The following is a 43,413-nucleotide window of genomic DNA, read 5'->3' on the forward strand; positions in this document are numbered from 1 at the left end:
CGGTGGATCGGCTTACCCTCATACCCATGACCAGCGACGACACCGTACGGCCCGCGCCCGGCTCCCGTTCCATCGAGACCTACTCCGCGCTCTCCCCGGACCAGGGCGAGGCCGTCCTCGCGCTGATCGCCGAGGCCGCCAGGACCGACGGCCAGCAGGCGGTGTCCGAGCAGGGGCGGTTGCGGATCCGCGGGGGTGAGCGGGCCGGGGTCTCGCATCTGCTGCTGACCCTGGGCGACGAACTCGTGGGCTACGCACAGTTGGAGGACACGGATCCGGTGGAGGCGCCGGCCGCGGAACTCGTCGTCCATCCCTCGCACCGGGGGCACGGGCACGGGCGGGCGCTGGGCGCCGCGCTGCTGGCCGCGTCGGGGAAGCGGCTGCGGGTGTGGGCGCACGGCGGGCACTCGGCCGCGCGCCATCTCGCGCAGGTCCTCGGGCTCACGATGTTCCGTGAACTCCGGCAGCTGCGGCGGGCGTTGACCGATCTGGAGCTGCCGGAGCCGGTGCTCGCGGAGGGCGTGACCGTACGGACCTTCGTGCCCGGCGTCGACGACGCGGCGTGGCTTGCCGTCAACGCCACGGCCTTCGCCCACCACCCCGAGCAGGGGTCCCTCACCCAGCGGGACCTCGACGACCGCAAGTCCGAGGCGTGGTTCGACCCCGCGGGGTTCTTCCTGGCGGAACGGGGTGGCGAGCTGGTGGGCTTCCACTGGACCAAGGTCCACGCGGAGGAGCAGTTGGGCGAGGTGTATGTGGTGGGGGTGCTGCCCGGGGTTCAGGGCGGTGGGCTGGGCAAGGCGCTGACAACGATCGGGCTGCGGCACCTTGCCGCGCAGGGGTTGCCCACGGCGATGTTGTACGTCGACGCGGACAACAAGGCGGCGGTGTCCGTGTACGAGCGGCTGGGGTTCACGACGTACGAGACGGACCTGATGTACCGGTCGGAGTCGTAGAGCTCGCTGTGTCCGGGTGACCGGCCCTGGTCAAGAAGTGACCGTCGCCCTCCGCCCGAACAACCTCCTCCTCACCGGCTCCGGTCCGCACGCCGCCCACACCAGTACCGCCCCCACCAACACCATCGCCCAGTGCTCGTGCCCCACCCCCCACTGCTTCTCCGCCGGGGTGACGTACATCCCCCAGCTGTCCGGCAGCGCGAGGGGGGACACCAGGGCGGTGACCAGGAAACCGGCGGCGACGCGTTGGCCCGGTTCTGGTTCGGCTGTGAAGCGGAGGGCCGTTGCCGCTGCCGCCAGGGAGAGGACCGCGGCCGCTGCCGCCTCCAGGGTCATGTCCCCCACCGGCGGGCGGATCTTCGACGGGATCAGCAGGACCGCCGCCGTCCACCAGGCCGCCGCGAACGGGGCCACCAGTGCCACCCGCAGGGTCGTGCGGAGGATGCGGCGGGTCGGTACCGAGGACGTCAGGTCGCGGGTGGGGTCGTCGAGGACGAAGGCCAGGCCCAGGGCGAAGGTGAGGGAGGCGGCGCGCAGGGCGACGAGCGCGGACCACGGGTCCGGTTCGTCCGAGAGGAGCCGGGGCAGGGCCGCGATCAGCAGGGCCACCGCGGCGGTCGCGGCCAGCGCCCGTACCGGCAGGGCGCGGAGGACCGGGCGGATCAGCTGCACCAACACCCTTGCTGTAGAGGGGAGTTGGACGACACCTGTCTGCTCGGTCACCCCGCTCCCCCTCGTCATCACTCGCACTTGTCGGCCCCACCGGGAGCCTTGACGCCCAGCAGCTGAGCGACCTTTGCCGTCGTCACCTTCGGAGAAGTCAGTTCCGCCCAGTGCGCCTTGACCTTCGGGGTGACCTTGGACGGGCCCGCGGCGAGCAACTCCCTTACGACACTGGTCTGTCCGGCCGTCATGGACATTCCGTTGGTCGGCGACAGGACGTACGAGGAGCCGGTCACGGTATCGTCCAGGCGGACCGCGCGGAGTTCGGTGACCGGGTCGGACGTCCAGCCCAGGGCCAGCCACATGATGGTGACCATGCGGCCGTCGCACACGTCACCGCCGGCCTTCTCGTTCCCGAGGACCAGTACGGAGGCGACCGCGGCGGAGAACTCCGGTGTCCGGGGTCCGCCCCACATCGTGCGGACGGTGACCTGGTCCGGTGTCGTGGACGGGTCGATCGCGCCGTCGGCCTCCATGCCGTAGCGGGCCTCGACGCGTTGCCGTACGAGCAGCTTCCGGGTCTGTGCGGTGCCGCCCGCGAGGGACTGGACGTGGTCCGTGACGTCGGCCCAGGTCGCCGTGCGGGGCATCCACTCGGGGAACGCGCAGTACGTGGAGCGGCCGTGCCGGACGCAGGACTCGACCTTCTGCGGGTTGAGCGTGGCCACTGTGCGGGCCGCGACCGTCTCCGACGAGACGCCGGCCGCTTGGCCGACTCCGCCGACCACGCCGAGGGCGATCGCTCCGGCCAGTGAGCCCGCCAGGACCGTCGTCGCCGTCTTCGTACGGCCCTTGCTGATCAGTACCGCGAGCAGGGCGAGAGCCAGGGCCAGGCCCGTCAGGTACAGGGCGTGCGAGGCGGCCGGGCGGCCGATCAGGTCGGAGGGGATCGTCTTGGTGCTCCCCTCGCCGACGACCGGGGTCAGCCAGGCCGTGGCGCCGCCGCCGCCGAACGAGACCGGCGCGAGGACGGAGAACACGAGGAGCAGCACCGCGGCCACCGGGATCGCGAACGGCTTCGGCACCAGCCTGGCCATCAGCAGGCCGACCGCCCCGCAGAGCAGCACGCACAGGGGACCTACGAGCAGCTCGCCCACCGAACCGTGGCCCACCGCCGTCGACTTGACCGCCTGCCAGCCGAACTGGGCCGCCACGCCCAGCACGACAAGTCCGGTCACCGGCAGGATCGACAGCGCGTGGGCTGCCGTACGGCGCCACGGTTCGAGGACCAGGACCCCGAACAGCCGCTCGGTGTCGTGCCGTTGGGAGCGCAGTACGGCCTGGTTGACGCAGAGCAGGACCGCGAAGCCGACCAGCAGCGGGCCCGTCTGGGTGGCGCGGTCGACGTCCTGGAGGGCCGGATAGCCGTTCCAGTCACCCTTGGTGCGCCACACGATCCAGGCGACGTAGGCCGCCAGCATGAACAGCACCGGGATACGGAGGAGGAGTTTGCGCGACTCGAAGCGGGCCAGGGCGAAGATCGCCTGCCAGGACGGGCGGGCGGGTGCCGTACTCGTCTCGGCCGGGGTCGGGGTCAGTACGGTGCTCATGCCGTCGCCTCCGCGTGCATGCCGTCGAGGGTGAGCAAGTAGCCGTCCTCCAGGGTGGGTTCGACGAGTTCGGCGCCGGGCGGCGGGTCGCCCACGTTGCGGAAGACACCGAGGCCGGTGCGCCAGCCCGCCTTCGCGTCGGGGTCGCGTTCCGAGCTGCTCCACACGCGGCCCGCGGCCCGTGCGGTGAGTTCGGCCGGGGTGCCGTCGAAGCGGACGCGGCCGCCGGCCATGACGACGACGCGGTGGCAGAGCATCGCCACGTCCTCGGTCTGGTGGGTGGACAGGAGAACCGTTCGCCCCTCCCCCGCGCGGGCGATCAACTCCCTGAAGCGCATGCGCTGTTCGGGGTCCAGGCCGACCGTCGGCTCGTCCAGGACCAGGAAGCCCGGGTCGCCCACCAGCGCCGCAGCGAGCGCGACCCGCTGGCGCATACCGCCGGACAGCTTCTTGATGCGCTTGCCGCGTACGTCCGACAGGTCGACCTCGGCGAGCACGCGCCGTACCTCGTTGTGGCGGGCGGTGCGGTCGGTCAGCTCCTTGAGGATCGCCACGTAGTCGACGAAGTCGAAGGCCGTGAAGTCGGGGTGGAAGCCCGGTGTCTGCGGGAGGTAGCCGAGCACGCGCCGGGTCTCCTGGCGGCCTGCGGGCGTGCGGGGGTCGTGGCCCAGGACGGTGAAGCTGCCCTCGTCGGCGGGGGTCGCGGTGGCCAGCACCCTCAACAGGGTTGTCTTTCCCGCCCCGTTGGGGCCGAGCAGGCCGGTGACGCCTTCGGTGAGCCGCAGCGACACGTCGTCGAGGGCGGTCGTCAGGCCGTAGCGCAGGCTGAGCCCGGCCGCGGAGACGGTGGTGGTCATGACGTACTCCAGTCGTGAAGTCGCTTGAAATGGCTGAAGTGGCTGAGTGGCTGAAGTGGCTGAAGTGGCTTGGGAGATCAGGCCGTTGGGCGGAAGCCCGGGGTCTTCGTGTCGAAGCGGTCGCGGGCCAGGTAGAGGAGGCCCGCGGCGAGGACCGCCACCGCCGCGGCCACCGTCTGGCCGGTCGCGGTGAACGGGGCGAGCGTGCCGCCGTGCGTCGCCCGCTCGTGGGCCGTCACCAGCAGGGCGGTCCAGGCCCCGCCGACCAAACCCGGCGCGAGGACCGGGCCCAGACGCGGGGTCAGCGCGAGGCTCGTCGAGGTGAGGGCGAGCGCGGGCAGCAGCCACGCCAGGGCGGCGAGGCCGTATCCGGGCAGGGCCAGGGTCGCGAGGCCGTTGAGGCCAAGTCCCGCCACCAGTACGGCGGTTGTGCGGATCATCAGGAGTTTGAAGCCGTGCATCGGTGCCACGACGGTCATCTCGTAGGTCGGGTCGAGCACCGGGCCGTACGCCATCGCCACGCCCGCGAGCGGCAGCAGCGGGGCGAGGGCGAGGAAGACGTTGGGCGCCGCGACGTTCGACACGTCGGTCATCAGGACCGTCATCAGGAGCAGCAGGGCCACCGCGCCCAGCCACGAGCGGCGCAGTACCGGTGTCGCCGCGAGCAGCCGTGCCGTGTGGTCGGCCACGCCGATCCGCACGAGCAGGGTTTCCATCAACCCCCTTCTGGGGGCGTCGAGTTCGGCGTCGAGGCGTTCCCAGCCCGCGTCGAGGGCCACCGGGTCGGTGACCGACGCAAGCAGGGCCCGGCACTCGGCGCACCGGGCGAGGTGGGTGTCGGCGGACCAGAGCATGGGCGGTGCCAACTCGCCCCGCGCATAGGCGCGTACGTCGTCTTCGGCCACATGCCAGGTCATGCCAGCTCCTCCCGCAGTTGCTTACGGGCCCGCATGGCCCGTGTCTTGACCGTCCCGGCCGGGATGCCCAGCAGCACGGCGGCCTCCCGGGTGGTCAGCCCGTCGATCACGGTGGCCTGGAGGACCGCCCGCAACTCCGGCGAGAGCCGGACCAGGGCACCGGCGAGGTCCCCGTGCTCGACTCCCGCGAGCACGCGTTCCTCCGCCGACGCCTCGTCCCGGTGCCGCAGCCGCCCCAGCGCCTGCCGCAGCCGGCCGCGCGCCCCGTCGCCGCGCAGCACGTCGATCAGCCGCCGCGACCCGATCCGCCACAGCCATCCGGCCACGTCCCCGTCCTCGCGGTAGCGGGCGCTGCCCCGCCACACCGCGAGAAACGTCTCCTGTACGACGTCGTCGACCATCCCGGCGTCGGCGCACCGGCCGCGCAGCCGCGCGGTCAGCCAGGGCGCGTACCGCCGGTACAGCTCCTCGAACGCGCGGCGGTCGCCGTCCGCCGCGATGGCCCGCAGCAGCTCCCCGTCGCTTCCCGTATCGCTCACGTCTCCTCATCGCACGAGCCCCGCCGATCGGTTCACGGATCAGCATGCGGATCGGTCTTGACTTTCTGAACCACCTTCCACCACCCTTTCACTACTCAATTAGTGAAAGGGTGGTGGAACCGAGTGGTCGAGTACCGGATCGACCGGCACAGCGGCGTGGCCACCTATGTCCAGATCGTCCAGCAGACCAAGCAGGCCCTGCACCTGGGGATGCTGGAGCCCGGCGACAAGCTGCCGACGGCCCGCGAGGTCGTCGAGGCCACCGCCATCAACCCGAACACCGTCCTGAAGGCCTACCGCGAGCTGGAGCGCGAGGGACTGGTCGAGGCCCGCCGCGGCCTCGGCACGTTCATCCGCAAGGGGCTGAGCACCACGCCCGCCGACTCGCCGCTGCGGTTGGAACTCGACGACTGGGCCGCGCGGGCCCAGGGGGCCGGACTCGGCCGGGACGACGTCGCCGCGCTCTTCACCGCCGTACTCGAAAAGCACTTCCAAGGAGAAGACTCATGACAGGCACCGCCGCGATAGAGGCCGCCGCTCTCGGCAAGCGGTTCGGCCGGCGGGGAGGGTGGGCCCTGCGGGACTGCGCCTTCCGGCTGCCCGCGGGACGCGTCTGCGCGGTCGTGGGACCGAACGGCGCGGGCAAGTCCACGCTCCTCGCCCTGACCGCCGGACTGCTCGCCCCCACCGAGGGCACGCTGTCCGTCCTGGGCACGGCGGCGGGCGCGGCCCGCGAGCGGGTGGCCTACGTCGCGCAGGACAAGCCGCTCTACCCGCAGCTCACCGTCGCCGAGACGCTGCGCATGGGCGCCGACCTGAACACCGACCGCTGGGACGCCTCCGTCGCCCAACGCATCGTGGCCGACGGGGACTTGAACCCGAAGTCCCGCATCCGCACCCTCTCCGGCGGCCAGTGCACCCGGGTCGCGCTCGCCCTCGCGCTGGCCAAGCGGCCCGAACTGCTGCTCCTGGACGAGCCGATGGCCGACCTGGACCCGCTGGCCCGGCACGAGATGATGGGCATCCTCATGGCGCAGGCCGCCGAGTTCGGCACCACGATCGTGATGTCCTCGCACGTCGTGGCCGAACTGGAGGACTCCTGCGACCACTTGCTGCTGATCGGCGGCGGCCGGGTCCGTCTCGCCGGTGAGATCGACGAGCTGCTCGCCGCGCACGTCCATGTGTCCGCGCCCGCGCACGCCGTCCTCACCCCGCACACGGTCGTCGAGTCCCGCACCACCGGCCGCCAACTCAGCGCCCTGGTCCGCCCCTTGAGCCCGCTCGACACCGACTGGCGCACCAGCACGCCCTCGTTGGAGGAGCTGGTCCTCTCCTATCTGCGCAACCCCGAGGCCGGCACCGCCCCCGCCGCCAGGACCGAGGAGACCGTCGGATGACCGCCCTCGCGACGCCCCCGGCGACCCTGCGCCCTCGGGAAGCCGGGGTCCTTTCTAACCATTCAGGCGCCAGCACAGTGGTTAGTTCCACCCCCAGCCTCCAGCACCCACCCACCACCGACACCCCGGAGACCGTCGCATGACCGCCCTCGCCACCCCGCCGGTCGCCGTGCGCCGGAACGGGTCACCGCCGCATCTGCTCCGCTGGCTGCTGCGGCTGCACCGGACCGCCCTGCTGGTCTGGGTCGTGTTCGTGCTCGTCCTCGCCGGTCTGCTGCTGTGGGTGGGCGGGCCGCTCACCAACGCCGCGGCCGACGGCTGGAAGCAGTACCACGCCTGCGCGGCAAGCGGCTGCGTGTACGACCCGAGCGCGGTCGGCCGCTACAAGGACTGGTACGCCTACACGACCATCGCCGTCATCGCCGCCCCGTTCCTGGTCGCCGCCTGGGCGGGCGCCACGCTGACCAGCCGCGAACTGGAGCACGGCACCGCGCAGTTGGTCTGGACCCAGTCGGTCTCCCCGGCCCGCTGGCTCGCCGCCAAGCTCGCCGTCCCGGCCGTCCTGGTCACCGTCGGCACCGGACTGCTGGTGGGGCTGCACCACTGGGCCTGGTCGACGAGCCAGGGCCGCCGTCTCGACTCGGCCAAGGACTGGCACGACATAGGGACCTACGCCGCAGGCGGCACGGCCACCGCCGCCATGGCCCTGGCCGCCCTGGTGATCGGCGCCCTGTTCGGCCTGCTCACGCGCAACTCCCTTGCCTCGCTGATCGGTTCACTGTGCGGCACGGCGTTCCTGTGGAGCGTCATGGCCATCGCGACGCCGCACCTCTGGCCCACCGTCACCAAGCTCAGCAGCCTCCAGCACAACGTCCCGCAGGGCTCCGGCATCATCGTCGACCAGGGCCTGGTCACCTCCACCGGCGCCCACATCGCCGACCCGCACTGCGGTGCCATCACCAACGGCGGCTGCCAGGCCCTCTACGCCAAGCTCGACGCCGTCGGCTACTACAACGACTACCACCCCCAATCCCACTACTGGCCGCTCCAGTCGACGACCACCGCGATCATCCTCGCCGTCACCGCCGCCCTCACCGTGGCCGCGTTCCGCCTCCTCCAGCGCCGGACCGGTCCGTCGGCGCCCGCACGCAAGGGAGCCACCGTATGACCGCCCAGGCCCTGACCCGGACGGCCCCGCCGAGACCGGCCCGCCCGCGCCGCGCGCTGCTGCGGCTGCACCGTCCCGCGCTGATCGTCTGGGGCGTCTTCGTCGCCGTGATCTCGGCGGTGCTGCTGTGGGCGTACGGCCCACTGGGGAACGCGGCCCGTACCGCGTGGCAGCAGCAGTGCACCAAGAACCTCTGCGACTGGAACGACTCGATCGAGGGCTACCACCTCGCCTACACGCTCGCCGAAGTCGCGCTCCACTTCGTCCCGGTCGTCGTCGCCGTCTGGGCGGGCGGCATGCTGATCGGCCGCGAACTGGAGCACGGCACCGCGCAGTTGGCCTGGACCCAGTCGGTCTCCCCGGCCCGCTGGCTCGCCGCCAAGCTCGCCCTCCCGGCCGTCCTGCTCACCGCGGGCACCACCGTGCTCGTCCTGCTGCACCGCCTGCTGTTCGACGCGCACAAGATCCCCGACGGCTGGAGCTGGAACGACGACAACGCCTTCTACGCCAACGGCACGATCGCGATCGCGTACCCCCTGCTGGGCCTCGCCCTCGGCGCCCTCGCGGGCCTGGTCGCACGCCGAGCCCTGGCCGGCATCGGCGTCGCCGTCCTGGTCACGGCGACCACGACGAGCCTCACCACCATGGCGGCCCCGCATCTCGTGCCGTGGAAGACCAGCGTCGGCGACCTGAAGGAGGGCTACGCGGCACCCAAGAACGTCATCTACGGCGGCGAAGGCGCCGTCACCTCCACCGGCGCCCACATCCCCGACCCCTGCGTCGGCGGCGGAAAGGCCTGCCCGGCCGCCCATGACATCGTCGGCTACTACAGCGAGTACCACCCCTCCTCCCAGTTCTGGCCCCTCCAGCTCACCGAAACCGCGCTCGTCCTGGCCGTCGCCGCCCTGGCGACCGCCGCCGCCTTCACCCTCCTCCGCCGCCGCACCGCCTGACCGGATCCCCCCTCCCCGCGGCTCCCGCCCATCCGTTACGTTCGTTTCCGTGCCGTAGACGTCCGGGAGCCGCCCCCCGATATCCCGCACGCCATGTCGCCGTAACCAACGGTTCAGACGGGCTTGCGAGGCTCGGCGAATGAAGCCCGTCGTGCCAGAGCCTTCGCCGCCTCCCGAGGTGAACGGGAGCAACGGGGCCGTCCTCCCGCTCCTTCCGGCGCTGTCCGACGCGCCCGTATCGCCGGTGGCGCGGAACAATGGGCACATGAGCAGCCAGCCCAACGCCCAGGCACAGGTCCAGCACGCGCAGCCCTCCGTGGGCTCCATAGCCGCGCACCGCCCGCACACTGTGTCGGCGGCGGTCTCCGATCTGGAACCCGACATCGACGCCGACCTCGACGAGTACGAGGAGTCGCCGTACGACGGGCCCCAGCTGCCGCAGGGCCGCTTCCTGGACCGGGAGCGCAGCTGGCTCGCGTTCAACGAGCGGGTCCTGGAACTCGCCGAGGACCCGAACACACCCCTCCTGGAGCGGGCGAACTTCCTCGCGATCTTCGCCAGCAACCTGGACGAGTTCTTCATGGTCCGGGTGGCAGGACTGAAGCGCCGTATCGCCACCGGTGTCGCCACCCGCTCCGCGTCCGGCCTGCAGCCGCGCGAGGTACTGGAGATGATCTGGGCCCGCTCGCGCGAGCTCATGGCCCGGCACGCCGCCTGCTATCACGAGGACATCGCCCCGGCGCTCGCGGAGGAGGGCATCCACCTGGTCCGCTGGAACGAGCTGACGGAGAAGGAGCAGGCCCGCCTCTTCACCCTGTTCCGGCACCAGATCTTCCCGGTGCTGACCCCGCTGGCCGTCGACCCCGCGCACCCGTTCCCGTACATCTCGGGCCTCTCGCTGAACCTCGCGGTCGTCGTACGGAACCCGGTCACCGGACACCGCCACTTCGCGCGCGTGAAGGTGCCGCCGCTGCTCTCCCGCTTCCTGGAGTCCTCGCCGGGCCGGTACGTCCCCCTGGAGGACGTCATCGCCGCCCATCTGGAGGAACTCTTCCCGGGCATGGAGATCCTGGAGCACCACGCGTTCCGGCTGACCCGCAACGAGGACCTCGAAGTCGAGGAGGACGACGCCGAGAACCTGCTCCAGGCCCTGGAGAAGGAGCTCATGCGGCGCCGCTTCGGCCCGCCGGTGCGCCTGGAGGTCGAGGAGTCCATCGACCGCGAGGTGCTCGACCTGCTGGTGCGCGAGCTGAAGATCAGCGAGGCCGAGGTGTACCCGCTGCCGGGTCCGCTCGACCTGACCGGCCTGTTCCGGATCGGCGGCCTGGACCGGCCCGAGCTGAAGTACCCGAAGTTCATCGCGGGCACCCACCGCGACCTCGCCGAGGTCGAATCCGCGTCCGCGCCCGACATCTTCGCCGCCCTGCGCAGCCGGGACGTGCTGCTGCACCACCCGTACGACTCGTTCTCCACGTCCGTCCAGCGGTTCCTGGAGCAGGCGGCGAACGACGACGACGTCCTCGCGATCAAGCAGACCCTGTACCGCACCTCGGGCGACTCCCCGATCGTCGACGCGCTGATAGAGGCGGCCGAGGCCGGCAAACAGGTCCTCGTCCTGGTCGAGATCAAGGCCCGCTTCGACGAGCACGCCAACATCAAGTGGGCGCGCAAGCTGGAGGAGGCGGGCTGCCATGTCGTCTACGGCCTGGTCGGACTCAAGACCCACTGCAAGCTGTCGCTCGTGGTCCGCCAGGAGGGCGACCTGCTGCGCCGCTACAGCCACGTCGGCACCGGCAACTACCACCCGAAGACGGCCCGCCTGTACGAGGACCTCGGGCTGCTGACGGCGGACCCGCAGGTCGGCGCCGACCTCTCGGACCTCTTCAACCGGCTGTCCGGCTACTCGCGCCGCGAGACCTACCGCCGGCTGCTGGTCGCCCCCAAGTCCCTGCGCGACGGCCTGATCGCCCGGATCAACAAGGAGGTCCAGCACCACCGTGCCGGGCGTCCCGCGTTCATCCGCATCAAGGTCAACTCGATGGTGGACGAGGCCATCATCGACTCGCTCTACCGCGCGTCCCAGGCGGGCGTCCCGGTCGACGTGTGGGTCCGCGGCATCTGCGCGGTGCGGCCCGGCGTCCCCGGCCTGTCCGAGAACATCCGCGTACGGTCCATCCTCGGCCGCTTCCTCGAACACTCCCGCGTCTTCGGCTTCGGCAACGGAGGCGAGCCCGAGGTGTGGATCGGCAGCGCCGACATGATGCACCGCAACCTCGACCGTCGGATCGAGGCCCTCGTGAGGGTCACCGACCCGGCCCACCGCGCCGCGCTCAACCGGATGCTGGAAACCGGTATGTCGGACACCACCTCCTCCTGGCACCTGGGCCCGGACGGCGAGTGGACCCGGCACGCGACCGACGCGGAGGGCCAACCACTGCGCAACGTCCAGGAGATGCTCATAGACGCCCGGAGGCGCCGGCGTGGCACAGCAACACCTTGACCCGACGGATCCCAAGGCCCGGGCCGTGACAGGTGACGCCCTCGCGGGCTACCTGCGCGGCCAGGCCACCGAGTTCCTCCGCGCCCTGCGGCTGCACCGGGAGACCGGCAACGGGCAGAACGGCACGGAGGAATCCGTCGACGCGGCGCGCGCCCTGCGCCACTCGGCCCGCCGGATCAGCGGCAGCCTGCACACCTTCCGTCCGCTGCTGGACGCCGACTGGTCCGAGGAGATGCGCCCCGAACTGGCATGGCTGTCGGGCACGTTGGCGCTGGAGCACGCGTGCGCGGCCCGCCTTGAGCGGCTGCTGCTGGCCCTGCACCGGCTGTCGGGCTCGGCGGCGTTCCCCGCCCAGTCGGCGGCCTCGGCGGTGGGCGGCCGGGTCACCGGCGCGGGCCGCGGCGTCCCGGCACCCGCCACAGCGGCCGGCCGCGGACCCGCCACGCCCCCGACCGCCACCGCCGACCGCGGCAACCTCACCGTGGGCGCGGCCAAGGCCGGCGCCCTCCTGGAGCGCCAGCTCACCCTGGCCCGGACCCGGGCCCACTCCACCGCGCTGCAGGCCCTCGGCTCCTCCCGCTTCCACGCGGTCGCCGACAAGGTCGCCGTGCTGGCCAGCGAGGTCCCGCTGACCCAGGGCGCGTCCGGCGCCGACCTGCGCCCGCTGGCCGCCGCCGCCGGGGAGCGCCTCACCGACGCGGTCACCGCGCTGCCCCTCGTCACCGCCGGGCACCCGTACAACGCGGAGGCCCTCATCCACGGCCTCTCCCCCGACCCCGCCCCGCACCCCCAGGACGGCCCCTGGCACCAGGTACGCCTGCTGCTGCGCCTGCACCGCTACGCCGGTGAGGTCCTGCACGGAGACGGCGCACCACTGGACGTACGCCTGCTGACGGCAGGCCAGGCCCTCAATCTGCACCGGGACGCCTCGGAGGCAGCGGCGGCGGCCGCGTCGGCGGCCCGCACCCCGCGCATCGCCCCGGCGACCGCGTACGCGCTCGGCGTGCTCCACGCCGACCAGCGCCACGAGGTGGAGGCGGCCCGCTTCGCCTTCCAGCAGTCGTGGCAGAAGCAGGCGGTGGGCACCCCCTGACGCCCTGAACGAACCCGCACGGAGGAGACGGTGAACGACCAGTGACTTCCACGCACGACACCACCGTCCAGGCGGCCGGCTGCGTCCTGTGGCGCCGCCCGTCCGCCGGAGCCCTCGAACTGGCGCTGGTCCACCGGCCCAAATGGGACGACTGGTCGTGGCCCAAGGGCAAGCTCAAGCGGGGCGAGACGTTCGAGGAGGCGGCCCGCCGCGAGGTGCTGGAGGAGACCGGCTGCACGTGCCGCCTGGGGACACGGCTCCCGTCGGCCCAGTACCTCGACCATCATGGGCGGCCCAAGGAGGTCCGCTACTGGGCGGCGGAGGCGACCGGCGGAGCCTTCCAGCCCAACGACGAGATCGATGTACTGCTCTGGCTGAGGCCGGACGAGGCCCACGAGCGGCTCAGCTACGAGCGGGACCGGGACCTGATCTCTCTCGCGCTGATGGCCATCGGCACCGACGAGGACGGGCGGGAGCCGTGATGGAACCTCCACCGCCAGTGCCGTCCGGACCACCGTGCGTTACGTTGCGAACGGGTGGCCCGGGCCGCCCCGCCTGCCCGAAACCGTCTCACCCAGCCGAGGGACCGCACCCTCGTGGGCGCGCTGCCGACCGGTCCAGGCCTGGCATAGTCCGGAATCAGCTCGTGTCCTCGACGTGAGCGTTCCGTGACCTAACCGCACCGCCCACAGGGGTTCACCCTCCGTTCACTTATGCCCATAGGCGCCTTCACCTGTTCTGCCTAATTTCGGCCTTACGCGATGCGAGCCGCGACCTGGGGGTCGCCACCCGCGTCACCCCGTCTTCGCACGCCGCCGTAATTCAGGACGGCGGCTCTCGGAAGGAACTCTTTCAAGTGAAGCTTCAGCGCATGAACCGGCGGGCCCTCACCCTCGGTGCTCTCGCCGTCTCCGGCGCCCTGGCCCTCACGGCGTGCGGCTCGGACGACAACGGCGGCTCGTCGAACAGCAGCAGCTCGTCGACGGCCAACGCCAGCTCGATCGACTGCGGCGACGCCAAGAAGGGCGAGCAGCTGCTGTCCGACGGCTCGTCCGCGCAGAAGAACGCGATCGCCGCCTGGGTGAAGAACTTCACGCAGGCCTGTGGCGTCCAGATCAACTACAAGGCCGGCGGCTCCGGCGCCGGTGTCACCGCGTTCACGCAGGGCCAGATCCCGTGGGCCGGTTCCGACTCCGCGCTGAAGCCCGAAGAGGTCACCGCCTCCAAGTCGGTCTGCTCCGGCGGCCAGGGCATCGACCTCCCGATGGTCGGCGGCCCGATCGCGCTCGGCTACAACGTCCCGGGTGTCGACAACCTGGTCCTGGACGCCCCGACGCTCGCCAAGATCTTCGACAGCAAGATCACCAACTGGAACGACGCGGCGATCAAGAAGCTGAACCCGTCCGCGACGCTGCCGAACCTCAAGATCCAGGCGTTCCACCGCTCGGACGAGTCCGGCACCACGGACAACTTCACCAAGTACCTGATCGCCACCAGCCCTGACAACTGGAAGTACTCCGGCGGCAAGGCCTGGCAGGCCAAGGGCGGCCAGTCCGCTCCGCAGTCCTCGGGTGTCGCCCAGCAGGTCAAGGCGACCTCCGGCGCCATCGGCTACTTCGAGCTGTCGTACGTCACCGACGGCATGAAGGCGGTCAGCATCAACACCGGCGCCGCCGCCGCGGTCGCGCCCAGCACCGACAGCGCCACCAAGGACATCGCCGCCGCCCAGGTCGTCGGCACCGGCTCGGACCTGACGCTGAAGCTGGACTACAACACCAAGGCCGAGGGCGCGTACCCGATCACCCTGGTGACGTACGAGATCGTCTGCGACAAGGGCAACAAGGCCGCCACGCTGCCCGCCACCAAGGCGTTCCTCACCTACATCGCCAGCGAGGAAGGCCAGAAGATCCTCAGCACGATCGACTACGCGCCGATCCCCGACACGATCATCACCAAGGTTCGCAGCACCATCGCGAGCATCAGCTAGTCCGAGTGTGCGGCCGGGCCCCGCTCCAGGGGCCCGGCCGCACCGTCCGGTGCACCGCCGCCACGGACCGCACACAGCACGTGTGGACCCGCAGACCGGAGAATTTCAATGGATATATCGACAAAGAACCCTGAAGAAGCACCGCCCCCCACCCCCGAGCCCTCCGCGGGCGAGCAGAAGCGCATAGCCCGCGGCGCCACCCGACCCGGTGACCGGATCTTCCTCGGTCTCTCCCGCGGGTCGGGCATCTTCCTGTTGGTGATCATGGCCGCGATCGCGGTCTTCCTCACCTATCGCGCCTCGCTCGCGATCAGCAAGGACCACGCGAACTTCCTCACCACGTTCGAGTGGAACACCAACCTGCTCCCGCCGAAGTTCGGCATCGCCGTCCTGGCGTTCGGCACGGTGGTGTCCTCGATCATCGCCATGGTCATCGCGGTCCCGGTCGCGGTCGCCATCGCCCTCTTCACCACGCACTACGCCCCGCGCAAGCTCCGCGGCCCGGTCTCGTACGTCATCGACCTGCTGGCCGCCGTACCGTCCATCGTGTACGGCCTGTGGGGCGCCCTGATCCTCGTACCGCACATGGTCGGGCTCTTCGGGTGGCTCAACGACTACTTCGGCTGGACCGGGATCTTCTCCTGGGACCAGGGCGCCCCCCGCTCGATGCTCACCGTCGGCATCCTGCTCGCGATCATGATCCTGCCGATCATCACCAACGTGAGCCGCGAGGTCTTCCGCCAGGCCCCGCAGATGATCGAAGAGGCCGCCCTCGCCCTCGGCGCCACCCGCTGGGAGGTCATCCGCATGGCGGTGATCCCCTTCGGCCGCTCTGGTGTGATCTCCGCCTCGATGCTCGGCCTCGGCCGCGCGCTCGGCGAGACGATGGCCGTCGCCACTGTGCTCTCCCCGGACTTCATCATCCACGCCAGCCTGCTCAACCCGGGCGGCGGCACCTTCGCACAGAACATCGCCAGCAAGTTCAGCGAGGCCACGCCGGACGGCCGTGACGCGCTCATCGCCTCCGGTCTGGTCCTGTTCGTCATCACCTTGCTGGTCAACGGCGCGGCCCGACTCATCATCGCCCGCCGTGCGGAGTACTCGGGGGCCAACGCATGAGCAACGCAGCCGTAGCCGACAAGCCCGCGAGCACCCTCCAGGGCGCCACGCTCCCCAACTGGTCGCCATACGCGATCGCAGGCGGCTCCATCGTCCTGGCCGTCCTCATCGGCCTGGTCGGCAGCCTCGACAGCAAGATCCAGTGGGGCCTGATCGCGGCGATCCTCTTCATCGTCGGCACGTACGTCATCGCCGCACGCGTCGAGGGGTCCCGCCAGGCCAAGGACAGGGTCGCGACCAGCCTCGTCTGGGTCGCCTTCCTCCTGGCCGTCGTCCCGCTCGTCTCGCTCCTCTGGACGACGATCAAGCGCGGCGTGAAGGTCCTCGACCCCTACTTCCTGACCCACTCCATGGGTGTCGTCACCGACACCGAGGCCGGTGGCGGTATCTACCACGCCATCATCGGCAGCCTGGAACAGGTCGGCCTCGCCACCCTCATCGGCGCGCCGGTCGGTGTGCTCACCGCGATCTACCTGGTCGAGTACGGGCAGGGCGCCCTCTCCAAGGCGGTCACCTTCTTCGTCGACGTCATGACGGGCATTCCGTCGATCGTCGCGGGTCTGTTCATCCTCAGCATCATGCTGATGTGGGACATGGAGCCCTTCGGGTTCGCCGGCTCCTGCGCCCTGGCCATCCTGATGATGCCGGTCGTGGTCCGCTCCACCGAGGAGATGCTGAAGCTCGTACCGAACGAGCTGCGCGAGGCCTCCCTCGCCCTCGGCATCCCGAAGTGGCGCACGATCCTCAAGGTCGTCCTCCCCACCGCGATCGGCGGCATCACCACCGGCATCATGCTGTCGGTGGCCCGTATCGCCGGTGAGACCGCGCCCGTCCTGCTGCTGGTGTTCGGCAACCCGTTCATCAACAACGACCCGTTCCACGGGGCACAGGCGTCGCTGCCGCTGTACATCTACCAGCAGTTCGCGAACAGTTCGGGCTCAGGCGCGGCCTACGACCGCGCCTGGGCGGCCTCGCTCACCCTGATCGCCTTCGTGATGATCCTCAACCTGGTGGCTCGCGGCATCGCCCGCTGGAAGGCCCCCAAGACCGGTCGCTGACCGCGACCCCCTCAGCGACCGTTCTGAAGTCTGGAAGTGAAGCAGTCATGTCCAAGCGAATCGACGTCAGTGGGCTCACCGCCTACTACGGCTCCCACAAGGCAATCGAAGACATCTCGATGACGGTCGAGCCCCGCTCGGTGACGGCCTTCATCGGCCCCTCCGGCTGCGGCAAGTCGACGTTCCTGCGCACGCTCAACCGCATGCACGAGGTCACGTCCGGCGGCCGTGTCGAGGGCAAGGTCCTCCTGGACGACGAGGACCTCTACGGCCACGGCATCGACCCGGTGTCCGTCCGCCGCGAGATCGGCATGGTCTTCCAGCGCCCGAACCCGTTCCCCACGATGTCGATCTTCGACAACGTGGCGGCGGGCCTGCGTCTGAACGGCAGCTACAAGAAGAGCGAGCTGTCGGACGTGGTGGAGAAGTCCCTCAAGGGCGCGAACCTCTGGAACGAGGTCAAGGACCGCCTGAACAAGCCGGGTTCGGGCCTGTCGGGCGGCCAGCAGCAGCGCCTGTGCATCGCGCGGGCGATCGCGGTGGAGCCGAAGGTCCTGCTGATGGACGAGCCCTGCTCAGCGCTCGACCCCATCTCCACCCTCGCGATCGAGGACCTGATCGGCGAGCTGAAGGAACGCTTCACGATCGTCATCGTGACGCACAACATGCAGCAGGCGGCGCGCGTCTCGGACCGTACGGCCTTCTTCAACCTCGCGGCGGTCGGCCAGCCCGGCCGCCTGATCGAGATCGACGACACGGAGCGCATCTTCTCCAACCCGTCGGTCCAGGCCACCGAGGACTACATCTCGGGCCGCTTCGGCTAAACGCCGGCCTCAAGAACCCCTCGCGGTGCTGCATGGCGGTGCCACCGCGAGGCCGAAAAGGGCCCGCCCCTGGCTCCCGGGGGCGGGCCCGTTCGGTTTCCCACCCCACCCACCCGACTCGGCGGGCCGGGAGGTGCCTCCCCCGGGGGGCCGTTCGTTTGCGCGAGCGAGTGGGGGTGCGCGTTCCCGCTCTCCCACCCACCCACCCGTTTAGGTGGGTCGAGAAGTGCCCGCCGGGCGGGAGGCCGTTCATTCGCGCGGGCGAGTGGGGGTACGCGTTCCCCCTTTCCCACCCACCCACCCGTTTACGGTCGGCCGAGAAGTGCCCGCCGGGCGGGAGGCCGTTCATTCGCGCGGGCCAGTGAGGGTACGCGTTCCCGCTCTCCCACCCACCCACCCGTTTACGGTCGGCCGAGAAGCGGAGCGCTCACGACACCCGGGCCCGTTCGTTCTGCTTCTACGGCGCCCTCTCAGCCGACCGCAAACGGGTGGGTGGGTGGGAAACAGGGGGGCCAGGGGGCGAAGCCCCCGGCATACAGCGGCGCCTACAGGATCGCCAGATCCACAACCCAGAACGCCAGCGCCGCGACGATCGCAGCCGCCGGCATCGTGATGAACCACCCCATCACGATGTTCTTGGCAACACCCCACCGAACCGCGTTGACCCGCTTCGTCGCCCCGACGCCCATGATCGCCGAGGTGATGACATGCGTCGTGGACACCGGCGCCTTGAAGAGATACGCGGTGGTGAACATGATCGCCGCACCCGTGGTCTCCGCCGCGAACCCCTGCGGCGGATCCAGCTCGATGATCTTCCGCCCCAGCGTCCGCATGATCCGCCACCCGCCCGCGTACGTCCCCAGCGACAGCATCAACGCGCAGACGATCTTCACCCAGACCGGAATCGGATCGCCGTACGTCGAGTGGCCGGAAATCACCAGGGCCATCACCACGACACCCATGGTCTTCTGCGCGTCCTGGAGACCGTGCCCGAGGGCCATCCCGGCCGCGGACACGGTCTGCGCGATACGGAAGCCCCGCTTCGCCTTGTGCGGGTTCGACTTCCGGAAGATCCACATGATCGCCGTCATCACCAGGTAACCGCCGACCAGACCGACGACCGGCGACACGAACATCGGCACGATGATCTTGTCGACGACCCCGTGCCAGATGACATCCGTACCGCCCGCGAGCGCGGCCCCCACCATCCCGCCGAACAACGCGTGCGAGGACGACGACGGCAGCCCGAAGTACCAGGTGACCAGGTTCCAGGTGATCGCACCGATCAGTGCCGCGAAGAGGATCCCCATCCCCTTCGACCCTTGGGGCGTCTCGATCAGCCCCTCACTCACGGTCTTGGCGACCCCGGAACCGAGAAACGCACCGGCGAGATTCATCACGGCGGCCATCGCGAGCGCCGCGCGCGGAGTCAGCGCCCGGGTCGAGACCGACGTGGCGATGGCGTTCGCGGAGTCGTGGAAACCGTTCGTGTACGTGAAAAAGAGCGCGACCAGAATGGTCACGACCAGAGCGAAGGTGTCCATGGAGAGGTCAGGACTCCTTGACGGCGATGGTCTCCACCGTGTTCGCCACGTGCTCGAACGCGTCCGCCGCTTCCTCCAGCACATCCACGATCTGCTTGAGCTTCAGCACCTCGATGGCGTCGTACTTGCCGTTGAAGAGCTGGGCCAGCAGCTTGCGGTGGATCTGGTCGGCCTGGTTCTCCAGGCGGTTGACCTCGATCCAGTACTCCGTGAGGTTGTCCATCGTGCGCAGGTTCGGCATGGCCTCAGCGGTGAGCTCCGCCGCCCGCGCCAGCACCTCGATCTGCTGCTCGACGCCCTTGGGCAGTTCCTCCACGTTGTAGAGGACGACCAGGTCGACGGCCTCCTCCATGAAGTCCATGATGTCGTCGAGGCAGGAAGCGAGGTTGTAGATGTCCTCGCGGTCGAAGGGCGTGATGAAGGAGGAGTTCAGCTGATGGAAGATCGCGTGCGTGGCATCGTCACCGGCGTGTTCCGCGGCCCGCATACGCTCTGCGATCTCGGCCCGGCCGGCGGTGTCCGCCCCGAGCAGTTCCATGAGGAGTTTCGAGCCCGTGACGATGTTGTCCGCGGACGCGGCGAACATGTCGTAGAAGCTCGTCTCCCTGGGGGTCAGACGAAAGCGCACAAGGGGTCCTCGGGATGCATGGGTTTCGGTCAGGCTGATGCTAAGTGCATCATCCGGCCACGGCTAATGGGCCGTCCCCCAGTGTCGCCCATCAGGCACAGTGATCCGCACGGGGGCGTACCAAGGGCCCTATACCCAGCAAAGTTCGTTACGATATACCCACTAGGGGTATATGTCTGGAGGACGCGATGGACGCGATGACGACCACCGAGGCCGGCGCGGCGGCAGCGCCCTCCGAACCGACGCGAGAACCGACGCGCGAGCCGGTCGAAGACCTGGCCCAGGAACCGGTCACTCACGGTTACCACCACCAGAAGGACGAGCACGTCAAACGCCTGCGCCGGATCGAGGGCCAGATCCGCGGTCTGCAGCGCATGGTCGACGAGGACGTCTACTGCATCGACATACTCACCCAGGTGTCCGCCTCCACGAAGGCCCTGCAGTCGTTCGCGCTGCAGCTCCTGGAGGAACACCTGCGGCACTGCGTCGCCGACGCGGCGGTCAAGGGCGGCGAGGAGATCGACGCGAAGGTCGACGAGGCCACGAAGGCGATCGCCCGGCTCCTCCGCACCTAGGGCCTCTCGGGGATGTCCCGTTCCTCGGCGACCTTCAGCACCTCGTCGATGCTCTCCAGGCTGAGCCGGTCCTCGGCGGCCGAGGCCGCGATGATCAGGTCTCCGCACAGCTCGATCTCGGCGAGGGCCACGTGGTCCTGAACTGCCGTACCGCCGACCGGAGCCACGTGCATCACCTCTTCTCTGCCGTCACCGACTTCCTAGAGTAGGGAGCGGTCTACACAACGCGCATGGCACGGACGGGCTAGTCCTCACCCCGCCCCACACCGATCGATTCAGGTCACTTCTCGGCGATCTGCCCGGCGTAGATGTCCTTCGACGCCGGAAGTCGTACGTCCACGGGGGCCCCGAAGTCGTACAGCAACGTCGTCGAGGCGACCGCCACGGCGCTGCGGCGCTGCCCGTTGACGAAGCTGAACCGCTGGCGGACCTTGCGGACGCGCCCCTGGTCGTCGAGGTAGACGTCGAAGGGCACCCGGGCGGTGGCGAACCCTTTCGCCGCCGACCTCAGAGCCGCCTCGTTCCCCGCCGACGCGCTCCGTGCGGCGACGGCGAGATCGGTGACCCCCCGATAGTGACGCACGGAGGCCCCGGCCACCTCCGTCTTCCCCAGATACGTCGCCGTAGTCGTCCCGCGCAGCAACTCGGCGGCGGCGTACGGGTCGGTGGCGCCGCCGGTCACGAGGTTGCCGTCGGTCAGCGTCCCGGTGTCGACCCGTACCCATTTGTCTGCGGGCACCCCGGCGCCCCGGTTCTTCATGAACAGGGCGCCCGGCGCGAGGAGTTCGGTGATCGGCCGGTGCTCGCTGGCGCCGGCCGGGTCCTGCGGCAACTGCACCCTCAGCCGGCCGAGCTGCCGGCGGAAGTCGTAGACGCCCTCGCCGCGGATGGTCACGCGGGTGCCGCCGGTGGCCATCTCCATGGACGTACGGGCCTGTGAACTCCCCGCCGCCACAAGGGAGTCGGCCGCGCGCCGCACCACCGCGACCGCGTCCCCACCGCCGCGCGCGTCCGCGGTCGCCGCCCCGTCACCGACACCGCACCCACCGGTGCCGACACAGACCCCGACCACGAGTCCCGCCGCGACGACCGCCCCGCCGGCCGTCCACCGGTCCCGGCTCCGCCCGACCGGGAGGATCCCCGTCCGCTGCCGCTCCATAGCCTGCCGTACCCCCGTACGTCGTCACGGGCCCTGTCGTTCCGCTTAACGACGGGTAGATGGGCCCGTCACGCGTCGTCGCGGCCGTACAACCGCCCTATGACCGTCGCGCGACCGCCATACGAGCGCTTTACCCGGGCTCGGTACCTTGGTCGATGTGGCGCAGCAGGACGAAGGACAGGCTCCCCCCGCACATCCCGAACACCGCACGACGACGGTCGAACAGGGCCCCTTCTGCTTCGCCCGCTGCCTCTGCGGCTGGCGGGGTCCGGCGAGACGGGCGAGAAGCCAGGCCAGGACGGATGCCACGGGGCATCTGCCTGTTCCGAACCTGTGACATGCGCACGAGAACTTGTCGGGTCCGGCCCGTATCTCACTTGACGGAACCCCACAGGAGGCGAAATGGAACGGCGTTCGTTCATAGGCGGCGGCGTGGCCGCGATAGCGGCGGTCGCGACCACCGCGTGCAACGGCAGGAACACCGGCGGCGGTGACGCGACCGCCACGGCGACCAACGCCTCCGCGACGGGCACGACCGGCCTGCGCACCACCACCGCCGCGGCAGCCGCCAACTGGGCCGCCCTGGCCCGTGAGCTGGACGGCACCCTGGTCCGCCCCGGTGACGCCTCCTGGAAGACGGCCCACCAGCTCTACAACACCCGCTTCGACTCCCTGAAGCCGGCCGCGGTGGCGTACGTCGCGAACCCCGACGACATCCGCTCGGTCCTCTCCTACGCCCGCGCCCACAACATCCGCGTCGCGATCCGCAACGGCGGCCACTCCTACGCCGGCTACTCCTCCGGCGACGGCCGCCTCATCGTCGACGTGTCGAAGCTGAACAAGATCCGGGCGAGCGGCTCCTCCGCGGTCGTCGGCGCCGGCGCCAAGCTGATCGACGTGTACCGGGGCCTCGCCGCGAAGGGCGTGACCATCCCCGCGGGCTCCTGCCCGACGGTCGGCGTCTCCGGCCTCACCCTGGGCGGCGGCCACGGCGTGGTCTCCCGGGCGTACGGCCTGACCTGCGACAGCCTCACCCAGGCCACGCTGATCACGGCGGACGGCAAGCAGCTGGTCGCCAACTCCACTGAGAACAAGGACCTGTTCTGGGCGCTGCGCGGCGCGGGCAACGGCAACTTCGGCGTCGTGACAGAGCTGCAGTTCAAGACCCACCCCGCGCCCCAGGCCGTATCGGGCTATCTGACCTGGCCGTCGTCGATGGCGGCGGCCGTGGTGAAGGCCTGGCAGGAGTGGGGCCCGGACCAGCCCGACGACATCTGGTCGTCCTGCCACCTCACGAACACGCCGGGCGGCACCCCCAGGGTCTCCGTCGCCGCCTTCTCCCTGGGCACCTACAACGAACTCCAGAACGCGGTCGACAAGCTGGCCCACCTGGTCGGCGGCAACGCGTCGAGCGTCTCGCTGAAGCGGCACACGTACGAGGAGTCGATGAACGCGTACGCGGGCTGCTCGTCGTTCTCGACGGACGCCCAGTGCCACCTGCCGGGCTCGACCCCGGGCCGCTCCCCGCAGGGCGCGCTGGGGCGGGAGACCTACGTGGGCCGCTCCGACTTCTTCGACCGCTCGATCTCGGCCACGGGCATCCAGACGATGCTCAGCCAGATGAAGGCGGTCCGCGGCAATTCCGGCGACATCGCCCTGACGGCCCTCGGCGGCGCGGTCAACCGCGTCTCCCCCACGGCAACAGCGTTCGTCCACCGCCGCTCCCGCATCCTGGCCCAGTACATAGTCTCCTGGCCCTCCGGCACGGCCGGCACATCAGCCCAGTCCTGGCTGACGGCGTTCCACACCGCGATGAAGCCGTACGCCTCGGGCGCGGCCTACCAGAACTACACAGACCCGACTCTGACGAACTGGCGCAAGGCGTACTACGGCGACGCGGCGACCCGCCTGACAACTTTGAAGAAGCAGTACGACCCGAGTCACTTCTTCACGTATCCACAAGGGCTATAGGCAATGCCCTCAGGGGCGCGGGGCTGTATCCATCTGCGGCTCCGCCGCGCGGACGCCACCACCCAGGGCGGGAAGTCAGCCACGGTCCGGCAGCACCTCAGGGGCGCGGGGAACTGCGCGCCCAGCCACAACGGACTCGCACACGACGAACCGACCTCCCGGCGGAGCAATCACGCCGCAAGGTCCCGCTCCTCCGTCCCCGAAGTCTCCGTACGAGCCCCCGGAATCACAGCCCCAACCCGCCGAGCATCAGCCGACCGAACCAGCCACCCACCCCACGCCGACCCCTCAACCGCCTTGAGCACCGGCGTAAGCAGAGCCATGGCAACCGGCGAGAGAAGCAGAGCAACAGCCGTACCCAGCGCGAACCCACCGATCACATCGGTCGGATAGTGCACGCCCATATAGACCCGGCAGAACCCTTCGAACAACGCGAGCCCGATCCCCGCCAGCCCGAACCGCCGATCCGCGACGAACATCGCGACCCCCATCGCCATGGTGATGGTCGCGTGATCACTCACGAACGAGAAGTCGGTCTTACCGGAGACGAGGACATCGAGCCCGGTGTGGTCGAGGAACGGCCGGGGCCGCTCCACGAACCCCCGTATGGGCACGTTCACGAGGACGGCGAGCGACGCGGCGACCGGCGCCCACACAAGGGCGGCGACGGACGCCGCGGAGTCCTCGCCCCCACGCCGCCGCACAGTCCACCAGCACCACACCACGAGCAGCACCATCGCGACGAGCAACCCGTACTCACCGACGAACTCCATGCCGCGGTCGAACCAGTGCGGTGCGTCCTTGGCGAGCCCATTGATGTCGTAGAGCAGATCGACGTCGGGATTCGACCCGGATTCGGCGAGTACAGCCATGGTGCTGCGGCTCCTTCGTCGTAGTTCCGGGCGCACCTCTCGTGCGCATTACTGAACAGGAACGCACGGTCCCGCTTAATACGTTCCACCCTCTACCGAATGATCACTCAGACGTTATCGAAGAGAGACTCATCGCCGCAGCTCAGGGGGTGGGTTCACGCTCGGTTCACACCGTCGTGGGGAGCGCTTTCGCGCCATCTTCGGTGACCCGGGTGGCGCCGAAGTAATCGGGGGTGTCAATGGGGTCGAACCGGATCACAGCGCCCGTCCGGGGTGCGTCGATCATGTACCCGCCGCCGACATAAATCCCCACATGCCGGATGGCACGGGAATTGGTGAGGTCGTCCGAGAAGAACACCAGATCTCCCGGCAGCAATTCGGCCCGCTGCGGATGCGGTCCCGCGTTGTACTGATCGTTCGCGACGCGCGGCAGCGTGATCCCCGCCTGGGCGAACGCGGCCTTGGTCAGCCCCGAGCAGTCGAAGCGCCCGCCCTGGTCGGCGGTGCCGTTCCCGCCCCACAGATACGGGGTGCCGAGCTTGGTCTGGGCGTACGTGATGGCGGTGGCGGCCTGCTCGGAGGGATCGACCCGGCTGACGGGCGCGGCGAAGCTCTGCGAGAGCGTCGTGATCGTCTTCACGTAGTTCTTGGTCTCGGAGTACGGCGGCACGCCCCCGTACTTGATGACCGCGTACGCCCCCGCGTTGTACGAGGCGAGCATGTTCGCTGTCCGGTTCCCCGGCACGTCCTTCACGTACGAGGCGAGCTCGCAGTCGTAGGTCGCGGCCGACGGAATCGCGTCATTCGGATCCCATACGTTGCGGACGCCGTCGCCGTTGCCGTCGATCCCGTGCGTGGCCCAGGTGCCGGGGATGAACTGCGCTATCCCCTCGGCCTTCGCCGGGCTCTTCGCGTTCGGGTTGAACCCGCTCTCCTGGTACAGCTGGGCGGCGAGCAGTGCGGGGTTGAGGGCGGGGCAGAGGTTGCCCCACTTCTGCACGAGCGCCGAATACGCCGTCGGCACCGCGCCCTTGGCGAGCGCGACGCTCCCGCCGCCGGCCCCGTTCGCGAGGTTCCCGGCGACGAGGTAGACCCCGACGACGAGCAGCATCACGAAGCTGAGCCCCAGCCCAGCCGCGACCCCACCGGCCACCCATACTTTTCGCACGGCTCAACCCTCCCCCATGACAGCCCTGTTCAAGGCCATTTCCGGGGAGGGTGGCGGCATTTCGCCGTGCTTCCACCACATCTGACGCGTATTCAGCGAGTCGCCCCCACCCCACACCACGCCTTACAGCGCCTCATTACGGACGATCCGCACGACTACGGACCAGCGGCCCTACGACGGATCAGTCGTCGCATCCTTGTACAACTCGGCCGCCTCTTTCCCGAACACGACGCTGTACGAGATGTCGGGCGTCAGCCCGCCCTGCTCATGCCCGCCGATGACACCCACGACCTGCTGGTCCCCGTTCACCCAGGGACTCCCGCTGGTGCCGCCGGGGAAGCCCGGGCAGTCGATGCGCTGCTGGGTGCCGCTGTGCAGGGTGGGCTTGTTGGTGCAGCTGATGGGCTGGTCGGTGGCGGAGGGATACCCGGTGATCGTCACCGCCGTGGCCCCGGTCGCCGTCCCGGTCGTGAACCGGTCGGCGCCGACGACGTCCTCGATGTTCTTGCCGTCCACCTCGACGAGCGTGGCGAAGCCGATGTCGCTGTCCTCGGCCTGCCCCTTGGACCACCCGTCCGGCAGGAACCGCTGCTCGACCTTCCACACCCCGTACGGCGCCTTGCCGTCCCGGTAGCCCGGCACGAAGACGTCTCCGGGGTCCCCGTCCAGGCAGTGCGCGGCGCTGACGATGAGGTTGTGCCCCGCGCTGTGCACCACGGACGCGGTGCAGTGGTGCCCGCCGGCGAGGCTGGTGGCATGGGCCGCCCCGAACAGGGCGCCGACCCGCACGCTCTGCTTGTTCACCTCGGTCACGGTGGTCACGCCGAAGGGCCCCGGACCGTCGTCGGCGGTCGCCACGGACGCCGAGGTAAGGGCCAGCGTCACCACGGCGACGAACAGCGCGTACCTGCGGTTGCCCGCGAGGCGAGCGGAACGGGAGATGCGTGAGCTGCGCTTCATCGGGCCCCACTCTGTCCCACGAAGGTGAGAAAGGACGTCGACGTTTACTGAAATTTCGCTGTGAACAGCGCGTTCGCGCTCAGGTCGACGCTTGGTCCGGCGGTCTGTCCACCGTACTGTCCGTCCGTCCCTCCCGCCTCTCCTGCGCGATACTCGACGTCTCCCCGGCACTCGACGAAGGAAACCCCGTGTCCGACATCCCCCCCGACCTCACCTGGGAACGAGCCGCTCCGCCGGATGCCACGGGCCCCGGCCCCTGGATCGAGCTCGCCTTCGGTCCGGGCGACGACGGCGAGGCCCCGGTCTACATCCGCGAGACCAGCGACCCTTCGATCGTCGTCATCACCAATCGCCGCAAGTGGGACGCCTTCGTACTCGGCGTACAGGCAGGCGAGTTCGACCATTTCGTGGAGGGCTTGGAGGACGTGAAGGACGCCACGGCCACAACAGCCCCGGAAACCAAGGGAATCGGACCGGATGGCGCATAGAAGCCGCGTCTACGCCCTCCTGATCGACACCCCCGGCCCGGAGGCCGCCGCCGCGGCGGCCTTCTGGTCGGCGGCACTCGGCACCCCGGCGGAACCGGTCCCCGGCGAGGACCAGTTCACCACGCTCCACGAGGCAATTCCCGGTCTGGTCACGGCGGTTCAGTCGATCGACGATCCCAACCCGCGCTTCCACATCGACATCGAGACCGACGACGTGGAGGCGGAGACCACCCGCCTGCTCACCCTCGGCGCGACCGAGACCGCCCGCTGGCTGGAGTGCCGAGTACTGCGTGCCCCCGGCGGCCACCTGCTGTGCGTCCTCCCGGTGCACAGCGACCCGGCGGTGTTCAACGCCCAGGCGCGCACCTGGAGTTGAGGGAAGCCAGGGGGAGCCGGGGGAGGCGAGCTGGGGAGCGGCTCAGAACGTGGTCGTGATCCCGCCGTCCACCGCGATCGTCTGCCCGGTGATGAACGACGCCGCGTCGCCCGCCAGGAACACCACGATCCCGGCGATCTCCGCCGGCCGCCCCCAACGCCCCAGCGCGGTACGGCTCTTGATCCACCGCCCCCACTCGGGGTCGTCCGCCAGCCCGGCGTTGACCTCGGTCGCGAACGGCCCCGGGGCCACCGAGTTGACCGTCGTACCGCTGGGCCCCAGGTCCGCGGCCAGTGCCCGGGTCAGCCCGTCGAGGCCGGCCTTGGCGGTGGCGTAGGCGATGTCCCCGGCGCGGCCCAACTGGCCGACGACCGAGGAGACGTTGATGATGCGGCCCGGGGTGCCGCGCGCGGCCAGCCCTTCGGCGACCGTCCGGCTCAGTGCGTACGCCGAGGTCAGATGGACGTCCAGCATGTGCGCCAGCTCGTCCGGGGTCATGGCGTCGAGCCCGCGCCGGTCCCGGTGCCCGACGTTGTTGACCAGCACGTCGATGTCCCCGAGACCGCCCATCGCCTCCCGCGCCGCCGCACGATCGGTCACGTCGAAGACGGCGGCCGAGGCGTCCAGACCGTCGTCACGCAGCGCGGCGACGGTCGCCGCCGCGGTGGCCGGATCCCGCCCGTTGACCAGCACCCGGGCGCCCGCCCTGGCCAGGCCCCGCGCCATCTCCAGGCCCAGCCCGCGCACCGAGCCGGTCACCAGAGCCGTACGCCCGCCGAGCGCGAAGTCGTCTTGGCCACCCATCCCGCGACCTCCACCGATACCGACACTGAAACACTCGTTTCAGTTACGGTAGCGCAGTGGGTACGACACCGTCATCACCGCCGGCACCGCCTTCGCCCCGGCGCACCGAACTCCTCGACGCCTGCTACGGCTACCTCCTGGAACACGGCCTCACCGGCCTGTCCCTGCGCCCCCTGGCCGCCGCCACGGGCACCAGCCCGCGCGTCCTGCTCTACCTCTTCGGCAGCAAGGACGAGCTTCTACGGCAACTGCTCGCCCGGGCCCGCCACGAGCAGCTCGGGATGATGGCCGCGGTCCTGGCGAAGCCGGACAACACGGTCGGTACGGCCGGTGACGGCTTCGACGCCCTGGCGGACAGCCTGTGGACCTTCCTCTCCGCACCGGAACAACGCCCCATGGTGCGGCTGACGTACGAGGCCTTCCTGCTGTCCCTCAGCCACGACCCCGGCCCCTGGGCAGGCTTCGCCGGCGAGGCGGCCCGCGACTGGCTCGACCTCCTCGTACGGGCCCAGCCCCCCGGCACACCGCCCGCCCTCGCGGAGACGAGAGCGACCCGGGCCCTGGCCCTGATCCGAGGCCTCCTCCTCGACCTACTGGCCTGCGGAGACGACGACCGGGTAAGAACGGCCGCAGCCCACGACTGGCAACGGTGACCCGCCGGCACGCCGCGAACCCCTTGCGAGCGGACAGTGCGCCGGGCTCCCTTGCGAGCCGATGGTGCGCCGGGCTCCTGAGCGAATCCAGTCCCCCGTGACCCTGAGCGAGTCCGATCCCCGTGACCCTGAGCGAGTCCGATCCCCGCGGCCCCGGGCGAACCTGACCCCCGCAACCTTGAGCGAGTCCGACCCTGCGGCCCCGGGCGTGCCTGATCCCCGTGACCCTGAGCGAGTCCGATCCCCGTGGCGCCGAACGGGCCTGATCCCCGCGACCCTGAGCAAGTCCGACCCTCGCAGCCCCGGGCGAGCGTGATCCCCGTGACCCTGAGCGAGTCCGATCCCCGTGGCGCCGAACGGGCCTGATCCCCGCGACCCTCAGTACGTCCGCCCCCGCAACCTCGGGCGAACCTGACCCCCGCAACCTGAGCGGGTCCGACCCTGCGGCCCTGAGCGAGTCCGCCCCCCGCAGGCCCGAGCCAGCCTGGTCCCCGCGGCCCTGAGCACGTCCGCCCCCGCAACCCCGGGCGAACCTGACCCCCGTGACCCTGAGCACGTCCGACCCCGCAGCCCCGAGCGAGTCCGATCCCCCCGCAGCCCGGATCCACCGAACCCGACCGGTGATCAACCGATACCGCCACCGGCCGCCGCCCAACACCGACCGGCCGACCTCACTCCTGCCTCGACCTCTGCCCCGACTCCTGACCGGAGGACACCCGCCCCAACTCCGCCAACCTCACGCCTGCCCCGGCCTCACACCTGCCCCGACTCCCGACCGGAGGACTCCCGCCCGACTCCGCCGACCTCACGCCTGCCCCGACGCCGCCCGCGCCGGAACGCTCAGCACCGGGAAACCCACTCCCGTAAGCCCCTCCGACGCCTCCCACAACCGCTCCGCCGCCTCCACGTCACTCGCCGCCGTGCTCCGACCGACCAGCGTCGGCGCGCCTCGCATCTCGCCCATCCCGCTCGGGCCGGCGAAACTCGCGCCCGGAAGGTCCTGGGTCGCCGCGAAGAGCGTCGGCAGGGCGCCGCCCTTGTCGTCCTGGGCGAGGACCTTGTTGCCGACGGCCATGAGCACGCGCGCGACCGGGTTCGCCGTATGGCTCTGGAGATTGGTAGCCGCCCAGCCCGGGTGGGCCGCGAGGGAGCGGACGCGCGAGCCCGACTCCGTGAGCCTGCGCTGGAGTTCGAGCGTGAAGAGCAGGTTGGCGAGCTTGGACTGGGAGTACGCGCGCTGCGGGCTGTAGATCCCGTCCAGGTTCAGGTTCTCGAAGTGGATGACGCCGTCGCCCATCCGGTGCGCGCCGGAGGAGACGGTCACCACGCGGTCGGTGATGTGCGGCAGCAGCAGGTTCGTGAGGGCGAAGTGGCCCAGGTGGTTCGTGCCGAACTGCATCTCGAAGCCGTCACTCGTCCGCTGCTCGGGGAGCATCATCACGCCGGCGTTGTTGACGAGCAGGTCGAGCGGCCCGTCCCAGCCCTCGGCGAACTCCCGCACGGACGCCAGATCCGCGAGATCCAGCCGCCGCACCTCGGTGCTCCCGCTCACCTTGGCCGCCGCGGCCCGCCCCCGCTCCAGGTCCCGTACGGCGAACACGACATGCGCGCCCGCACGGGCCAGCTCGGCGGCGGCCGCGAACCCGATCCCGCTGTTGGCCCCGGTGACGACGGCGGTACGCCCGGAGAGGTCAGGAATCCGCCCGACGTCCCACTTGGCCTTGCTCTTGCTCGTGCCCTTGCTGCTGCTGGTCCTGTCCTTGTTGTCCATGCCCTTCAATGTAGGCAACGCCAACAATGCTGTCAATGACAACAATGGTGACGGTGACAACAATGTCGGCACCGACAACATCGGGATACGATGGTCCGCATGCCCGTACGCCCCTATCACCACGGAGACCTGCGCTCCGCCCTGCTCGCGAGCGCGGAACGCACCCTGCTGGAGAAGGGGGTTGCGGCGCTGTCCCTGCGCGAACTGGCCCGGGACGTGGGCGTCAGCCACGCGGCCCCCGGCCGCCACTTCAAGGACAAGCAGGCCCTGGTGGACGCCTTGGCCCTGACCGGCTTCGAACGCATGGCCAAGGAGCTGACCGCCGCAGACAGCCCCGAACTCCCCCTCGAAGCCCGCCTCACCGAACTGGCCAGGACCTACGTCCACTTCGCGGTCACGAACGCCGAACTGCTGGAGGTCATGTACTCCCGCAAGCACGACGCGGACATCTCCGAGCAGCTCCGGGCGGCCGTGGACGGCACGACAACCCAGTTCGTACAGATCGTCATCGACGCCCAGGAGCGCGGCGAGATGATCCCCGGCCCCCCTTGGACCATCGCCCTCGTCCTCGGCGCCGCCCTCCACGGCACGGCATCCTTCGCAGCCCAGGGCACCCTCACCCCCGAGGCCGCGGTAGCCGACATCCCCGCCTTGATCCACCACTTGCTGAACGGCCTCAAGCCCCGCGACAACTAGCAGCGAGCGACGACTACTTGGGGCGCGGGGCTGTATCGATAGGCGACTCCGCCGCGCGGCCGCGACAAGCCACCCGCACCCCGTCACCCCGTCACCCCGCCCCACCGCAACCCCCTCAGGGGCGCGGGGAACTGCGCGACCAGCCCCCACCCACCCGCACCCCGCAAACGACCGAACCACCCACCCGGAACCCGGCCGCAACCCCAGTCAACGCGCGTCCCGCTGTGAAGTTCCGGTGGAGAGAGTCAAGCCCGAGCCATCCCCACCCCATCCCGCCGCCACTGATCAGCAATCCCCCAACCCCCTTGAGTAACGCGGAAGTCAGAATTCCGGAACCCTCCTTGTTGTCACGTACTCAACAAGAGATGGTCATCGCGGGCCGCCGCCCCCACCGGGAACCTCACCGGTGGACCCCCCACCCGCAGGCCTCTGCCAACCTCTCTCTGGAGGCTGTACGTTGCGTACGTCACCCCCCAACTCCCCCCACATACGCGGCAACTGGCGCAGACTCGGCTCCGCCGCCACCGCGACCGCCGCACTCCTGCTCGCCGGACTCGGCACCGCGGCCCACGCAAGCGCGGCCACCGCCCCGCACAAGGTGACCGCCAAGACCGTCGCCGCACAGGTCGCCAAGGCCCATGTGCAGTACGCGAAGATCGGCTGCGCCGCGACCCCGAAGAAGGGCTTCGCCGCGTGTAACGCCCTCCGTGTCACCGGCGGCACCACCGCCTTCATGGAGAAGCAGGCCGCGCTGAAGGGCATCGCGCCCAAGACCATCTCCCCGAAGGCCGCCTCGGACGACCCCACCGGCTATGGCCCCTCGGACATCCAGTCCGCCTACGGCCTGGCCGACGCGGCCGCCGACAACGGCTCCGGCGAGACCGTCGCCATCGTCGACGCCTACGACGACCCGAACGCCGAGGCCGACCTCGCGACCTACCGCTCCTACTACGGCCTCTCGGCCTGCACGACGGCCAACGGCTGCTTCAAGAAGGTCAGTCAGACCGGCTCGACGACCTCCCTCCCGACCGCCGACAGCGGCTGGGCCGGCGAGGAGTCCCTCGACGTCGACATGGTCAGCGCGACCTGCCCGAACTGCAACATCCTCCTGGTCGAGGCCAAGTCGGCGAGCGACGCCAACCTCGGCACCGCGGTGAACGAGGCCGTCAAGCTGGGCGCCAAGTTCGTCTCGAACTCCTACGGCGGCTCGGAGTCCTCCTCCGACACGTCGTACGACACCTCGTACTACAAGCACGCGGGCGTCGCCATCACCGCCAGCGCGGGCGACGAGGCCTACGGCGCCGAGTACCCGGCCGGTTCGCGGTACGTCACCTCGGTCGGCGGCACCAAGCTCTCCACGTCCTCCAACTCCCGCGGCTGGACCGAGTCCGTCTGGAAGACGAGCAGCACCGAGGGCACCGGCTCCGGCTGCTCGGCGTACGACGCCAAGCCGTCCTGGCAGACCGACACCGGCTGCACCAAGCGCATGATCTCCGACGTCTCCGCCGTCGCCGACCCCGCCACCGGCGTCTCGGTCTACGACACCTACGGCGCCGACGGCACCGGCTGGGGCACCTACGGCGGCACCAGCGCCTCGTCCCCGATCATCGCCTCGGTCTACGCGCTGGCCGGCACCCCCGGCAGCAGCGACTACCCGGCGTCGTACCCGTACGCCGCGGCCGGCACCTCCGCCCTGAACGACGTGACGAGCGGCAACAACGGCACCTGCTCGACGAGTTACTTCTGCACCGCCAAGTCGGGCTACGACGGCCCGACCGGCTGGGGCACCCCGGAGGGCGTGTCCGCCTTCACCGGCTGACCGCACTCCACTCCGCAAGAACCTCCCCGTCGGGTCACGGGGAGCCGCCGGCAGAGGGGGACGTGGGGTCCCCTCGGCGGAGCAAATGGCAACGGGCCGCGGCAACCAGCCGCGGCCCGTTCGCCATGCCGCACGCATCGTGCCGCACGCCCCGCGCCCCTGTATCCATGTGCTACGCGACTGCGTGACCAGTGGAAACACCATGGAAATACTGTGAGTTGGGTCAAGCTGGCGCCACTCGATGGCCATCGGAGAGCCATCGGCAAGTAAGGGCCAGACCTCGTTCGGCAATACGGAGGTCAGGATTCCAGCAGCCTCTTGTTGTCGCGTACTCAACAAGGGATCGTCATCGCGGGCCGCCCCCCACCGCCGGGGAAACCGCACCGGCGACACGCACCCGCACCGCCCCTGTTCCACCAACTCAGGAGGCTGCACCTTGCGTACCACGACCCCCAACTCCCCCCACACGCACGGTAGATGGCGCCGCACAGGGTCCGTCGTCATCGCCACAGCCGCACTCGTCTTCACCGGTCTCGGCACCGCCGTACAGGCCGACGCCGCGGCGAGCGCCACCACCTCCACGAAGGTGACGTACGCCGCCACCCCCTGTGCGACCCCCAAGCACACGGGCGACCTCACCTGCAAGTCCTACCGCGTCACCGGCGGCCTCACCGCCTTCCAGAAGATGCAGGCCGCGAAGACCGGCATCACCCCCAAGGCGGCCGACGCGTCGACCCCCTCCGGCTACAGCCCGACCAACCTCCGCTCGGCCTACGGCCTGACCTCCGCCGCCGCCTCCAACGGCTCCGGCGAGACGATCGCGATCGTCGACGCGTACAACGACCCGAACGCCGAGGCCGACCTCGCCACCTACCGTTCGTACTACGGCCTTTCGGCCTGCACGACGGCCAACGGCTGCTTCAAGAAGGTCAGTCAGACCGGCTCCACGACGTCCCTCCCCACCAGCGACGCCGGCTGGTCCGAGGAGATCTCCCTCGACCTCGACATGGCGAGCGCGATCTGCCCGCTCTGCAACATCACCCTCGTCGAGGCCACCAGCGCCAGCTACGCCAACCTCGGCACCGCCGAGAACGAGGCCGTCGCCCTGGGCGCCAAGTTCGTCTCGAACTCCTACGGCGGCTCCGAGTCCTCCTCGCAGACGACGTACGACACCTCGTACTACAAGCACGCGGGCGTGGCCATCACCGTCTCCTCCGGTGACAGCGCCTACGGCGCCGAGTACCCGGCAACGTCCCAGTACGTGACGGCGGTCGGCGGCACCAAGCTCTCCACCTCCTCCACCACCCGCGGCTGGACCGAGACCGTCTGGAAGACGTCCAGCACCGAGGGCACCGGCTCCGGCTGCTCCTCCTACGACGCCAAGCCCACCTGGCAGACCGACACCGGCTGCACCAAGCGCATGGAGTCCGACGTCTCCGCCGTCGCCGACCCCGCCACCGGCGTCTCCGTCTACGACTCCTACGGCGTCACCGCCGGCTGGTACACCTTCGGCGGCACCAGCGTCTCCGCCCCGATCATCGCCGGCGTCTACGCCCTCGCCGGCACCCCGGCCAGCGGCACCTACCCGGCGCAGTACCCCTACGACTACGCGGGCACCTCGTCCCTCAACGACGTGACCAGCGGCAACAACGGCACCTGCACCACGTCGTACTTCTGCACCGCCACGACCGGCTACGACGGCCCGACCGGCTGGGGCACCCCGGAAGGTGTGTCCGCCTTCGCCAACTGACGGACGGTGACCTGCCCCCCACCCTGAACTGATCACCAGTCACATGTCGTGCCACAGTGGGTCGTGGGGGCCACACCTGGCACGGGAGAACGGGCCGCGGCATCCAGCCGCGGCCCGTTCATCATGAGAACATCAAGGCGAACCCAATCCAGTAATCAGGGGCTAACGACCGAACCACGGACAGGTTCCGCTGCGGAATCGTTGCCCGGCGTTACCTACCGTGATACACAGAGTGACCATACGGGGTATTCGTACGAAACCCGCCAATCAATGACGCCAAGTCGACATCGCACGGCGCCTTTGTCGGCGACAATGATGCCTGACCTCTGCGCACCTGCAGGGGATGCGGAACTACCCACCAGGGGCGGTGACTTACATGCTCTTCGCGGCCGACAAGGGAGACATCAACACCATCATCGGGGGGATCGCTCCGGACTGGGGCCCCTTCGGCAGCCTGGGTAACGAGGCGAAGGTGATGATCGAGGTCGTGATGGCGGTCGCCATCCTGCTCTGCCTCGGTATCGCCGTATGGGGTGCGGCCAAACAGCGCATCGGCGCGACGGCGCTCCGCGACACGTTCAGCGCGGAACAGGGCAAGGGACTCATCGTCGCCGGCCTGACCGGCGTCTTCATCATCGGCTCCCTCGGCACCCTCTTCACGATCGTGTACGGCATGGCCGTGTAGCCGGTCCCGACCGGAGTCCCCCTCTCCCCACCCATCCACTTCCCCGCCCGTCGTGCCCACCGGCTGAGGTTGCGTTTCCCTGATGTCGAGTCACCACTCCGCGCCCGCGCGGGAACCAGCACGGCTACCGTCGTACTTCCAGATGTTTCTGGACGACGGCGAAGGGGCGTACCCGGCATGAGTCCCGGAGACGAGCACGAGACCTCCGGCGGTTACGGCGGCACCGGCCAGACCCGCACCCGCTACCCCCAGGGAACAGGCGACGTCTACGGCGGCGCCCGCCGCGGCGGCAGACCGTCCTCCTCCAAAAGCCTGGTGACGGTCGTCGGAGTCGTCGTCCTCCTCATCGCCGCGATCGCCTTCGCCAACCGCGGCGACGGCACGTCATCGTCGAACGACGGCAGCACGTCAAGCGGCTCAAAGCCGGACGCCGCCTCCACGACGGCGACCGGGACGAAGCCGGTGGAGACGAAGACCGGGGGGGTTCCGTCGGGCTTCGCGCACACCGAACAAGGCGCGCAGTCGGCGGCGGCGAACTACTCCGTGTCGCTGGGCTCGACCGGCATGTTCCAGAAGGAGATCCGGCACTCGCTCGTGAACTCCCTCTACACGCCCGGTGCCGCGAGCAAACTGACGGGCCCGATGGACCAGGCCTACTCGGCCGACTTCCTCAGCAAGCTGGGCCTCGACGCCAACGGCAAAGCACCGACCGGCAGCACGTTCGTCTCCCGCGTGATCCCGGTGGGCACGACCGTCCAGCAGTACAGCGACAGCGCCGCGAAGGTCTCGGTCTGGTACGTGGGGCTCATCGGCATGTCCGGGCAGACATCGACCGACCCCGTCACCACCTCGTGGAAGACCTGGACCTTCGGCCTCCAGTGGTCCAACGGCGACTGGAAGATCGCCACGGACTCCCAGAAGGACGGCCCCGCCCCGGTACCCGGCGACGACACGGCCGCCACCTCGGACGAGATCAGCAAGGCCATCGACGAGTACGGAGGGTTCACGTATGCCCGGTAACCCGCAACGCGTGTTCCGGCTCGCCGGAGCCGTGACCGCCGTACAGACGTCCCTCGTGCTGCTGGCCACCCATGCCGTGGCCGCGACCCCCAGCCCGACGCCATCGGCGTCCCCGAGCATCGACTGCTCCGCCATCGTCGGCGACGCCAAGAAGTACTGCGAACGCGGCAACGCCGTCAGCGGCTCCACCACAACCCCCAGCACCACCGACACCCTCGACCCCCTCTCCTCCCTCGGAAAGGGCTGCGCCGAAGCCGCCTCCTGGACCATCGACAAACTCAGCGACGCCGTCAAGGACACGGCGAACGTGGACTTCACGAACGCCAAATTCCTTCAGCAGTACGCCGTCGTCTTCGCCGCGTCCACGATCCTCACCCTCCTCCTGTGGCTCCTCGCGGTAGCGAAGCGCGCGGTACGAGGCGTCCCCCTCACCACCGCGATCTCCGAAGCCATCGGCTTCCTCTGGCTCACGGTCATCGCCTCCGCGTTCACCCCCCTGATCCTGTACACAGTCGTCTCCGCCACCGACGGCATCACAGAAGTCCTCGCGAAAACCACGGGCAACCAGACGGACACCTTCTTCGGAAACTTCTCCGGCGCCCTCGCCAAGGGCAACAACATCGGCGGCGGCCCGATCATGCTGATCGTGGTCTCCCTGGTCAGCATCCTCGCCGCCGGCGTCCTCTGGCTGGAGCTCGTCATCCGCGCCGCCCTCCTCTACGTCGGCGCCCTCCTCGGCACCGTCGTCTACGCGGGCCTCGTCGACAAGAACCTGTGGGGCCACGTCCGCCGCTGGGCCGGCATCATGATCGCGGTGATCCTGGTCAAACCGGTCATCGTGATCGTGCTGGGCCTGGCCGGCGCGCTGTCCACCGCCGACGGCCCGGACTCGTTCTCCGCCGTCGTCTCCGGCCTCGCGATCATCCTGCTCGCCATCTTCGCCAGCGCGATGATCTACCGCTTCGTCCCCGGCTTCGGCGACGAGATCGCCGGCGGCCGCAACAACCGCATCATGCAGGGCGCCGAGGGCAAGGCCGCCGCGGTCATCAGCTCCCCGGCCACCATGGTCGCGCAGGGCATCAAGACCCACAGCGCCCGTACGAACGACGGCGGGGGCGGCCAGTCCTCGTCCGGCGGCGGCGCCCGCCCGTCCAACCCGGTCTCCGGCGGCGTCGCGGCCCACAGCAGCCGCCCGTCGGGCGGCGGCGGAGCCGTCCCCTCCGCCGCGCCCGCGCCCCGCCAGAGCCCGGCGAACACCCCGCACGCCAGCAACGCCCGCAACAACCGCACGGGAGGTGAAGGGCGTTGACGACAGAGTCCCACCTGTCCCATCCGATCACGCCCCGCCGGACATATCTCATCGGCCGGGCCCGGCCGAACGCGATCGTCGGCAAGAATCGCGAGACCGGCGAGATCGCGCTCATCATCGTGGGCGCGTTCCTCGGCATGATGAGCGGACTCCTCGTCCCCGTCCTGTCCCTGCGCATCGTGCTGCTGACGGGCTTCCCGATGCTGGCGCTGATGGCGGTCTACGTGCCGTACAAGCGCCGTACGTTCTACAAGTGGTTCGAGATCAACCGCAGTTACAAGCGGACCCTGCGCAACGGCACGACGTACCGCTCCTCCGTCATGGAGGCCGGCGTCCACCTCGACGGGCGCGAGGTCGAGATCGGCCCGCCGCCCGGGATCGGCCGGATCAACTGGCTGGCCGCCCCCTTCGGCCCGGACGAGATCGCCGTACTGCTGCACGCCGACCGCCGTACGGTCACCGCGGCGATCGAGATCGAGGGCCCGGGTGTCGGCCTGCGCGACAGCGAGGACCAGGAGGCCCTCGTCGACCGCTTCGGCACACTCCTCAAGCACGTGGCGAACGGCGACGGCTTCGTCACCCGCATCCAGATGCTCGCCCGCACCCTGCCCGCCGACCCGGACGCGCACGCCAAGGACGTCGCCCAGCGCGGCGACGAGAAGTCACTGACCTGGCTGCAGCACTCGTACGACCAACTGCAGTCGATGGTGTCCACCAGCAGCGAGCAGCACCGCGCCTACCTCGTCGCCTGCATGCACTTCAACCGCGAACTCTCCGCCGAGGCCCACGCGATGGCCCGCGCCGCCCGCCCCCAGGCAGGCCGAAAGCTCGACCGGGACGCCGGCCTCGCGGTCGTCATGGCGCGTGAACTCACCGACATCTGCTCACGGTTGCAGGAGGCGGACATCCGCGTACGGCAGCCGCTCGGCCAGGGCCGGCTCGCCTCGCTCATCCACTCCATGTACGACCCGGACCACCCCATCGACCACCTCCAGGCGATGACGAAGCGCAACGCCTGGCCGGCCGAACTCGACGCCATGGAACCGACGTTCCTCCAGGCGAAGACCCGTGAGTCGTCGACCCGCGAGCCGTGGTGCCACGCCACGGCCTGGGTGAAGGAGTGGCCGATGACCCCGGTGGGCGTCAACTTCCTTGCCCCGCTGCTGGTTCACACCCCGGACGTGATCCGCACAGTCGCCGTCACGATGGACCTCGAACCCACCGAGATCGCCATCGAGCGCATGCTGACCGAGAAGACGAACGACGAGGCCGACGCCTCCCGCGCCGCCAAGATGAACCGCACCGTCGACCCCCGTGACGTCGCCGCCCACGGCCGCATGGACCAGCGCGGCGAGGACCTGGCGAGCGGCGCGGCCGGCGTGAACCTGGTCGGCTACATCACCGTCTCCTCCCGCAACCCCGAGGCCCTCGCGCGCGACAAGCGCACGATAAGGGCGTCCGCCGGCAAGTCGTATCTGAAGCTGGAGTGGTGCGACCGCGAGCACCACCGCGCGTTTGTGAACACACTGCCGTTCGCCACCGGCATCCGGAGGTAGGGCTCAGATGCGGGATCCGCTGTCCGTCCTCACCGACGCCTTCACGTCCTTCCTCTTCGGAAAGATCGAGTCCACCCGCCTCCCCGTCCGCACCTCGACGGGCCAGGCCCAGGCGGTCTACCTGCCAACGGCCGCCCCCGGCCTGGGCGACTCGGGCGTCATCATCGGCCGCGAGGTCTACTCCGGCAAGGGCTACATCTACGACCCCTTCCAGCTCTACGGCCAGCAACTCCCCGCCCCTCACTGGCTGGTGCTCGGCGAGTCCGGCAACGGCAAGTCGGCCCTGGAGAAGACGTACGTCCTACGCCAACTGCGCTTCCGCGACCGCCAGGTGGTCGTCCTGGACGCCCAGGGCGAGGACGGCGTCGGCGAATGGAACCTGATCGCGGAAGAGTTGGGGATAACTCCCATCCGCCTGGACCCAACTGCCGCCCTGGACATGGGAATCCGCCTCAACCCCCTGGACCCGGCGATCACGACGACAGGCCAACTCGCCCTGCTCCGAACGATCATCGAGGTGGCGATGGGCCACGGCCTCGACGAACGCTCCGGCTTCGCGCTGAAGGTGGCGCACGCCTACGTCAACGAGACGATCGTCGAACGCCAGCCGGTCCTCATGGACATCGTCGAGCAACTACGCCACCCCGAACCGGAGTCGGCCGAGGCGATGAACGTCGCCATAGACGACGTACGGGCGTGGGGCCTGGACGTCGCCCTCGTCATCGACCGTCTGGTCGACGGCGACCTCCGCGGCATGTTCGACGGCCCGACGACGGTGGGCATCGACCTCGACGCCCCGCTCATCGTCTTCGACCTGTCCCACATCGACCGCAACTCCATCGCCATGCCCATCCTGATGGCGATCGTCGGCGTCTGGCTGGAACACACCTGGATCCGCCCCGACCGGAAGAAGCGCATCTTCCTGGTCGAGGAGGCCTGGCACATCATCAACAGCCCCTTCGTGGCCCAACTCTTCCAGCGCCTGCTGAAGTTCGGCCGCCGCCTGGGCCTGTCGTTCGTGGCGGTGGTCCACCACCTGTCGGACGTCGTCGACGGAGCAGCCGCAAAGGAAGCGGCCGCGATCCTGAAAATGGCCTCGACGCGAACGATCTACGCCCAAAAAGCGGACGAAGCCCGAGCAACCGGGCGGGTGTTGGGACTGCCACGCTGGGCGGTAGAGATCATCCCGACCCTCACCCCCGGTATCGCGGTCTGGGACGTCAACGGCAACGTCCAGGTGGTCAAACACCTGATCACCGAGACGGAACGCCCCCTCGTCTTCACCGACCGCGCGATGACCCAGTCCTCCCGCGACCACGACCAGGAACTGACCGACGACGCCCTGCGCGCCGCCGAGTTGGAGGCCGAGGAACGCGCGGCGGCCTTCATGGAACAACAGTTGAGCGATCTCGACGGCTCCTCCGAGTCCACGGTGGCGTGAACGGCGGTGGCATGACATGAGACCGGACGACGGCGGACGCGAGCGCCAAGGGGGCATCCCCGACGGCCTGTTGGTGAGCCTGCTCGCGTTCCTCATCGGCATGACGCTGCTGGTGTGGTCGGCCACGGGCCTGGCCGCCCTGTTCTCCAAGGGCAGTTGGCCGACCGGCGTGACCTTCGCCCGCACCCCGATGGCCATGCGCCACCTGATCGCCCAGCCGCACGACATCACCGGCGCCTGGCCCCAGTCCCCACCCGCCGAGTTCTCCGGCTACGGCCTCTTCTGGGGCCTGTTCATCGGCCAGTTGATGATCCTGGTCGTCCTGACGGTGTTCGTGATGGGCACGTTGGCGAGATGGCGGGCGGTAAGGGCAAGGACGCGGGCGAAGAGCCTGGTAGTCCCGCCCTCGCCGGAGCCCCAAGAGGTACCGATACAGCGCCCGGAACCACAGCAACAACCGCAGCCGCAGCCGACGGTTCTCCTGGAACAGGCGCCCCCTGCACCGCATTTGGGGACCTCTCTGTCCAACGGTGAACGGGTGGGCGGGTGGGAAAAGGTCTTTCTGGCGACAGCGGAAAGCCGCCAGACCACAGCCACCCAGGCCGTACGGGACGCGGAAGGCCCAGTCCTAGTAGTCACATCGAACAAAACGGTCTGGCAGGACACCAAAGACGCCCGAGCCAAACTGGGCCCGGTCCTCCTCTACGACCCCACCCACCTCTGCGACACCCCGGCCCGCCTCCACTGGTCCCCCACAACGGGCTGCGAGGACAAACAAACAGCGGTGAGAAGAGCCACCGCCCTCCTCACCCCGGTGAGACCCACCGCGAAGATCGACCAGGCGGTAGCGGACACAGCCGAGACACTCCTCCGCAGCTACCTGCACGCCGCCGCGATCGACGGCCGCACCATCCGCCACGTCCACCGCTGGTCCCAGGGCACCCAGATCCAGGACGCGGTAAGAATCCTCCGCACCAACCCCAAGGCCGCCCCCGGCGCAGCAGGCGAACTGGAGGCGGCACTCACGTCCCACCCCGAACGCCGGGACATCGCCCAGGAGTTGACGAGCCGCGCGCTCTCCTCCCTCTTCACGGTCAACATCCGCGAAGCCTGCACACCCAACCGAACTGACGCCCTCTCCTTGGATTCCTTCGCGAGCGAAGGGGGCACGCTTTATCTGGTCGGTGAATCCATCGAGGACCCCCGTACGAACCCGGGCGCGATGCCTCTCCTCACCGCCCTCGCATCAAGCGTGGTCGAGCGCGGCCGGCACATGGCCGAACGGTCATCGGCCGGTCGCCTCGACCCACCAATGACACTTGTCCTGGACGACGTCGCCGCCGTGGCCCCGCTCCCCCAGCTCCCGGAGCTCCTCGCCACAGGAGCAGACCGAGGCCTACCCACCCTGGCCCTCCTCCGCTCCAGAGAACAGGCCAGGGCCCGCTGGCCCCACCATGAACTACCGGCCTAGCAACGGGACTTACGACCCCGACAGCTACGGCTACGGTCGCTCGACCGCCATCTCCAGCTCACGCTCGTCCGAGTTCCCGCCCAACGGCACGACGACGCCCGTGGGTATGAAGCCGACCTTGCCGTAGAAGCGCCGGGCCCGCTCGTTGTCCTCGTGCACGATGAGCCGCACCCGCTCGACCCCACGCCCCCAGGCCCACTCAAGGGCCGCATCGAAGAGCACCTCGGTCAGCCCGATGCCCCGCACCTCCGGCCGCACGAACACCCCGACGATGTGCCCCTGCTTCCGCTCGACCGCAAAGCCGGCCCAGTCGACGGTCCCGGCCTCCTCAAGGAGCACGGTCACCGTCCCGACCCACTCCCCGTCGGGCCCCTCGGCAATGATCTGCTGAGCCTTCTCAGCCCCTTCTGCAGCCCCTACGGCCCGCTCCTTGTAAAAGGAGTCCGGCTGAGCCAGCGCCGTGTCGTAGGTCTCCATGAAGGCAAGGTGCGCGACGGGATCCCGCAGGGCAACGAGCCGCAGCTCCTTCGCCGCGGCCCACTCGTCGGCGCGTATCGAACGGATCTTGTAGTTCATGCCAGCCACGGTAGCCGAAACGCAGAAAACCCCTGTACCGAATAAACGGTACAGGGGTTTTCGCAATATTTGTTCGGCGGCGTCCTACTCTCCCACAGGGTCCCCCCTGCAGTACCATCGGCGCTGTAAGGCTTAGCTTCCGGGTTCGGAATGTAACCGGGCGTTTCCCTCACGCTATGACCACCGAAACACTATGAAACAAGCAACCGCACCACACCCGGTGACCCCCGGGAATGGGGTTGTTCGTGGTTTCAGAACCAACACAGTGGACGCGAGCAACTGAGGACAAGCCCTCGGCCTATTAGTACCGGTCACCTCCAGCGGTTACCCGCCTTCCAGATCCGGCCTATCAACCCAGTCGTCTACTGGGAGCCTTAACCCCTCAAAGGGGGTGGGAACACTCATCTCGAAGCAGGCTTCCCGCTTAGATGCTTTCAGCGGTTATCCCTCCCGAACGTAGCCAACCAGCCATGCCCTTGG

Annotated in this window: 42 protein-coding genes and 2 rRNA genes; 27 read left to right on the forward strand and 17 right to left on the reverse strand. The window is 69.6% G+C overall.

Going from position 1 to position 43,413, the window contains the following annotated elements; all coding sequences use genetic code 11:
* Window positions 1-26 precede the first annotated feature (26 nt).
* The gene (gene mshD / locus ACGFY9_RS07520; RefSeq protein ID WP_393752797.1) at window positions 27-956 is read left to right on the forward strand and encodes a mycothiol synthase; all 930 of its coding nucleotides are present in this window, start codon (window positions 27-29) and stop codon (window positions 954-956) included.
* 30 nt (window positions 957-986) lie between these two features.
* Here the strand turns inward: mshD and ACGFY9_RS07525 are convergent, their stop codons facing one another.
* The 5 genes from ACGFY9_RS07525 to ACGFY9_RS07545 form a co-directional block, all read right to left on the reverse strand.
* On the reverse strand, window positions 987-1,679 hold the full coding sequence (locus ACGFY9_RS07525) for an ABC transporter (RefSeq protein ID WP_393752798.1): 693 nt from the start codon (window positions 1,677-1,679) through the stop codon (window positions 987-989).
* 17 nt (window positions 1,680-1,696) lie between these two features.
* On the reverse strand, window positions 1,697-3,229 hold the full coding sequence (locus tag ACGFY9_RS07530) for an ABC transporter permease (RefSeq protein WP_393752799.1): 1,533 nt from the start codon (window positions 3,227-3,229) through the stop codon (window positions 1,697-1,699).
* The gene (locus tag ACGFY9_RS07535; RefSeq protein ID WP_393752800.1) at window positions 3,226-4,086 is read right to left on the reverse strand and encodes an ABC transporter ATP-binding protein; all 861 of its coding nucleotides are present in this window, start codon (window positions 4,084-4,086) and stop codon (window positions 3,226-3,228) included. Before ACGFY9_RS07535 ends, ACGFY9_RS07530 begins: the two co-directional genes overlap by 4 nt.
* 77 nt (window positions 4,087-4,163) lie before the next feature.
* On the reverse strand, window positions 4,164-5,003 hold the full coding sequence (locus ACGFY9_RS07540; RefSeq protein WP_393752801.1) for a zf-HC2 domain-containing protein: 840 nt from the start codon (window positions 5,001-5,003) through the stop codon (window positions 4,164-4,166).
* Entirely contained in the window at window positions 5,000-5,542 is a 543-nt protein-coding gene (locus ACGFY9_RS07545; protein WP_393752802.1) for an RNA polymerase sigma factor, read from the reverse strand. Before ACGFY9_RS07545 ends, ACGFY9_RS07540 begins: the two co-directional genes overlap by 4 nt.
* A gap of 123 nt (window positions 5,543-5,665) precedes the next feature.
* Here ACGFY9_RS07545 and ACGFY9_RS07550 point away from each other — a divergent pair, with 123 nt between their 5' ends.
* The 11 genes from ACGFY9_RS07550 to pstB all read left to right on the forward strand — a co-directional run bounded on the left by ACGFY9_RS07550 (window position 5,666) and on the right by pstB (window position 17,641).
* Window positions 5,666-6,052 carry a GntR family transcriptional regulator gene (locus tag ACGFY9_RS07550; RefSeq protein WP_393752803.1) on the forward strand — a complete coding sequence of 129 codons (387 nt, stop codon included), beginning with the start codon at window positions 5,666-5,668 and terminating at the stop codon, window positions 6,050-6,052.
* Window positions 6,049-6,939, forward strand: a complete 891-nt coding sequence (locus tag ACGFY9_RS07555) for an ABC transporter ATP-binding protein (RefSeq protein ID WP_393752804.1) — start codon at window positions 6,049-6,051, stop codon at window positions 6,937-6,939. Before ACGFY9_RS07550 ends, ACGFY9_RS07555 begins: the two co-directional genes overlap by 4 nt.
* Window positions 6,940-7,078: 139 nt before the next feature.
* Window positions 7,079-8,107: an ABC transporter permease gene (locus ACGFY9_RS07560; protein WP_393752805.1), complete on the forward strand. Its 1,029-nt coding sequence runs from the start codon at window positions 7,079-7,081 to the stop codon at window positions 8,105-8,107.
* Window positions 8,104-9,060 (forward strand): hypothetical protein, encoded by a 957-nt coding sequence (locus ACGFY9_RS07565; protein WP_393752806.1) that lies wholly within the window; start codon window positions 8,104-8,106, stop codon window positions 9,058-9,060. Before ACGFY9_RS07560 ends, ACGFY9_RS07565 begins: the two co-directional genes overlap by 4 nt.
* Window positions 9,061-9,199: 139 nt before the next feature.
* Window positions 9,200-11,560 carry an RNA degradosome polyphosphate kinase gene (locus ACGFY9_RS07570; protein WP_393752807.1) on the forward strand — a complete coding sequence of 787 codons (2,361 nt, stop codon included), beginning with the start codon at window positions 9,200-9,202 and terminating at the stop codon, window positions 11,558-11,560.
* A complete protein-coding gene (locus ACGFY9_RS07575) occupies window positions 11,541-12,653 on the forward strand; it encodes a CHAD domain-containing protein (RefSeq protein ID WP_393752808.1) in 1,113 nt (370 codons plus the stop codon). Before ACGFY9_RS07570 ends, ACGFY9_RS07575 begins: the two co-directional genes overlap by 20 nt.
* A gap of 41 nt (window positions 12,654-12,694) precedes the next feature.
* Window positions 12,695-13,135: an NUDIX hydrolase gene (locus ACGFY9_RS07580; RefSeq protein ID WP_393752809.1), complete on the forward strand. Its 441-nt coding sequence runs from the start codon at window positions 12,695-12,697 to the stop codon at window positions 13,133-13,135.
* Between the two features lie 374 nt (window positions 13,136-13,509).
* Entirely contained in the window at window positions 13,510-14,640 is a 1,131-nt protein-coding gene (gene pstS / locus ACGFY9_RS07585) for a phosphate ABC transporter substrate-binding protein PstS (protein WP_393752810.1), read from the forward strand.
* A gap of 108 nt (window positions 14,641-14,748) precedes the next feature.
* Window positions 14,749-15,759 (forward strand): phosphate ABC transporter permease subunit PstC, encoded by a 1,011-nt coding sequence (pstC, locus tag ACGFY9_RS07590; RefSeq protein WP_393752811.1) that lies wholly within the window; start codon window positions 14,749-14,751, stop codon window positions 15,757-15,759.
* A complete protein-coding gene (gene pstA / locus ACGFY9_RS07595; protein ID WP_393752812.1) occupies window positions 15,756-16,817 on the forward strand; it encodes a phosphate ABC transporter permease PstA in 1,062 nt (353 codons plus the stop codon). The genes pstC and pstA overlap by 4 nt, the downstream gene beginning before the upstream one ends.
* Before the next feature lie 47 nt (window positions 16,818-16,864).
* Window positions 16,865-17,641: a phosphate ABC transporter ATP-binding protein PstB gene (pstB, locus tag ACGFY9_RS07600; RefSeq protein WP_318017226.1), complete on the forward strand. Its 777-nt coding sequence runs from the start codon at window positions 16,865-16,867 to the stop codon at window positions 17,639-17,641.
* Window positions 17,642-18,186: 545 nt separating this feature from the next.
* Here the strand turns inward: pstB and ACGFY9_RS07605 are convergent.
* A complete protein-coding gene (locus ACGFY9_RS07605; RefSeq protein WP_393752813.1) occupies window positions 18,187-19,185 on the reverse strand; it encodes an anion permease in 999 nt (332 codons plus the stop codon).
* Between the two features lie 7 nt (window positions 19,186-19,192).
* The gene (locus ACGFY9_RS07610; RefSeq protein ID WP_266770821.1) at window positions 19,193-19,813 is read right to left on the reverse strand and encodes a DUF47 domain-containing protein; all 621 of its coding nucleotides are present in this window, start codon (window positions 19,811-19,813) and stop codon (window positions 19,193-19,195) included.
* A 197-nt stretch (window positions 19,814-20,010) separates the two neighbouring features.
* Between ACGFY9_RS07610 and ACGFY9_RS07615 the strand changes: the two genes are divergently transcribed.
* Window positions 20,011-20,388 (forward strand): metal-sensitive transcriptional regulator, encoded by a 378-nt coding sequence (locus ACGFY9_RS07615; protein ID WP_393752858.1) that lies wholly within the window; start codon window positions 20,011-20,013, stop codon window positions 20,386-20,388.
* Here ACGFY9_RS07615 and ACGFY9_RS07620 read toward each other — a convergent pair.
* The gene (locus tag ACGFY9_RS07620) at window positions 20,385-20,561 is read right to left on the reverse strand and encodes a hypothetical protein (protein ID WP_393752814.1); all 177 of its coding nucleotides are present in this window, start codon (window positions 20,559-20,561) and stop codon (window positions 20,385-20,387) included. The genes ACGFY9_RS07615 and ACGFY9_RS07620 overlap by 4 nt on opposite strands.
* A gap of 107 nt (window positions 20,562-20,668) precedes the next feature.
* On the reverse strand, window positions 20,669-21,547 hold the full coding sequence (locus tag ACGFY9_RS07625) for a hypothetical protein (protein WP_393752815.1): 879 nt from the start codon (window positions 21,545-21,547) through the stop codon (window positions 20,669-20,671).
* A 148-nt stretch (window positions 21,548-21,695) separates the two neighbouring features.
* Here ACGFY9_RS07625 and ACGFY9_RS07630 point away from each other — a divergent pair, with 148 nt between their 5' ends.
* On the forward strand, window positions 21,696-21,884 hold the full coding sequence (locus ACGFY9_RS07630) for a hypothetical protein (protein WP_393752816.1): 189 nt from the start codon (window positions 21,696-21,698) through the stop codon (window positions 21,882-21,884).
* A 65-nt stretch (window positions 21,885-21,949) separates the two neighbouring features.
* Window positions 21,950-23,518, forward strand: a complete 1,569-nt coding sequence (locus tag ACGFY9_RS07635; RefSeq protein WP_393752817.1) for an FAD-dependent oxidoreductase — start codon at window positions 21,950-21,952, stop codon at window positions 23,516-23,518.
* 170 nt (window positions 23,519-23,688) lie between these two features.
* On the opposite strand, the gene ACGFY9_RS07640 is transcribed toward ACGFY9_RS07635, so the two are convergent.
* From ACGFY9_RS07640 to ACGFY9_RS07650, 3 genes are all read right to left on the reverse strand, one after another.
* A complete protein-coding gene (locus tag ACGFY9_RS07640) occupies window positions 23,689-24,390 on the reverse strand; it encodes a phosphatase PAP2 family protein (RefSeq protein ID WP_393752818.1) in 702 nt (233 codons plus the stop codon).
* Window positions 24,391-24,556: 166 nt separating this feature from the next.
* Entirely contained in the window at window positions 24,557-25,501 is a 945-nt protein-coding gene (locus ACGFY9_RS07645) for an NlpC/P60 family protein (protein WP_393752859.1), read from the reverse strand.
* Between the two features lie 228 nt (window positions 25,502-25,729).
* Window positions 25,730-26,518: a trypsin-like serine peptidase gene (locus ACGFY9_RS07650; protein WP_393752819.1), complete on the reverse strand. Its 789-nt coding sequence runs from the start codon at window positions 26,516-26,518 to the stop codon at window positions 25,730-25,732.
* 188 nt (window positions 26,519-26,706) lie between these two features.
* Here ACGFY9_RS07650 and ACGFY9_RS07655 point away from each other — a divergent pair, with 188 nt between their 5' ends.
* Window positions 26,707-27,006 (forward strand): DUF397 domain-containing protein, encoded by a 300-nt coding sequence (locus ACGFY9_RS07655; RefSeq protein ID WP_393752820.1) that lies wholly within the window; start codon window positions 26,707-26,709, stop codon window positions 27,004-27,006.
* On the forward strand, window positions 26,996-27,382 hold the full coding sequence (locus tag ACGFY9_RS07660) for a VOC family protein (RefSeq protein ID WP_393752821.1): 387 nt from the start codon (window positions 26,996-26,998) through the stop codon (window positions 27,380-27,382). The genes ACGFY9_RS07655 and ACGFY9_RS07660 overlap by 11 nt, the downstream gene beginning before the upstream one ends.
* Before the next feature lie 42 nt (window positions 27,383-27,424).
* Here ACGFY9_RS07660 and ACGFY9_RS07665 read toward each other — a convergent pair whose 3' ends face one another.
* Window positions 27,425-28,186 (reverse strand): SDR family oxidoreductase, encoded by a 762-nt coding sequence (locus ACGFY9_RS07665; RefSeq protein ID WP_393752822.1) that lies wholly within the window; start codon window positions 28,184-28,186, stop codon window positions 27,425-27,427.
* A 56-nt stretch (window positions 28,187-28,242) separates the two neighbouring features.
* Here ACGFY9_RS07665 and ACGFY9_RS07670 point away from each other — a divergent pair, with 56 nt between their 5' ends.
* Complete coding sequence (locus tag ACGFY9_RS07670; RefSeq protein WP_393752823.1) at window positions 28,243-28,839, forward strand: TetR/AcrR family transcriptional regulator; 597 nt, start codon at window positions 28,243-28,245, stop codon at window positions 28,837-28,839.
* An 805-nt stretch (window positions 28,840-29,644) separates the two neighbouring features.
* On the opposite strand, the gene ACGFY9_RS07675 is transcribed toward ACGFY9_RS07670, so the two are convergent.
* Window positions 29,645-30,610, reverse strand: coding sequence for an oxidoreductase (locus ACGFY9_RS07675; protein WP_393752824.1), 966 nt, complete (start codon window positions 30,608-30,610; stop codon window positions 29,645-29,647).
* 99 nt (window positions 30,611-30,709) lie between these two features.
* Between ACGFY9_RS07675 and ACGFY9_RS07680 the strand changes: the two genes are divergently transcribed.
* From ACGFY9_RS07680 to ACGFY9_RS07720, 9 genes are all read left to right on the forward strand, one after another.
* On the forward strand, window positions 30,710-31,306 hold the full coding sequence (locus ACGFY9_RS07680; RefSeq protein ID WP_393752825.1) for a TetR/AcrR family transcriptional regulator: 597 nt from the start codon (window positions 30,710-30,712) through the stop codon (window positions 31,304-31,306).
* Window positions 31,307-31,763: 457 nt separating this feature from the next.
* Window positions 31,764-33,125: a peptidase S8 gene (locus tag ACGFY9_RS07685; protein ID WP_393752826.1), complete on the forward strand. Its 1,362-nt coding sequence runs from the start codon at window positions 31,764-31,766 to the stop codon at window positions 33,123-33,125.
* Window positions 33,126-33,561: 436 nt separating this feature from the next.
* The gene (locus tag ACGFY9_RS07690; RefSeq protein ID WP_393752827.1) at window positions 33,562-34,875 is read left to right on the forward strand and encodes a peptidase S8; all 1,314 of its coding nucleotides are present in this window, start codon (window positions 33,562-33,564) and stop codon (window positions 34,873-34,875) included.
* A gap of 376 nt (window positions 34,876-35,251) precedes the next feature.
* Entirely contained in the window at window positions 35,252-35,560 is a 309-nt protein-coding gene (locus tag ACGFY9_RS07695) for a hypothetical protein (protein WP_019065418.1), read from the forward strand.
* Between the two features lie 177 nt (window positions 35,561-35,737).
* Window positions 35,738-36,580: a hypothetical protein gene (locus ACGFY9_RS07700; protein WP_393752828.1), complete on the forward strand. Its 843-nt coding sequence runs from the start codon at window positions 35,738-35,740 to the stop codon at window positions 36,578-36,580.
* On the forward strand, window positions 36,570-37,889 hold the full coding sequence (locus ACGFY9_RS07705; protein ID WP_393752829.1) for a hypothetical protein: 1,320 nt from the start codon (window positions 36,570-36,572) through the stop codon (window positions 37,887-37,889). Before ACGFY9_RS07700 ends, ACGFY9_RS07705 begins: the two co-directional genes overlap by 11 nt.
* On the forward strand, window positions 37,886-39,445 hold the full coding sequence (locus tag ACGFY9_RS07710; RefSeq protein WP_393752830.1) for an SCO6880 family protein: 1,560 nt from the start codon (window positions 37,886-37,888) through the stop codon (window positions 39,443-39,445). The genes ACGFY9_RS07705 and ACGFY9_RS07710 overlap by 4 nt, the downstream gene beginning before the upstream one ends.
* Before the next feature lie 7 nt (window positions 39,446-39,452).
* Entirely contained in the window at window positions 39,453-40,886 is a 1,434-nt protein-coding gene (locus tag ACGFY9_RS07715) for an ATP-binding protein (protein WP_393752831.1), read from the forward strand.
* Window positions 40,887-40,902: 16 nt separating this feature from the next.
* On the forward strand, window positions 40,903-42,357 hold the full coding sequence (locus ACGFY9_RS07720; protein ID WP_393752832.1) for a type VI secretion protein: 1,455 nt from the start codon (window positions 40,903-40,905) through the stop codon (window positions 42,355-42,357).
* Between the two features lie 30 nt (window positions 42,358-42,387).
* On the opposite strand, the gene ACGFY9_RS07725 is transcribed toward ACGFY9_RS07720, so the two are convergent.
* The 3 genes from ACGFY9_RS07725 to ACGFY9_RS07735 form a co-directional block, all read right to left on the reverse strand.
* Window positions 42,388-42,933, reverse strand: coding sequence for a GNAT family N-acetyltransferase (locus ACGFY9_RS07725; protein WP_393752833.1), 546 nt, complete (start codon window positions 42,931-42,933; stop codon window positions 42,388-42,390).
* Between the two features lie 71 nt (window positions 42,934-43,004).
* Window positions 43,005-43,121 (reverse strand): 5S ribosomal RNA (gene rrf, locus ACGFY9_RS07730).
* Between the two features lie 93 nt (window positions 43,122-43,214).
* Window positions 43,215-43,413, reverse strand: a 23S ribosomal RNA gene (locus ACGFY9_RS07735); the annotation flags it as partial.

This window comes from Streptomyces sp. NPDC048504, from assembly GCF_043200035.1.
Lineage (GTDB): Bacteria > Actinomycetota > Actinomycetes > Streptomycetales > Streptomycetaceae > Streptomyces.

Excerpts from the sequence above, each read along its gene's own strand:
- mshD (WP_393752797.1), top strand. The coding sequence starts at position 27 with ATGACCAGCGACGACACCGTACGGCCCGCGCCCGGCTCCCGTTCCATC.
- ACGFY9_RS07530 (WP_393752799.1), bottom strand. The coding sequence starts at position 3,229 with ATGAGCACCGTACTGACCCCGACCCCGGCCGAGACGAGTACGGCACCC.
- ACGFY9_RS07535 (WP_393752800.1), bottom strand. The coding sequence starts at position 4,086 with ATGACCACCACCGTCTCCGCGGCCGGGCTCAGCCTGCGCTACGGCCTG.
- ACGFY9_RS07540 (WP_393752801.1), bottom strand. The coding sequence starts at position 5,003 with ATGACCTGGCATGTGGCCGAAGACGACGTACGCGCCTATGCGCGGGGC.
- ACGFY9_RS07555 (WP_393752804.1), top strand. The coding sequence starts at position 6,049 with ATGACAGGCACCGCCGCGATAGAGGCCGCCGCTCTCGGCAAGCGGTTC.
- ACGFY9_RS07560 (WP_393752805.1), top strand. The coding sequence starts at position 7,079 with ATGACCGCCCTCGCCACCCCGCCGGTCGCCGTGCGCCGGAACGGGTCA.
- ACGFY9_RS07565 (WP_393752806.1), top strand. The coding sequence starts at position 8,104 with ATGACCGCCCAGGCCCTGACCCGGACGGCCCCGCCGAGACCGGCCCGC.
- ACGFY9_RS07570 (WP_393752807.1), top strand. The coding sequence starts at position 9,200 with ATGAAGCCCGTCGTGCCAGAGCCTTCGCCGCCTCCCGAGGTGAACGGG.
- pstC (WP_393752811.1), top strand. The coding sequence starts at position 14,749 with ATGGATATATCGACAAAGAACCCTGAAGAAGCACCGCCCCCCACCCCC.
- pstA (WP_393752812.1), top strand. The coding sequence starts at position 15,756 with ATGAGCAACGCAGCCGTAGCCGACAAGCCCGCGAGCACCCTCCAGGGC.
- pstB (WP_318017226.1), top strand. The coding sequence starts at position 16,865 with ATGTCCAAGCGAATCGACGTCAGTGGGCTCACCGCCTACTACGGCTCC.
- ACGFY9_RS07605 (WP_393752813.1), bottom strand. The coding sequence starts at position 19,185 with ATGGACACCTTCGCTCTGGTCGTGACCATTCTGGTCGCGCTCTTTTTC.
- ACGFY9_RS07615 (WP_393752858.1), top strand. The coding sequence starts at position 20,011 with ATGACGACCACCGAGGCCGGCGCGGCGGCAGCGCCCTCCGAACCGACG.
- ACGFY9_RS07620 (WP_393752814.1), bottom strand. The coding sequence starts at position 20,561 with ATGCACGTGGCTCCGGTCGGCGGTACGGCAGTTCAGGACCACGTGGCC.
- ACGFY9_RS07625 (WP_393752815.1), bottom strand. The coding sequence starts at position 21,547 with ATGGAGCGGCAGCGGACGGGGATCCTCCCGGTCGGGCGGAGCCGGGAC.
- ACGFY9_RS07635 (WP_393752817.1), top strand. The coding sequence starts at position 21,950 with ATGGAACGGCGTTCGTTCATAGGCGGCGGCGTGGCCGCGATAGCGGCG.
- ACGFY9_RS07640 (WP_393752818.1), bottom strand. The coding sequence starts at position 24,390 with ATGGCTGTACTCGCCGAATCCGGGTCGAATCCCGACGTCGATCTGCTC.
- ACGFY9_RS07645 (WP_393752859.1), bottom strand. The coding sequence starts at position 25,501 with ATGCTGCTCGTCGTCGGGGTCTACCTCGTCGCCGGGAACCTCGCGAAC.
- ACGFY9_RS07650 (WP_393752819.1), bottom strand. The coding sequence starts at position 26,518 with ATGAAGCGCAGCTCACGCATCTCCCGTTCCGCTCGCCTCGCGGGCAAC.
- ACGFY9_RS07660 (WP_393752821.1), top strand. The coding sequence starts at position 26,996 with ATGGCGCATAGAAGCCGCGTCTACGCCCTCCTGATCGACACCCCCGGC.
- ACGFY9_RS07665 (WP_393752822.1), bottom strand. The coding sequence starts at position 28,186 with ATGGGTGGCCAAGACGACTTCGCGCTCGGCGGGCGTACGGCTCTGGTG.
- ACGFY9_RS07675 (WP_393752824.1), bottom strand. The coding sequence starts at position 30,610 with ATGGACAACAAGGACAGGACCAGCAGCAGCAAGGGCACGAGCAAGAGC.
- ACGFY9_RS07680 (WP_393752825.1), top strand. The coding sequence starts at position 30,710 with ATGCCCGTACGCCCCTATCACCACGGAGACCTGCGCTCCGCCCTGCTC.
- ACGFY9_RS07695 (WP_019065418.1), top strand. The coding sequence starts at position 35,252 with ATGCTCTTCGCGGCCGACAAGGGAGACATCAACACCATCATCGGGGGG.
- ACGFY9_RS07700 (WP_393752828.1), top strand. The coding sequence starts at position 35,738 with ATGAGTCCCGGAGACGAGCACGAGACCTCCGGCGGTTACGGCGGCACC.
- ACGFY9_RS07705 (WP_393752829.1), top strand. The coding sequence starts at position 36,570 with ATGCCCGGTAACCCGCAACGCGTGTTCCGGCTCGCCGGAGCCGTGACC.
- ACGFY9_RS07715 (WP_393752831.1), top strand. The coding sequence starts at position 39,453 with ATGCGGGATCCGCTGTCCGTCCTCACCGACGCCTTCACGTCCTTCCTC.
- ACGFY9_RS07720 (WP_393752832.1), top strand. The coding sequence starts at position 40,903 with ATGAGACCGGACGACGGCGGACGCGAGCGCCAAGGGGGCATCCCCGAC.
- ACGFY9_RS07725 (WP_393752833.1), bottom strand. The coding sequence starts at position 42,933 with ATGAACTACAAGATCCGTTCGATACGCGCCGACGAGTGGGCCGCGGCG.